Origin of the sequence: Lacibacter cauensis (assembly GCF_007830055.1) — a bacterium.
GTDB classification, from domain to species: domain Bacteria; phylum Bacteroidota; class Bacteroidia; order Chitinophagales; family Chitinophagaceae; genus Lacibacter; species Lacibacter cauensis.
In genome coordinates, this window is record NZ_VLLE01000005.1 from 115,343 (window position 1) to 172,157 (window position 56,815).

58 protein-coding genes (2 of these 58 cut by a window edge) are annotated in these 56,815 nt (G+C 42.4%); 30 read left to right on the forward strand and 28 right to left on the reverse strand.

Going from position 1 to position 56,815, the window contains the following annotated elements; all coding sequences use genetic code 11:
- The 3 genes from IQ13_RS14160 to IQ13_RS14170 form a co-directional block, all read right to left on the reverse strand.
- A protein-coding gene (locus tag IQ13_RS14160; RefSeq protein ID WP_144887046.1) for an ABC-F family ATP-binding cassette domain-containing protein crosses the window boundary here: on the reverse strand, positions 1-1,802 show its 5' portion. The gene continues 112 nt to the left of window position 1, outside the view; the window shows 1,802 of its 1,914 coding nt (coding positions 1-1,802); the start codon lies at positions 1,800-1,802; its stop codon lies off the left edge, out of view.
- A gap of 199 nt (positions 1,803-2,001) precedes the next feature.
- Positions 2,002-2,559, reverse strand: a complete 558-nt coding sequence (locus tag IQ13_RS14165) for a fasciclin domain-containing protein (RefSeq protein ID WP_144887047.1) — start codon at positions 2,557-2,559, stop codon at positions 2,002-2,004.
- A 118-nt stretch (positions 2,560-2,677) separates the two neighbouring features.
- On the reverse strand, positions 2,678-3,361 hold the full coding sequence (locus IQ13_RS14170) for a J domain-containing protein (protein ID WP_199758294.1): 684 nt from the start codon (positions 3,359-3,361) through the stop codon (positions 2,678-2,680).
- A 29-nt stretch (positions 3,362-3,390) separates the two neighbouring features.
- On the opposite strand from IQ13_RS14170, the gene IQ13_RS14175 reads away from it, so the two are divergent.
- Positions 3,391-3,948: a hypothetical protein gene (locus IQ13_RS14175; protein WP_144887049.1), complete on the forward strand. Its 558-nt coding sequence runs from the start codon at positions 3,391-3,393 to the stop codon at positions 3,946-3,948.
- Here IQ13_RS14175 and IQ13_RS14180 read toward each other — a convergent pair.
- Together IQ13_RS14180 and msrC are read right to left on the reverse strand one after the other, a co-directional pair.
- Positions 3,938-4,999: a saccharopine dehydrogenase family protein gene (locus IQ13_RS14180; protein ID WP_144887050.1), complete on the reverse strand. Its 1,062-nt coding sequence runs from the start codon at positions 4,997-4,999 to the stop codon at positions 3,938-3,940. The two genes, IQ13_RS14175 and IQ13_RS14180, sit on opposite strands and share 11 nt — an antisense overlap.
- A gap of 12 nt (positions 5,000-5,011) precedes the next feature.
- Positions 5,012-5,506: a free L-methionine (R)-S-oxide reductase MsrC gene (gene msrC, locus IQ13_RS14185; RefSeq protein WP_144887051.1), complete on the reverse strand. Its 495-nt coding sequence runs from the start codon at positions 5,504-5,506 to the stop codon at positions 5,012-5,014.
- A gap of 99 nt (positions 5,507-5,605) precedes the next feature.
- On the opposite strand from msrC, the gene IQ13_RS14190 reads away from it, so the two are divergent.
- Entirely contained in the window at positions 5,606-6,244 is a 639-nt protein-coding gene (locus IQ13_RS14190) for a DUF2306 domain-containing protein (RefSeq protein WP_144887052.1), read from the forward strand.
- Entirely contained in the window at positions 6,241-7,134 is an 894-nt protein-coding gene (locus IQ13_RS14195; protein WP_144887053.1) for a YARHG domain-containing protein, read from the forward strand. The genes IQ13_RS14190 and IQ13_RS14195 overlap by 4 nt, the downstream gene beginning before the upstream one ends.
- Before the next feature lie 35 nt (positions 7,135-7,169).
- On the opposite strand, the gene IQ13_RS14200 is transcribed toward IQ13_RS14195, so the two are convergent.
- Both IQ13_RS14200 and IQ13_RS14205 read right to left on the reverse strand, forming a co-directional pair.
- A complete protein-coding gene (locus IQ13_RS14200; RefSeq protein ID WP_144887054.1) occupies positions 7,170-9,077 on the reverse strand; it encodes a family 10 glycosylhydrolase in 1,908 nt (635 codons plus the stop codon).
- Between the two features lie 145 nt (positions 9,078-9,222).
- Entirely contained in the window at positions 9,223-10,074 is an 852-nt protein-coding gene (locus tag IQ13_RS14205; RefSeq protein WP_144887055.1) for a dienelactone hydrolase family protein, read from the reverse strand.
- A 194-nt stretch (positions 10,075-10,268) separates the two neighbouring features.
- On the opposite strand from IQ13_RS14205, the gene IQ13_RS14210 reads away from it, so the two are divergent.
- Entirely contained in the window at positions 10,269-10,643 is a 375-nt protein-coding gene (locus tag IQ13_RS14210) for a DoxX family protein (protein WP_144887056.1), read from the forward strand.
- A 44-nt stretch (positions 10,644-10,687) separates the two neighbouring features.
- On the opposite strand, the gene IQ13_RS14215 is transcribed toward IQ13_RS14210, so the two are convergent.
- Entirely contained in the window at positions 10,688-12,721 is a 2,034-nt protein-coding gene (locus IQ13_RS14215) for a T9SS type B sorting domain-containing protein (RefSeq protein ID WP_144887057.1), read from the reverse strand.
- A gap of 69 nt (positions 12,722-12,790) precedes the next feature.
- Here IQ13_RS14215 and IQ13_RS14220 point away from each other — a divergent pair, with 69 nt between their 5' ends.
- On the forward strand, positions 12,791-13,147 hold the full coding sequence (locus IQ13_RS14220; protein WP_144887058.1) for a VOC family protein: 357 nt from the start codon (positions 12,791-12,793) through the stop codon (positions 13,145-13,147).
- A 75-nt stretch (positions 13,148-13,222) separates the two neighbouring features.
- Here IQ13_RS14220 and gcvP read toward each other — a convergent pair whose 3' ends face one another.
- Positions 13,223-16,087 carry an aminomethyl-transferring glycine dehydrogenase gene (gcvP, locus tag IQ13_RS14225; protein ID WP_144887059.1) on the reverse strand — a complete coding sequence of 955 codons (2,865 nt, stop codon included), beginning with the start codon at positions 16,085-16,087 and terminating at the stop codon, positions 13,223-13,225.
- Between the two features lie 276 nt (positions 16,088-16,363).
- On the opposite strand from gcvP, the gene IQ13_RS14230 reads away from it, so the two are divergent.
- Positions 16,364-16,846 (forward strand): YkgJ family cysteine cluster protein, encoded by a 483-nt coding sequence (locus IQ13_RS14230; protein WP_144887060.1) that lies wholly within the window; start codon positions 16,364-16,366, stop codon positions 16,844-16,846.
- An 85-nt stretch (positions 16,847-16,931) separates the two neighbouring features.
- The gene (locus tag IQ13_RS14235; RefSeq protein ID WP_144887061.1) at positions 16,932-17,369 is read left to right on the forward strand and encodes a hypothetical protein; all 438 of its coding nucleotides are present in this window, start codon (positions 16,932-16,934) and stop codon (positions 17,367-17,369) included.
- Positions 17,370-17,696: 327 nt separating this feature from the next.
- On the opposite strand, the gene IQ13_RS14240 is transcribed toward IQ13_RS14235, so the two are convergent.
- Positions 17,697-18,230, reverse strand: a complete 534-nt coding sequence (locus tag IQ13_RS14240; RefSeq protein WP_158637403.1) for a thioredoxin family protein — start codon at positions 18,228-18,230, stop codon at positions 17,697-17,699.
- A 38-nt stretch (positions 18,231-18,268) separates the two neighbouring features.
- Here IQ13_RS14240 and IQ13_RS14245 point away from each other — a divergent pair, with 38 nt between their 5' ends.
- Positions 18,269-18,835 carry a UbiX family flavin prenyltransferase gene (locus IQ13_RS14245; RefSeq protein WP_144887063.1) on the forward strand — a complete coding sequence of 189 codons (567 nt, stop codon included), beginning with the start codon at positions 18,269-18,271 and terminating at the stop codon, positions 18,833-18,835.
- 18 nt (positions 18,836-18,853) lie between these two features.
- Here IQ13_RS14245 and IQ13_RS14250 read toward each other — a convergent pair whose 3' ends face one another.
- From IQ13_RS14250 to folK, 5 genes are all read right to left on the reverse strand, one after another.
- Positions 18,854-19,138, reverse strand: coding sequence for a hypothetical protein (locus IQ13_RS14250; protein WP_144887064.1), 285 nt, complete (start codon positions 19,136-19,138; stop codon positions 18,854-18,856).
- A 6-nt stretch (positions 19,139-19,144) separates the two neighbouring features.
- Positions 19,145-20,041 carry an MBL fold metallo-hydrolase gene (locus IQ13_RS14255; RefSeq protein ID WP_144887065.1) on the reverse strand — a complete coding sequence of 299 codons (897 nt, stop codon included), beginning with the start codon at positions 20,039-20,041 and terminating at the stop codon, positions 19,145-19,147.
- A 91-nt stretch (positions 20,042-20,132) separates the two neighbouring features.
- A complete protein-coding gene (locus IQ13_RS14260) occupies positions 20,133-21,368 on the reverse strand; it encodes an MFS transporter (RefSeq protein WP_144887066.1) in 1,236 nt (411 codons plus the stop codon).
- Positions 21,365-21,997 carry a deoxynucleoside kinase gene (locus IQ13_RS14265; RefSeq protein WP_144887067.1) on the reverse strand — a complete coding sequence of 211 codons (633 nt, stop codon included), beginning with the start codon at positions 21,995-21,997 and terminating at the stop codon, positions 21,365-21,367. Before IQ13_RS14265 ends, IQ13_RS14260 begins: the two co-directional genes overlap by 4 nt.
- Positions 21,998-22,123: 126 nt before the next feature.
- Positions 22,124-22,615, reverse strand: coding sequence for a 2-amino-4-hydroxy-6-hydroxymethyldihydropteridine diphosphokinase (gene folK / locus IQ13_RS14270; protein WP_144887068.1), 492 nt, complete (start codon positions 22,613-22,615; stop codon positions 22,124-22,126).
- A gap of 62 nt (positions 22,616-22,677) precedes the next feature.
- On the opposite strand from folK, the gene IQ13_RS14275 reads away from it, so the two are divergent.
- Both IQ13_RS14275 and IQ13_RS14280 read left to right on the forward strand, forming a co-directional pair.
- Positions 22,678-23,784, forward strand: a complete 1,107-nt coding sequence (locus IQ13_RS14275) for an ABC transporter permease (RefSeq protein ID WP_144887069.1) — start codon at positions 22,678-22,680, stop codon at positions 23,782-23,784.
- 108 nt (positions 23,785-23,892) lie between these two features.
- The gene (locus IQ13_RS14280) at positions 23,893-24,459 is read left to right on the forward strand and encodes an SRPBCC family protein (RefSeq protein WP_144887070.1); all 567 of its coding nucleotides are present in this window, start codon (positions 23,893-23,895) and stop codon (positions 24,457-24,459) included.
- Here the strand turns inward: IQ13_RS14280 and IQ13_RS14285 are convergent.
- Positions 24,443-25,645 carry an anhydro-N-acetylmuramic acid kinase gene (locus tag IQ13_RS14285; RefSeq protein ID WP_144887071.1) on the reverse strand — a complete coding sequence of 401 codons (1,203 nt, stop codon included), beginning with the start codon at positions 25,643-25,645 and terminating at the stop codon, positions 24,443-24,445. The genes IQ13_RS14280 and IQ13_RS14285 overlap by 17 nt on opposite strands.
- A 158-nt stretch (positions 25,646-25,803) precedes the next feature.
- On the opposite strand from IQ13_RS14285, the gene IQ13_RS14290 reads away from it, so the two are divergent.
- From IQ13_RS14290 to IQ13_RS14320, 7 genes are all read left to right on the forward strand, one after another.
- On the forward strand, positions 25,804-26,550 hold the full coding sequence (locus IQ13_RS14290) for a DeoR/GlpR family DNA-binding transcription regulator (protein WP_144887072.1): 747 nt from the start codon (positions 25,804-25,806) through the stop codon (positions 26,548-26,550).
- Between the two features lie 33 nt (positions 26,551-26,583).
- A complete protein-coding gene (locus IQ13_RS14295; protein ID WP_199758276.1) occupies positions 26,584-29,616 on the forward strand; it encodes a SusC/RagA family TonB-linked outer membrane protein in 3,033 nt (1,010 codons plus the stop codon).
- A 19-nt stretch (positions 29,617-29,635) separates the two neighbouring features.
- Entirely contained in the window at positions 29,636-30,964 is a 1,329-nt protein-coding gene (locus tag IQ13_RS14300; protein WP_144887073.1) for a RagB/SusD family nutrient uptake outer membrane protein, read from the forward strand.
- Positions 30,965-31,093: 129 nt separating this feature from the next.
- Positions 31,094-31,654, forward strand: coding sequence for an RNA polymerase sigma factor (locus IQ13_RS14305; protein WP_242009558.1), 561 nt, complete (start codon positions 31,094-31,096; stop codon positions 31,652-31,654).
- Positions 31,644-33,062: a hypothetical protein gene (locus tag IQ13_RS14310; RefSeq protein WP_144887074.1), complete on the forward strand. Its 1,419-nt coding sequence runs from the start codon at positions 31,644-31,646 to the stop codon at positions 33,060-33,062. Before IQ13_RS14305 ends, IQ13_RS14310 begins: the two co-directional genes overlap by 11 nt.
- 61 nt (positions 33,063-33,123) lie before the next feature.
- A complete protein-coding gene (locus IQ13_RS14315) occupies positions 33,124-34,371 on the forward strand; it encodes an LVIVD repeat-containing protein (RefSeq protein WP_144887075.1) in 1,248 nt (415 codons plus the stop codon).
- A 4-nt stretch (positions 34,372-34,375) separates the two neighbouring features.
- Entirely contained in the window at positions 34,376-34,945 is a 570-nt protein-coding gene (locus IQ13_RS14320) for a hypothetical protein (RefSeq protein ID WP_144887076.1), read from the forward strand.
- 77 nt (positions 34,946-35,022) lie between these two features.
- Here the strand turns inward: IQ13_RS14320 and queG are convergent, their stop codons facing one another.
- The 7 genes from queG to IQ13_RS14355 all read right to left on the reverse strand — a co-directional run bounded on the left by queG (position 35,023) and on the right by IQ13_RS14355 (position 39,587).
- Positions 35,023-35,955, reverse strand: a complete 933-nt coding sequence (queG, locus tag IQ13_RS14325; protein ID WP_144887077.1) for a tRNA epoxyqueuosine(34) reductase QueG — start codon at positions 35,953-35,955, stop codon at positions 35,023-35,025.
- Between the two features lie 2 nt (positions 35,956-35,957).
- A complete protein-coding gene (locus IQ13_RS14330) occupies positions 35,958-36,299 on the reverse strand; it encodes a hypothetical protein (RefSeq protein WP_144887078.1) in 342 nt (113 codons plus the stop codon).
- A 63-nt stretch (positions 36,300-36,362) separates the two neighbouring features.
- Entirely contained in the window at positions 36,363-37,376 is a 1,014-nt protein-coding gene (locus IQ13_RS14335; protein ID WP_144887079.1) for a serine hydrolase domain-containing protein, read from the reverse strand.
- Between the two features lie 80 nt (positions 37,377-37,456).
- On the reverse strand, positions 37,457-37,867 hold the full coding sequence (locus IQ13_RS14340; protein ID WP_144887080.1) for a VOC family protein: 411 nt from the start codon (positions 37,865-37,867) through the stop codon (positions 37,457-37,459).
- Positions 37,868-37,878: 11 nt separating this feature from the next.
- A complete protein-coding gene (locus tag IQ13_RS14345) occupies positions 37,879-38,325 on the reverse strand; it encodes an SRPBCC domain-containing protein (RefSeq protein WP_144887081.1) in 447 nt (148 codons plus the stop codon).
- Between the two features lie 11 nt (positions 38,326-38,336).
- Positions 38,337-38,720, reverse strand: a complete 384-nt coding sequence (locus IQ13_RS14350) for a DUF1801 domain-containing protein (RefSeq protein WP_144887082.1) — start codon at positions 38,718-38,720, stop codon at positions 38,337-38,339.
- Between the two features lie 126 nt (positions 38,721-38,846).
- Positions 38,847-39,587 carry a DinB family protein gene (locus IQ13_RS14355; RefSeq protein ID WP_144887083.1) on the reverse strand — a complete coding sequence of 247 codons (741 nt, stop codon included), beginning with the start codon at positions 39,585-39,587 and terminating at the stop codon, positions 38,847-38,849.
- A gap of 213 nt (positions 39,588-39,800) precedes the next feature.
- On the opposite strand from IQ13_RS14355, the gene IQ13_RS14360 reads away from it, so the two are divergent.
- A complete protein-coding gene (locus IQ13_RS14360; RefSeq protein ID WP_144887084.1) occupies positions 39,801-40,784 on the forward strand; it encodes a GlxA family transcriptional regulator in 984 nt (327 codons plus the stop codon).
- A gap of 20 nt (positions 40,785-40,804) precedes the next feature.
- On the forward strand, positions 40,805-41,179 hold the full coding sequence (locus tag IQ13_RS14365; RefSeq protein ID WP_144887085.1) for an iron chaperone: 375 nt from the start codon (positions 40,805-40,807) through the stop codon (positions 41,177-41,179).
- Positions 41,180-41,191: 12 nt separating this feature from the next.
- On the opposite strand, the gene IQ13_RS14370 is transcribed toward IQ13_RS14365, so the two are convergent.
- Together IQ13_RS14370 and IQ13_RS14375 are read right to left on the reverse strand one after the other, a co-directional pair.
- Complete coding sequence (locus tag IQ13_RS14370; protein WP_144887086.1) at positions 41,192-43,156, reverse strand: PAS domain S-box protein; 1,965 nt, start codon at positions 43,154-43,156, stop codon at positions 41,192-41,194.
- 223 nt (positions 43,157-43,379) lie between these two features.
- Positions 43,380-44,525 carry a serine hydrolase domain-containing protein gene (locus IQ13_RS14375; protein ID WP_144887087.1) on the reverse strand — a complete coding sequence of 382 codons (1,146 nt, stop codon included), beginning with the start codon at positions 44,523-44,525 and terminating at the stop codon, positions 43,380-43,382.
- A gap of 59 nt (positions 44,526-44,584) precedes the next feature.
- Between IQ13_RS14375 and clpB the strand changes: the two genes are divergently transcribed.
- The 3 genes from clpB (at position 44,585) to IQ13_RS14390 (ending at position 49,204) form a co-directional block, all read left to right on the forward strand.
- Positions 44,585-47,230: an ATP-dependent chaperone ClpB gene (gene clpB / locus IQ13_RS14380; RefSeq protein WP_144887088.1), complete on the forward strand. Its 2,646-nt coding sequence runs from the start codon at positions 44,585-44,587 to the stop codon at positions 47,228-47,230.
- Positions 47,231-47,274: 44 nt separating this feature from the next.
- Positions 47,275-47,856: a DsbA family protein gene (locus IQ13_RS14385; protein ID WP_144887089.1), complete on the forward strand. Its 582-nt coding sequence runs from the start codon at positions 47,275-47,277 to the stop codon at positions 47,854-47,856.
- A gap of 124 nt (positions 47,857-47,980) precedes the next feature.
- Positions 47,981-49,204, forward strand: a complete 1,224-nt coding sequence (locus IQ13_RS14390; protein WP_144887090.1) for a TCR/Tet family MFS transporter — start codon at positions 47,981-47,983, stop codon at positions 49,202-49,204.
- A 52-nt stretch (positions 49,205-49,256) separates the two neighbouring features.
- Here the strand turns inward: IQ13_RS14390 and IQ13_RS14395 are convergent, their stop codons facing one another.
- Positions 49,257-49,688: a DoxX family protein gene (locus tag IQ13_RS14395; protein WP_144887091.1), complete on the reverse strand. Its 432-nt coding sequence runs from the start codon at positions 49,686-49,688 to the stop codon at positions 49,257-49,259.
- 194 nt (positions 49,689-49,882) lie between these two features.
- Here IQ13_RS14395 and pdhA point away from each other — a divergent pair, with 194 nt between their 5' ends.
- The 7 genes from pdhA to IQ13_RS14430 all read left to right on the forward strand — a co-directional run bounded on the left by pdhA (position 49,883) and on the right by IQ13_RS14430 (position 55,095).
- The gene (gene pdhA, locus IQ13_RS14400) at positions 49,883-50,875 is read left to right on the forward strand and encodes a pyruvate dehydrogenase (acetyl-transferring) E1 component subunit alpha (RefSeq protein ID WP_144887092.1); all 993 of its coding nucleotides are present in this window, start codon (positions 49,883-49,885) and stop codon (positions 50,873-50,875) included.
- A gap of 55 nt (positions 50,876-50,930) precedes the next feature.
- Complete coding sequence (locus tag IQ13_RS14405; RefSeq protein ID WP_144887093.1) at positions 50,931-51,620, forward strand: tetratricopeptide repeat protein; 690 nt, start codon at positions 50,931-50,933, stop codon at positions 51,618-51,620.
- Between the two features lie 22 nt (positions 51,621-51,642).
- Positions 51,643-52,149, forward strand: a complete 507-nt coding sequence (ribH, locus tag IQ13_RS14410; protein ID WP_144887094.1) for a 6,7-dimethyl-8-ribityllumazine synthase — start codon at positions 51,643-51,645, stop codon at positions 52,147-52,149.
- 21 nt (positions 52,150-52,170) lie between these two features.
- Positions 52,171-52,890, forward strand: coding sequence for a (Fe-S)-binding protein (locus IQ13_RS14415; RefSeq protein WP_144887095.1), 720 nt, complete (start codon positions 52,171-52,173; stop codon positions 52,888-52,890).
- A 98-nt stretch (positions 52,891-52,988) separates the two neighbouring features.
- Positions 52,989-53,396: an EVE domain-containing protein gene (locus IQ13_RS14420; protein WP_144887096.1), complete on the forward strand. Its 408-nt coding sequence runs from the start codon at positions 52,989-52,991 to the stop codon at positions 53,394-53,396.
- Between the two features lie 281 nt (positions 53,397-53,677).
- Positions 53,678-54,109, forward strand: coding sequence for a hypothetical protein (locus tag IQ13_RS14425; protein WP_144887097.1), 432 nt, complete (start codon positions 53,678-53,680; stop codon positions 54,107-54,109).
- A gap of 77 nt (positions 54,110-54,186) precedes the next feature.
- Positions 54,187-55,095, forward strand: coding sequence for a DUF4349 domain-containing protein (locus tag IQ13_RS14430; protein ID WP_144887098.1), 909 nt, complete (start codon positions 54,187-54,189; stop codon positions 55,093-55,095).
- 35 nt (positions 55,096-55,130) lie between these two features.
- Here IQ13_RS14430 and aat read toward each other — a convergent pair whose 3' ends face one another.
- Positions 55,131-55,775 carry a leucyl/phenylalanyl-tRNA--protein transferase gene (gene aat, locus IQ13_RS14435; protein ID WP_144887099.1) on the reverse strand — a complete coding sequence of 215 codons (645 nt, stop codon included), beginning with the start codon at positions 55,773-55,775 and terminating at the stop codon, positions 55,131-55,133.
- Between the two features lie 36 nt (positions 55,776-55,811).
- Positions 55,812-56,105, reverse strand: coding sequence for an ATP-dependent Clp protease adaptor ClpS (locus IQ13_RS14440; RefSeq protein ID WP_144887100.1), 294 nt, complete (start codon positions 56,103-56,105; stop codon positions 55,812-55,814).
- A 105-nt stretch (positions 56,106-56,210) separates the two neighbouring features.
- Here IQ13_RS14440 and IQ13_RS14445 point away from each other — a divergent pair, with 105 nt between their 5' ends.
- Positions 56,211-56,815 carry the beginning of a transporter-like protein gene (locus IQ13_RS14445; RefSeq protein ID WP_144887101.1) on the forward strand. The gene runs 1,402 nt beyond the window's last position, so the window shows 605 of its 2,007 coding nt (coding positions 1-605); the start codon lies at positions 56,211-56,213; its stop codon lies off the right edge, out of view.

A 56,815-nucleotide genomic window follows, 5' to 3' on the forward strand; every position in this document is an offset into this window, starting at 1 on the left:
CCACTGTTGAGTTTGGCTGTGATGTTTTCTTTTTCTGCACTCAGTTCTTCAATTTCTTTTTGCAGTAATTCGAACTCCCGTTTTTCTTTAAAGCTGAAACGTTTTTTCTCTGTTGTCGAACCCTCGACTCCGCTCGGTTTCTCCGGCACCGCACTTCGACTTCGCTCAGTGCTGGCTACCGACTCTTTACTATCGGCTTCAGACTTTTCTTTTTCCTTCTGATAAATGCGCAGCTGTGTATAGTTGCCCGGGAAATCGGTGATGACGCCATCGCCTTCAAATACAAACAAATGATCAACGAGGCGATCCATGAAATAACGGTCGTGGCTAACGATGAGCAGACAACCCGGATATTCGGTTAAGAAATTTTCCAGTACAGCCAATGTCGGCAGATCAAGATCGTTGGTGGGTTCATCGAGAATTAAAAAGTTGGGATTACGGAAAAGGATCGACAGTAAATGCAATCTTCTTTTTTCGCCACCACTCAACTTTGAAATATAGGTGTACTGTTTATCCGGATCAAACAAAAACAATTGCAGAAACTGAGCCGCACTTAACGAACCGCCACTTGCCAATGGAAAATTCTCTGCAATATTTTTTACGTATTCAATTACACGCAGGTCTTCTTTTATTTCTAATCCTTTTTGTGAATAGTTGCCGAATACAATGGTGTCTCCCACATTAATCTTGCCACTGTCGGGTTGTTGTATGCCCTGTATAATATCGATGAAAGTTGATTTCCCTGCACCATTTTGTCCTACCACACCAACACGCTCGCCTTTTTTAAACGTGTAATCAAAGCCTTTCAATATTTGTTTTTCGCCAAAGCTCTTGTACACTTTTTTCATCTCCACCACTTTACCCCCAAGCCTGCTCATCTTCATACTTAGTTGTACCTGCTGATCTTCGATGCGTTGTTTGGCTTTTGCCTCTACTTCGTAAAAATTATCCTGGCGGCTTTTGCTTTTTGTGGTGCGGGCTTTTGGTTGCTTGCGCATCCATTCCAGTTCTTTACGGTAAGTGTTCTTTGCTTTATCAATACTCGCCAGCTCGCTTTCAACACGTGCTGCTTTCTTTTCTAAATAATTCTGGTAATCGCCTTTGTATTCGGTCAAGGTGCTGCCGTCGAGCTCCCATACTTCATCGCACACGGCATCTAAAAAATAGCGGTCGTGTGTTACAAGCAGCAGGGTAATATTTTCTTTGTTGAGATAATGTTCCAGCCATTCCACCATTTCCACATCGAGGTGGTTGGTGGGTTCATCCATAATCAGCAAAACATGTTTGTGATCGAAACCAATGTCGATGAGTGTTCGTGCGAGTGCCACACGTTTACGCTGACCGCCGGATAATGTACCAACCGGTTGCTGCAGGTGATGAATGTTGAGTTTGCCCAGAATCTGTTTCACCTTTGCATCAAAATCCCATGCACCCAGCTCATCCATTTTTACAATGGCTTCGTTGAGTTTTTCTGCATCCTGTTCTTCGCTGATGGCTTCGTATTCCTTAATAGCGTTGATAACAGGGTGGTTGTGCTGAAAAATATTATCGAGAATGGTTTTGTTTTCATCAAATCCGGGCTCCTGTTCAAACAAAGCAATGTCTACATCTTTGTTTACCCAGTACTTTCCTTCGTCGGCTGTTTCTTTGCCCGCCAGTATTTTTAATAAAGTGGATTTGCCCGAGCCATTACGGGCTACCAGTGCAATTTTGTCGCCCTCTTCAATATGAAATGAAATATTTGAAAACAGCGGAATAATACCGTAACTCTTCGTTAATCCTTCAACAGAAACATAATGCATGGCGCAAAGATAAGCTTGAAGTACGAGGTACGATGTAAGAAGTATGCCCCGTCTGACGCCCTCGTCTGACGGCGGCACGTAAAAGATACAAGGTACAAGGAACAGGGCTCGGGCAGCAAAATGCAGCAACGTAACTCCATAAAACAAAATTGCTTCCCTTGCGGGAAGCAATTGTATATCGAATGAAAAAAGCGGGCGCTTATTTCTTAGGCAGTACTACTGCATCCAGTACATGTACTACGCCATTGCCGGCTGTAAGATCTGCTGCAGTTACATTGGCGCCATCAATCATTACTTTGCCATCTTTTATTGTTACAGTTAACTCTGCACCATTTACAGTTTTGAGTTTCTGACCATCTTTTAAATCAGCTGCTTTTAATGCGCCTGCCACAACATGGTACGTTAAAATGCCCGTGAGATCTGCTTTGCTTTCGGGCTTTAATAAATTATCCAACGTACCTGCAGGCAATGCACTGAAAGCTGCGTTGGTTGGTGCAAATACGGTAAACGGACCAGCGCCGCTTAATGTTTCAACAAGTTCGGCAGCTTTTACAGCAGCAACCAATGTGCTGTGATCGGCAGAGCCAACAGCAATATCAACAACAGTTGCCGGCGCTGCTGCAGGTGTATCAACTGCGGCAGAAGTTTCTGTTGCAGCAGTATCAGTTGTTGTTTCGGTTTTTTCGCCACCACCGCAGGCAGTCAGCATTACTGCAAATGATGCAGTCATCATCATTGAGATAAATGTTTTTTTCATTGTTTGTTTTGTTTGCTAATACAACAGCACATTCAAACAATCGTTTTGCCACTCATCACAAACAAAAGCTTGTGTTTAGCAATCATTGTTGTTTCTGAAAAAATATTCAACAAGTCAATTATTTACCCATGAAATAAATAAGCAGACAAATACCAAGTGTGAGCAGTATGATGAACAGCGGCGTTAGTCTGTTCCATTTTTCCATTTGTTGTTTTTGCTGCATCTGCTGTTGAATATGTGTGTGCCAGTGTGGAAGATGCACTGCTAATTTTAAAAGCTGCAATGCTACAGGTTTGGCTGCAGCAGATGGAAACGATTCGATACTTTTTGACATACTTGCAACAATCGAGGCTATTACATCTGTTTCATTCTGATTGAGGAGGATGTCGATTGTGCCATCGTTGAGTACATTGGTTATACGTTCAGCAACACCTGTATAATTCATGCGGTGTACATCCATTCCGGCTATTTGTTTATTCAGCTCCAGGCATTTTTTGAGGATGGCCGGTGCGGTGATCAGTTCTTCACCTATTTTTTGTCCACTGGCTTTATGCAGCCATCGTTCCTGCAGGTACACTTCTTTTTTCTGCGGATTGCTGAGCACTTCGTACGCTTCTTTTATTTCGGAAAAACGTGCAAGCGCATACGGATCGTCGTTGTTTTTATCGGGGTGATACAGCATCACCAACTTACGGTAAGCCTGTTTAATTTCCGGTAAGCTTGCCGATGGCGCAATTTCAAGTATGGTGTAATAATCTTTCAGAGCCGCAAAGCTACGCAGCGGGTATAAAAGAATTGCTATGTACGTAAAATTGTTATTTTTAAATTTCTATGGGGCGTATCTGGTTGTTTTTTTTATTGCTGTTACCTGTTGCTGTGTTTGCCGTTGATTCTGCGGCTGTTCGTACAGGTGAGGAGCTAAGGTTAAAAGGCTACCGCAAGCTGTTTTATAAAATTGTTGCCCTGCATCCCAAATTAAATTCGCCATTAGAAAAGGAATTGTTGCAACATTATCTCGCAGGCAGCGGCGAAACCTTTATTCTTTCAACGGCAGATTTTAAACGTTTACAACAAACAGTTCCCTTGTTTGTAAAGCAAGACAGCTGCCACGCAGTTATAGCAGCACAGCACAACTATTGTTACAAACAGGTTGACCTGAACAATGATGCGTACTTCGGCTGGGCATTGGGCACCATCACTGTTGTATACAATGCGGCTGATAACGAAGTTGTTTCGTTTGTTGATACGTACGATTTCAATAAAAAGAAAAAAGGATTACGCAGCCGCAAGAATGAATTTGTTACCGGCGTATTTCGTTTGCTTGCACCGGCTCGTGCCCGTTCATTCCTTGTAACATTTGCAAGCGATGCTTATTTAATTAAGCAGTAGTAAGCGCCTTACTTTTCGGAATTTCAAAAATCAACTCTTTGCCATAAGCCGACGCCGGTGTTTGGTAACCGGGTTTCCAGTTGCCTTGTACAATTTTCTGTGCAATTAAAAGGTTACCCCATGCGGTTACACTGTACCCATCGGCACATTGCAGCACACTTGTTCTTTCTTCGCCTTTGGCATTCCATACTTTGCCCCAAACAATGGTGCTGCCGTTTGCCCGTTGTTCATCGGTTGGACCTGCAGGCCGTTCATTGATTTTTTGCTGAATGATGTTGCGGATAAATGTTGTACGCAGTAACCAGTTGAACAAAAACTGGAATTTCAACAGGCGATATGTTTTCGGCTGCATACCGGTAAATACTTCAATGTTCGGAATGCCTGTTGTGTGATGTGCTGTTGAAATATCGCCCCACTGCAAACTCATTACAAAGCGTTTTTTGCCTGCAGCATTTAACCAGAAACCTTTATAACCCAACGGGCGTTTTACTAATACGCCGTTTGCACGGATTACTGCTTTTTCGCCGATGCGTTGTGCCATGGTGGTAGCTGTACCATGACTCAAGCCGCCACCATTACTGATAAATGCCAGTTGTAAATGTGTAGCATCGGGTAATTGTTCTTTCAATTGTAAAGCAGTACAATCGGTAGGAATAACGTCGAAGCCTGCACCGGGTAATAACATGATGTTCGCTTGCTTTGCAGCCGCATCGTATGTTTTAATGAATTCGAAAACAGAGATGTCGCCATTGATGTCGATGTAATGCGTATGTGTTGCAATACAGGCTTCCACCATTTGTTTGGCCGTGTGCGAAAACGGCCCGGCTGCATGAATCACCAATTGCACATCCTGTAACTGTTGTTGCAGCTCAGTTGCATCATTCAAACCAAAAATGCGATAAGGCAATTGTAAACGTTCCGCTAATGAACGGAGCGTTTCTTCTTTTCTTCCTGCAAGAATTGGTTGCAGCTTGTATTCGATAGCGTAACGTGCAATCAGTTCGCCGGTGTAGCCGTTTGCTCCGTAGAGCAGCACTTTATCTTTTTGCATACATAACGTTGCTTAATGCCATTCAATGAGGCTGATGATTTCTTCGAGGTATTGCTGGTCAGTTGCATCAAATGTATTCAGTTCCACACTGTCAACATCCAGCACGGCTACCACTTCGTTGTTGCGGATAACAGGTACAACGATTTCTGATTTGCTTAAGCTGCTGCAGGCAATATGACCGGGAAATTGTTCTACATCGGGAACAATCAATGTTCTTGCTTCGGCCCATGTGGTGCCGCAAACACCTTTGCCTTTACGGATGCGGGTGCAGGCAACAGGTCCCTGGAATGTACCAAGCACCAATTCCGGTTCTGCCGATTTAATGGCTGGCTTCACAATATAAAAGCCCACCCATAACCATCCGAACTGCTCTTTCAATGCTGCGCAAATATTGCCGAGGTTGGCAATAAGATCGGGTTCACCTTCCAGCAGACCTTTTATCTGTGGGATGAGTTGTTGGTACTTCTCTTCTTTTGTTCCCTGTATAATATGTAAATCTTCAGCCATCGGAAAAATTTATGCAAAGGTAGGAGAGGACGTAGAAAAACAGGTTTTTTGAAAAGTGAATTGTTCAGAGTATGTTTAATCGTTCATCGGTCCTATTTCATGTTTAATTTATTACACAAATACAAACTGCTGCGTTACCTGTTGCTTCCGGTGTATGCTTATTTCTGTTGGTTGATGTTGCGTATTACTATGCAGTACATTCCGTTTAACAGGATGGCGGCCTTTTTACAAATAAAGCAGACGGAAGTGCAGGAGCTGCCGTATTACATACCCGTTTTTTATACACATGTTTACAGCAGTATATTTTGCCTGCTGGCCGGGTTTACACAATTCAGCAATACGTTGCGTCAACAATATGTAAGGCTGCATCGTGTAGTTGGGTTGCTGTATGTAGCTGTGGTACTTGTGTCTTCTGCACCGAGCGGTTTTGTCATGGCATTACATGCAAACGGAGGGGTATTGGCCGTTGTTTTTTTTGTTATGCTCTCTTTATTGTGGTGGTGGTTTACATTCAGAGCTGTTGTTGCAATAAAGCAAAAGAACATTGCCCGCCATGAAGCATTTATGATACGCAGCTTTGCATTAGCCTTGTCGGCCATTACACTTCGCTTATGGAAAGTTATACTAGTGTATTTGTTTGCACCTGCACCAATGGATGTGTATGTAATCGTTGCCGGTCTTGGATGGATTCCGAATTTATTAATTGCAGAATATATTATTAAACGAAAGTTGATATGAAAAAAAGTATTGTAGTAATTGCGTTGTTGAGTTTGCTTGCGTGCAATGAACAGCAACAGCCTGCTGAAAAAGACAATGTTGAAAAAGAAGTGGTAAAAGAAGACACTTCGTTTCTGCAGTACAATTCATACTTCGGCAGCTGGGTGGGCGATTTTATTGCTGAAGAATATTCGGATGGCAACGGAGACGGATCGCACAGTAATAAAATTAACCTGGTGCTGAAACGGATTGAGGGCGATAGTGTGTTTGGTCAATCCATTGTAGCGGGTAACAGCAGGGCGTTTAAAGGGGTGCTGCGAAAAAAAGATTCTTTGTATGAGTTTCAGGTGCAGGAGCCCGGCGATGAGAAATACGATGGGTTGTTTACATTTTCGATAAAGGACGATACGTTGAAAGGGAACTGGACTTCGTTCAGAAAAGATTTACCTGTTGTGAAACGAAGGTTCGCATTGGTAAAATCGGCATTTGTATACAATTCTGCGTTGATGTTGCCGGATGATATGGATTATGTTGATTATGTTTCAGGAAAAACGGAAGAAGTGATTGAAGAAAATGAAGAGGGCGTAAAAGACACGTTTATGGTTGATGTATTCAGGGCTGCATCAGAAAAAATATTTGAGTTGAATGCTTCTGAAAAAGAACTGAAAGAAGCTGATGTGAAAAATCTGAAGAAAATTGATCTTGAAATTATCCGCAACACGATTTATGCAAGACATGGATACACGTTTAAGAAGCGTACATATCGACAGTTTTTTGATTATGTAGATTGGTACATTCCCATTAGTACAGATGTTACAGCGTCATTAACCGAAGTTGAGAAAAAGAATATTGCATTACTCAACAGGTTTGAAAAATATGCCGAAGATCATTACGATGGTTTTGGCAGATAAAAATAAAAACGCCCTGTTACAGGGCGTTTTTATTTTTACTTATTTACTACCACCTTCAGCGTCTTTTCAATATTATCAATCTGGATTTTTACATTATACGTTCCTGGAAGTAAGTTGTTTGTATTGAAACGTACAAATTGTTTTCCGACTGATTGATAACCATCTACCAGCTTCATGATTTCTCTTCCTTCACTATCAAGTACAAAAAGTAAAACGCCGCTCCGTTTTGTGAGCGTATAATTGATGATGGTAAACGTTGCTGTTGGATTTGGGTTGGCAGTTATTGCAAAATCCACTTCAGTAGTTGTTGCTTCAGGCTGCGGTTTTTCAACTGCAGGTTTGGGTTTATCGTTTACAGGTTTTGGTTTTTCAACAACCGGCTCAGGCTTACCGGCAATGGTTACCGGCAACAGCGATACTTCTTTTACATTGCTTGCGATACTTTCATTATGAAAACGATCGAGGCTTGTTACTACGTAATAGTAAACCGTTGATGTAAGATTGCTATCTGTAAATGTTGTTGTTTGATCGTTGGCCGTAACATATTGAATGGCTTCCACATCATTTAAATTAACGGCAGCGTTATTGAAACGATACACCACAAACTGTCTTGCTTTATCCAATTCGTTTGTTGTAGTTGGCGGCTTTGTCCAGCTGAGTTGCACATTATTGCCGTTGACCTGTGCCGTAACATTGCTTACGGGTTGAGGAGGAGTGTTATCACGCCAGGGCATGGTCGGTAATAAAGCAGGAGTGCTGTATAAATATTCTTGCAACGAATCTCTGAACTTTAGCGGGTTGATTGCAAAATAACGGGTACGAAAAAAGCTGGTACCTAATACATTGCTGTATTGCCTGTTCAGTCGTACCTGGTTATTGATTTGTGATGGATTGTTCCATCTTGCATCATTGTCTAATTCTGCATTTATTTTATACACTGCCTGTCCGCTATAAATATGCCGGCCATTTGCAACACTGTTCCACCAGGGAATAAGTGCAGCATAATCAGCATTCGTAAAACCAATGCTCCAATATAATTGTGGTGTAACATAATCAACCCAACCTTGCTCCAGCCATTTTTTTGTATCAGCATATATTTCACTGTAACTCTGGAGTCCAGTTGTTGCAGATCCTGCAGCATCACTTTTTTTGTTTCGCCAGATACCAAAAGGCGATACGCCAAATTTCACCCAAGGCTTTACAGTTTTAATACTATCGTAGCTGCGCTGGATCAAAAGGTTAATGTTATCTCTTCGCCAATCGTTTTGATCAGTGAAACCTCTGGGGTAAGCAGCAAATGTTGCGTTATCATTAAAACGTGCGTTTGTTCCTCCTGCACCCGGGTAGGGATAGAAGTAATCATCGTAATGAATACCATCTACATCGTAACGGCGCAGTACATCCATTACAATAGAAATAACATAATCCCGTACAGCAGGAATACCGGGGTTGAGAATGCGCAACGAGCCTTGTGCAAGTAACCACTCAGGATGTGTTCTGGCAACATGGTTTGCAGCATAACTGCCAATGTTGTTGTAATTATTGACAGCCCGGTAGGGATTAAACCATGCATGTATTTCAATGCCACGCTTGCGGCACTCTGCAATCATAAATTGTAAAGGATCGAAACCGTCAGCCGGGGCAACACCCTGCGTACCTGTAATTGAACTGCTCCAGGGTTCTGCAGAACCGGCATACATGGCGTCGCACTCACTGCGTACCTGGAAGTAGATAGCGTTGATGCCAGTTTGCTGCTGCATATCGATCAGTTTTGTAACAGAATCTTTTACCTGTTGTACAGTTCGTACAGCAGCACTTGGCCAATCGAGATTAAGAAAAGTTGAGAGCCATGCAGCACGCAGCTCACGTTTAGGAGGCGTTTGTGCAGTAGCAACTGAAATACAGATTAGCAGGCTGAAGAAGCAAAGGATCAGTCGATTCATAAGATGTTGATAGGTGTGCAAAATAAGTTTTTTTGAAAGTAGTTGCTGCCACTGCAAAACTATTAAGAAGAAATTAGTTATTAGCAGTTGTGTATAATCAAAAAGGAAGCCAACGGCTTCCTTTTTGATTATCTTTTAAGAGCTGCTATGCCAAATGCTTTTTGAAAAAATCAATGGTTCGTTGCCATGCAAGTTTTGCAGCTGCTTCGTTATAGCGTGTAGGCGCTGTATCGTTATGGAATGCGTGGTTCACTTCGGGATACATGTACAACTCGTACGTGATCTTGTTATCTTTTAATGCCTGTTCGTATGCAGGAATGCCTGCGTTGATGCGTTCGTCGAGTGCTGCATAATGTAACTGCACCGCCGCTTTTATTTTAGGCACATCTGCTGCAGTAGCCTGTCGTCCGTAAAAAGCAACTGCGGCTTTTAATTCAGGAACGTTTACTGCTAATGTATTGCTCATGCCACCGCCCCAGCAAAAACCAACACAACCAAATTTACCATTGCTGTCTTTTCTTGTTTTGAGATAGTTGAAAAGATTGATGAAGTTCTGTTCTGTTTCTTTTGCATTTAGTTTGGTGAATAGCGTTCTTGCTTCATCTTCATTGGCAGGTGTTCCGCCAAGCGGTGCTAATGCATTCGGTGCAATTGCTAAAAAGCCTGCAGTTGCTGCACGGCGTGCCACATCTTCAATATGTGCATTCAAACCACGGTTTTCGTGTATCACTACAACAGTTCCGTACTTCGCTTCTTTTTTCGGACGAGCCACATACGCTTTCATTTCGCCTGTTACTGCAGGATAAGTGATGTATTCGGTAAATAAATCATCACTGGGTGTAACAGCCGCTTTTGCATAATTACCTTCCAGAAAGGGCAGAATAGCAACTGCTGCTGCAGTACTGCCGGTTAAAACAGCAAGGCGTTTCATAAACTCACTGCGGGGGAGTGGCTTATGCGTGTACTCATCGTATAGATTAATAATTTGCTGATCCATTTGTATGTTGATTTAGGCTGATAAGTTACAACGATTTTAATGGTTTGTTTGAACCGTTCATCGAAATGAATTATTCTATTTAACTTAAACTGTCGCAAACGGCCTTGGGTATTGTCGTAACAGTACAGGCGATAATTGCAAAGACAAGCTTAGTTTTGTAACAGCAGCAATCAATCAAACCTAAAACAATCATCATGCAACCAAAAACAAGCAACATTCTTTATTGGGTATTCACGGTACTTTTTGCCGGGCTCATGATTTTTTCATCCGTTGGAGGTATTGGACCGAACGAGCAAACCATTGATATCTTTCATAAATTTTTAGGGTATCCTATTTATTTCATTCAGTTTTTAAGCTGGATGAAAATTGCAGGCTCCATAGCTATACTGCTGCCATTGCCACGTACATTGAAAGAGTGGGCTTATGCAGGTTTGTTTTTCGATTTAACAGGCGCAGTTTATTCCGGTATTGCAGCATCCGGCAAATTTGATCCGCAAATGCTGGGTATGCTGATGTGGATTATACCCGGCGTGCTTTCTTATTATTTCTGGAAGAAAAAACCGGCTTAGTAATACCAGTGCAGGAAACAGAATAATCGTAAGGCAATATTTGGTTAGCGTAGCAGCCAAACATTGCCTTTTTTTTGCATTACGCTACCCGAAGCAGGATCCCGCCAGGATAATTGCCACACATAATTGCCCATTGGCTGCAGCAAATTGTTGTAACGTCCGTTCCAGGATGTATTGCCTGCAGATGATTGAAACAGCAATACTCCATAACGATTGAAAATTTTTAACTGCATCTCCCGTAATGCTGTTGTACGGGCCGGACCAAAATAGTCGTTTAATCCATCGTCATTTGGAGAAAATGCAGTGGGCATAAACAATGCACAATAAGGATCAATATACACTTGCTTGCTTAGCGAGCTTGTGCAATTATCTTTTGTAGCCGTAAGCGTAATGGTATATGGCCGGTTATTGGTTGCAGCTGTATAGGTAACCGGCAATGGTTTTTCAAGACTGCTGAACGTGTTGTTGCCGAAATCCCAACTCCATGCTGTTGCGTTTGTACTGCGGTTGACGATGAAAATTTCTTCACCTGCGCAGGCCGTATCCATCACATCAAAATCAACGCTGAGCTTGTCTGGTAACAGGATGGTTTCGGCGGCAGTATCTCTGCATTGGCCATTATCAACGACTAAACGTGCAAGTGTTAATCCGCTTGTGGTAAATAGTTGGGTGGCAGAGGCGCCGACAGCGCTGCCATTCTCGAACAGCCATAGCCAGTAGTTGATTTCGTTGCCACCTGCATGCGTAAATTGTATAGTGTCTGTCATGCAACCATAGCTGATGCTGTAAGTAAAGCTTGCATCAACGGCTGGTTTAATCCGAAACGAGGTACTTGTGCCAGCCGCTGTTTCTTTATTGCATTCATCAACAAAGGTGTTGCCGTTTGTTCCTTTTTTGCAAACAATCGTATAATTGCCTGCCGTGTTCAATGGTTGCTGTAATTGCAGGATTACACTGTTGGTATAGCCATTGTTGCAAGTGGTTTGTACATGTTGAATTTGTGCCAGGGCATGACCAGTAATGCTGAAGTCGCTTCCATCAGCAGCAATAGAATTGCATTGCACCGGTTTGGAAAAAGTAAGCGTTAACGCAGTGGCATTGCATGCGTTTGGCTGCACATTGGTAATAACCGCAAACGGCGAAATGGAAACAGGTATCGTTGTATTGGAAGCAATGTTGTTGTTGCATCTGTCTACTAATGTATTGCCATCGGTACCTGTGTTGATGCTGATTTGGTATTGACCTTGGGTAACTGCAGCAGAGAAGGTTAAGACAATGCTGTCGGTTTCGTTACTGTTTGTGCAATTGATTCCTCTGGCTGCAACAATGCTTGCTGTAGCAGGTTGCAGCATAAAATCAGATCCGTTGCTTGCTATACTGCTGCATTTAATTTTCTTGTTAAAAACAAGGGTGATGCTGTTGTTGGAACAAGCAGCAATAGACGATCGGAAAGGCGTGCTGTTATCATCGCTGATGTCGGCTGTTCCGCCTTGTACTGCTAATGAAAAGTTGCCTGCGTAGTCAACATTGCTCACCATTAATACATACACATGCCCGGTTTGTAACAAAGGCATTGCTGTGAATGTGGGTTTCTCACCAAACACAGGAAGTGATCTGCATTGTATAAAGTTTATACCGTTGGCGGCTGCACCTGTATTACCTGTACTGCCCGACCAGTTGCCTGTCAGCACTAATGTTTTGTCTGCAAAAATATCGTTGGGGTTACGGCCGGTAATATCGTACAGCATCCAGTTGTAATCCTGTATAGGGTCTGCGGGTGAAACAGTGAAGCCGAACGTGCCTGCATTTTTACAAGTAAAGGTATAATAGACGGGATTGTTATCGCCGTAGCTGGTGTTTTGATTGGTACAGCCCGGCACAAACAAACCACCGTTGCGACAAACTGGTAATGTTGGCTGAAAGAACGATGTATTGCCACAAAGACTGAATGCTGTTGCAGGCGTTTGTCCCTGGGCAGTGCAGGGTTGTGCATGCGCAAATGGCATTGCACAAAGCATCAATAGTAAGCAGACAAACAAGCGAAGCATCGTACAGTAAATGTACTTTTTTTGCTGCATGTTTCTCTGCAGTAAACTGTGTTACAAAAGAGCGCTAAATTGTAATTATCTTTCAACAAATCAACAGGTATGAAATTTCTTTCATTACGTCCGTTTGTGCCATCCGGTAAAAAGTTTGAAGAGTCGAAGGCCTTTTTTGAAGAACTTGGTTTTACAAAAGTGTGGGAGATGGATGGTTATGCCGGTTTTGAAAATAACGGATTCGCTTTCATCCTGCAGCAATACGACAATCAATCTTTTGCAGAAAACTTTATGCTGACTGTAGGTGTGGAAGATGCAGCTTCCTTCCGTGCATATGTGTTGGAAAAACAATTGCCCGAAAAGTATGGTATCCGCATTGGGAATATCAGCAACATGCCATACGGGTTAGAAGTCAATGTGATTGACCTTGCCGGTGTATGCTGGCATTTTGTGCAGAGTAACTAAATTTTTTTTCAGGCATAAAATAAAACGTCCCGCTCACCGAGCGGGACGTTTGCATATGTTCTGTTGTCAATTCATTTATGCTTCTGTTTCCATGTAACTGCTTACAGGTTCGCAGGTGCAGATCAAATTCCTGTCGCCGTAAGTATTGTTGATGCGGCTTACACTTGGCCAGAACTTATTCAGCGTTACATAGTACAGCGGATAAGCTGCCTGTTGTCTGCTGTAAGGACGGTTCCATTCGTCTGCAGTAACAACCTGTTGCGTATGCGGCGCATGCTTCAACGGATTGTTTGCTTTATCTGCATTGCCTTCTTCAATGGCACGGATTTCCTGGCGGATGCTCAGCAATGCATCGCAGAAACGATCGAGCTCTGCTTTGTCTTCGCTTTCTGTTGGCTCAATCATAATGGTGCCCGGTACAGGGAAACTCATGGTAGGAGCGTGGAAGCCATAATCCATCAAACGCTTCGCTACATCTTCTGCTTCAATACCTGCAGTATTTTTAAATGGACGCAGATCAACAATAAACTCATGTGCACAAGTGCCATTTGATCCGTTATACAGAATGTCGAAATCTTTTTCCAACCTCGTTCTCATGTAATTAGCGTTAAGGATTGCGTATTCTGTTGCACGTTTTACACCATCGGCACCAAGTAAACGGATATAAGCATAGCTGATGAGCAGGATCGATGCAGAACCGTAAGGTGCAGCACTAACAGCTCCTTTTGTGTTATTGTTGATGTGTCCGGGCAGGTATGGTGCAAGATGTGCTTTCACACAAATAGGTCCCATGCCGGGGCCACCGCCACCATGCGGAATCGCAAATGTTTTATGCAAGTTCAGGTGACAAACATCGGCACCAATTAAACCGGGCGATGTTAAACCAACCTGTGCATTCATGTTGGCACCATCCATGTATACTTGTCCGCCATGTTCGTGTACAATAGCGCAAATCTCTTTTACAGTTTCTTCAAACACACCATAGGTGCTGGGGTAAGTAATCATTACACCTGCAAGGTTGGCGCTGTGTTGTTCTGCTTTTGCTTTAAAGTCGGCCACATCAATGTAACCGTTCTCCAATGCTTTTACCACAACCACTTTCATACCCGCCATTACCGCACTTGCAGGGTTGGTACCGTGTGCAGAAATAGGAATAAGCATAATGTTGCGGTTTGCATTGCCGTTGGCTAAATGATAATCACGAATAGCGAGCAAACCAGCGTACTCACCTTGCGCACCGCTGTTGGGCTGCAAACTGGTTGCATCAAAACCAGTAATCTCTGCTAAGTATTGTGATAATTCGTCAACGATCTGCTGATAACCTTTTGTTTGATCGGCTGCAGCAAACGGATGCATTTTGCTCCAGTGTGCCCAGCTCAAAGGCATCATTTGTGTTGCTGCATTCAGTTTCATGGTACAGCTGCCCAAAGAAATCATTGACGTGTTCAACGAAAGATCTTTGTTTTCCAGCTGCTTGATGTAACGCATCATCTGGCTTTCGCTGTTATGCGTATTAAAGTTGGGATGCGTGAGGTAAGCACTTGTTCTGGTAAGTGCAGCAGGAATATGATTCAGCTGTACCTCTTCTTCAACAGCAAAATGAACAGGGTCTACATCGTTTACAAAACAGTTGATGAGATCGTACAGATCTTCGAGATTGGTTGTTTCGTCAACCGAAATACCTATTGTCGTTGCATTAATATAGCGCAGGTTAATTTCCTGTTTTTCTGCTTTTGTTTTTATAGCTGCAAGGTCGTTTACTTTCACAGCAATGGTATCGAAGAACGAATTGCTGAGTAATTCAAAACCTCTTTCTGTTAATGCATCGCCTACAACCTGCGCAAGCACGGCTACACGTGTAGCAATATTTTTTAATCCCTGCGGACCATGATAAACCGCATACATCGCCGCCATGTTGGCGAGTAATGCCTGTGCAGTACAAATGTTTGAGGTTGCTTTTTCACGTTTGATGTGTTGCTCACGTGTTTGCAATGCCATACGCAATGCACGGTTGTTTTGTGCATCGATGCTTACACCAATGATACGGCCGGGAATAGAACGTTTAAATTCGTCTTTACAGGTAAAGAACGCAGCATGCGGTCCGCCATAACCAAGCGGTACACCAAAACGTTGTGCCGAACCAAAAGCAACATCAGCACCCAGTTCGCCGGGCGATGTTAACAAGGTTAACGCCAGCAGATCGGTAGCCATGGCTACGAAACCGCCAACACTTTGTACTTGATGTATAAATGCACGGTAATCTTCAACCGAACCAATATTGTTAGGGTACTGCACCAATGCACCGAAATAAGTATTGTCGATGCTTGCAGTTTTATAATTGCCAAACACCAATTCAATGTCCAGCGGTGTGCCACGTGTAATCAATACGTCTTTGGTTTGTGGAAATACCTGCTCATCTACAAAAAACTTCGGCGCATTGATAACGTCGGTTTTATTTACATGATGGAAAAGCATGTTCATGGCTTCTGCAGCAGCGGTTGCTTCATCCAGCAAAGAAGCATTGGCTATAGGTAAACCGGTGAGATCGCTCACCATGGTTTGGAAGTTGAGTAAGCTTTCCAAACGGCCTTGCGAAATTTCGGCCTGGTATGGTGTGTATTGTGTGTACCAACCCGGGTTTTCAAAGATGTTACGCAGAATCACCGAAGGCGTAATGGTATCGTAATAACCCTGACCAATATAGTTTTTGAATAATTTATTGTTCAGCGAAATGTCTTTCAGATGCTTCAACAAATCCGCCTCGCTCATGGCATCGGGCAGGTTCAGTTTTTCATTGTTACGGATTGCTGCCGGTACGGTTTTGTCAATCAGCTCATCCAGGCTGTTTACCCCGATGGTTTTTAACAGGCTCGCTTCCGATCCTGTGGTTCCAATGTGCCTGCGGGAGAATTCGTTTTGTTGCGCTTCAAAAAGGTTCATGTGAGTCTTTCGTTTATACAAATCTGTGATGTGAAAAGAAGCTTTTACAGCTTGTCTTTTGGTTTTCTCATGCAGAAAATAAAAGATGCGCAAAGTTACGGGCAGAAACAATTCAAATAAACGCATGTTAGCTGTGTGGGGATAGTCTGTGAAAACGGTTGCGCCGTAAAAAAGGGTTTGTGCCGTTGTATTTTTTCAAAAGGTTCAACAAAAGATACGCAACTGCATTTACCTGCGGCAGAAGGGAAAAGCTTCCAGCTTTCATACATTTGCAGCATGGCCGACGATATTTTACACAACTGGGAAAAAAAAGCTGCCGAGCATCAGAAGGAATATGGCCGTTTCCTGAAACGTGCCGATAAAAACAAAGTGCTGAAACAACTGCCCGACCTGCACGAAGAAGCTTTTGAGAAAGTTGATTGTCTGCAATGTGCCAATTGCTGTAAAAATTATTCACCCCGGTTTAAAACGCCCGATATCAAACGCATCAGCAAACACCTGCGCATGAAAGAAAGTGCTTTTATTGATGCTTATTTACGTCTTGATGAAGAAGGCGATTACGTGGTAAATACAAAGCCTTGTCCTTTTCTTGGTGCAGATAATTACTGCAGTATTTATGAAGAGCGGCCATCAGACTGTGAACGTTTCCCGTACACCGATGAAGATGTGATTTTAAAACGGCCACATCTTACGTTAAAGAACAGCACGTTTTGTCCGGCTACTTATTACGTGCTGGAGAAACTGCTTGCCGTAAAGTAAACTTTGGTTTGAGCAATTTAATTTCTACTTTCAGTACATAAAAATGGCAGCGATGCTGCTGCATTCAATACTTTAAAAACGTTGTATGAACCACGCTAAACAGGCTGTCGCTTTTGTTCTGCTGCTGCTGATTACTGCAGGTTGCACAAGAGGCTTTTATTATTTCGATGGGAAAAAGGCCACGCCCGTAAAGATTGTCGACTTGGGTGAAATGTATTCAACCTACAATCTAACAGAAAGCGATCAGGCAGAAGTAAAGCGACAGCTCAACGATAAAGCATTGCTGAGCGAAATTATCCGTTACAGTAAAGAAAACCAGTGGCCCGATGCGGTGAATACATTGGATGAGCGTTTGGAAAACCGCTCGGTAATGATGAAGTATAATTATTACAAAGTGGCAAGCTTCGGCAACAAAACCATTGTAGCTGTACCGCAGGATAAAAATAAACACATGCCGGCTGCCTACATTCCGCAGAATCCGATGTACATCATTTTTGCAAGCAGGGTGGTTTCCTCCAAATAATGGTTGAACTTCTTTTTAAAAGGGCCGGTAGCGGCCTTTTTTTATGCAAAAAAAATCCCCGCCTGGACAGGAGGGGAGACGGTTAATCAGTTACCATTAACCATTAAACCTTATCATCACACAAATAGACTAAGTTTTTATTTTTTGAGTTGCATGGATTTGTCATATTTCAGACACAGAGGTGGCGAAAAGCATGTATCAGTACTTTACGGGCAAAAAAAAACCTCTTCCGGTAGGAAGAGGCGCTAATCAGTTACCATTAACCATTAAACCTTATCATCGATGGCAAAATAGCCATTTTTTTTTAATTATTGTTGAAACGTTAAATTATTTCCACGTGCTTTTAAAGCCACGGGCATAATCATCAAAGCTTTGCACCCCGAATTTTTTCTCGGCAAAGTATTTTACAAGCATCTCCATTTCTTTTACTTCCAACATGCCTGAAATAGGCTGTGGTGCTTCGTTTTCACCCGGAATAATTACAGTTGTTGGATATGCCAGTTCGCCATTAGTGAGCATCAGGGCTATTTCATTGGTTTTATAAGACGGGTTGAACTTATATGTTTTGCCTTTCCATTGAACATCTGCTTTTGTTTCGGCATTTAGTTTAACCAGGTAGAAATTGCTGTTGAGATATTCAATTAATTGTTTATTGCTATATGTTTTTTTATCCATCACCTTGCACCAGCCGCACCAATCGGTATACAGGTCAATCAACACCGGGCGTGGAGCGGTTTTCAACTTTTGTTCTGCTTCTTCCATACTTATCCATTGCAGCTTTTCTTTAGGCGGATGATAGAGAAATGAACTGATGGAAATAAACAGAACGGTCAGGCTAAAATAAAAAGACAACTTTTGCATGCTATTTTTGTTAATCTTATTCATTTAAACGTTGATACGTGCATAAAATTGTTGTTTCAGTTACCGGTGCCAGTGGTTCTATCTATGCGAAACTCCTGTTGGAGAAACTTGCTGCAGTTAAAGAGCAGTGGACAGAAGTGGCTTTGGTAATGACGGAAAATGCAAAAGAGGTTTGGCGCACCGAACTGCAGGATGAGTCGTACAAACACCTTCCGTTTCGAATTTATTCTACAATGGATTTTCATGCACCATTTGCTTCCGGCTCGGGACAGTTTAATACCATGATTATTATTCCCTGCAGTATGGGTACATTGGGACGTATTGCAACCGGTGTTTCCAATGATTTAATTACCCGTGCAGCTGATGTAGTGTTGAAGGAAAGAAGAAAACTGATTTGTGTGGTGCGTGATACACCGTATAACCTGATTCATATCCGCAATATGGAAACAGTTACACTGGCGGGTGGTATTATTTGCCCGGCTACACCCAGTTTTTACAGCGTACCAAAAACCATTGAAGAAGTAGCAGCTACCGTTGTTGATCGTGTGTTGGATCTTGCAGGAATTAATGTGAAAACATTTCGTTGGGGAAATGAGGAGAAATGAGTGATGAATGATGAGTGATCAGTCTCCACCATCGCCGCCGCCATCACTACCTCCGTCGCCATCACTTCCTGCATCTCCATCGTTGTTATTATCATCATCAGCATCATTTTCATCGTCGTGATCCTGTTCATGATGATCGCCGCTGCTGGCCGGATCTGAATAAGCATTACTCATATAGGTTCCGCCATCACCACTATAATTCCTGTTATTCGATTCGCTGCTTTGAAATGGAGTATCCCTGTTTCTGCGATAGCTGAGAAACGCAATGGTTAAAACGATAGCTAGAATAATGCCGATCCACATGTGTATTTATTTTGCAGTCAGTTCATCGTACACAGCTACCAGCGAACGTTGAATGCCTTCGCCCACCCATTCAGTTACGCCGGGTATCGCTTTATTTTTAAGGAAGTCTTCTTTGCTTGTTCCTGCTTTTACTTCTTTTTCACCAAAGGCCATCAATTTTTCAAAGTAGTGCTGCATGGCTTTAATGTCGTCCATCTTGCCGTATACTTCAAAACCTTCCGATGCATGACCGTACACAAACGTTGTTTTCTTGCTGAAATGTTTGGTTGTTTTTTCAAGCACTGCAATCCAGTTTTTAATGGAAGCACCGGCTGTACGATCGATATACGGATAGCGGCGGTTGTTGATGAGGTCGCCCATGTGCACAATATCTGCATGTTCAAAATGGATCAATGCATCGCCATCGGTATGTGCAGCACCAAAGTAGTGCAGCGTAATTTTTTCGCTACCAACTTTCTGGCTCCAGGTAGTACCAAAGGTTTGATCGGGGTATAACTGTTTGTCTTCGCTTTTGCTTTGCTGTGCTACACGTTCCTGGTTGGCTTTTGAATTTTCATGCGCCAGCACATGTTCTACGATTCCTTTAAATGAAATATTACCGCTGCTATGATCGCCGTGGTGATGCGTATTGATGAGCAGCTTAAACGGTTTTTCTGAACGGGTTTTTAATTCGTCGATGAGGTGTTTGCTCTGATCGGGGAACTGCGTATCAACCACCACAATTCCTTCTTTGCTCAAGTAAAACAAAATAGTACCACCACGTTCGGTAAACACACCAATCTCATCGGTCAACATTTTTATTTTCCATGCAGGTTGCTGAAACAGTTGTGCCAACAAATTTTGCTGTACAGCTAAAGCTCCAAATGTAAGTGCGGATGTTTGCAGGAAATGTTTACGGTTCATACAGTTTCGTTTGTACTTGTAAAATAAACAATTGACTGTTTTGTTTACAAGTCCTTCCTGAATCTGCTGATAATTTGGATGAATGGTAAAATTAATATTCCAGCTTGCGCAGACTGGGTGCCTTGAACCAGGTAATGGTAACAACAAGTAATGTCATGCAGCCGCCAAAAATAACCGAAGGTACTGTGCCTAAGAGCGAGGCAGCTGTGCCACTTTCAAACTGTCCGAGTTCGTTGCTGCTGTTAATGAAGATGGAGCTTACACTGCTTACACGTCCACGCATTTCATCGGGTACAAAAAGTTGTAACACTGTACCTCGAATGATCACACTTACACCATCGAACAAACCACTTACAAACAACGCTGCAAAACTCAGCCAGAAATTCTGCGATAAGGCAAATGCAAGAATGCAAAGTCCAAAGCCTCCCACAACGTAAAAGAGTTTTTGTCCCTGTTTATTTTTCATCGGTTTCCATGTCAATGCAGCAATTGCAATAAAATTGCCGAGATAAGTTGCTGCTGTTAACCAACCCAAACCTTCGGGACCAATATGTAGAATGTCTTTTGCAAAAACAGGAAGCAATGCCGTTACGCCACCAAACAAAACAGCAAACATATCCAGCGTCATCGAACCCAGTAATGCTTTTTCTGTAAGAATAAAATGGATGCCTTCTTTTACACTTTCCCAGGTACGTGTATTGCCCGGTTTAAGCAATACCGGTTTTTGTTTTACGTTCTGCATACAAAACACCGCAATCAATACCAATGATGATACAACGGTGAATGCTACTGTTACATTCGTATAACCCATGAGCAAACCTGCTGCACCGGGACCAATTACTGCAGCCAGCAGCCATGCCATGCTGTTAATCGAAGTTGCTCTCACCAACTGTGTTGGAAAAACCAACTGCGAAAGAAAAGCACTGAAGGCAGGACTGCTGAATGCACGTACAGCGCCTGTGGCTGCTACCAATGCATAAATACTCCATTGCACAACTGTTGCAGAAGTAGAGCTGATAAAATAATCGGAAGTAACCAGCAACATGCCCAGCATAATAAACAGGTACAACAACATACAAATGCTGATAAGCCGTTGTTTATTGCTGCGATCGATTTTTACACCGGCAGGTAATGCTAATAAAATAGCCGGAATTACTTCTGATAAACCCAATACACCCAACGATAATTTACTGCCGGTTACTTCGTACAGTTTCCAGCCAAGTAATACCGGCGTCATGCGTAAACCTGCCAGAAAAATTAAACGGGCTGTAACATACCATGCAAACTCATTATTCAATAAAAAGGGTTGCTTCTTATGTTCACTCATGGTAATGTAATATAGTGTTGACCTTGCTCGTACTCTTTATCCAATGCATCGATAATTACCTGTAAGTGTTTTTCATTGCCGAGGAAGTCGGCATTACTGGCATCAACAAACAAGGTTTTAATGTTGTGCTGTTTGATGTATTGCGTATAGGTTTCCTGTATGCTGAACAGGTATTCATCGGCAATCTGCTGCTCGTAACTGCGGTTGCGTTTACGGATGTTTTGCTGCAGACGGGATACCGGCGAATGTAAATAAATCAACAGTTCCGGTTGTACCAGCTGCTGGTGAATGATATCGAAGAGGTTTTGATACAGCCTGAACTCATCTGCAGGCAAATTCACTTTCGCAAACAACAGGCATTTGGTAAACAGGTAATCCGAAATAGTAATGGAGTTAAAAAGATCCTGTGTGTGCAGTAATTCTTTTAGTTGTTTATAACGCTCGGCCATAAAAAACAGCTCCAGCGGAAACGCAAACTGCTGCGGATTTTCGTAAAACTTTGGCAGAAAAGGATTGTCGGCAAACTCTTCCAGTATCAGTCGTGCATTATAATGTTTGCTCAGTAAATGTGCCAGCGTTGTTTTGCCTGCACCAATATTCCCCTCGATTGTAACAAAATTGTACTTCATCCGGCGGCAAATTAAAACATGCTGCGAATTTGAAAGCTGAACTTATTCAGTTTGTGGAAAAGTACCCGTTTAAAAGCCTGACCACTGTTTGACTCAAATAGATTTACGATGATGGAGCGGCCTGACTTAATTCAGCTTCTTTACCGGCAACAGATCGGCACATTCTTTTAATAAGGTGCCAATGGTTTTCCTGTATACCGGGTGAAGTTTACGTTCTCCCAGTTCGGCCAAAGGAATCAATACAAAACGCCTGTCTTGTATAGCTGGGTGGGGCAGGGTTACTTTCGGTGAGTGGTAGACGAGGTTATCGTAAAATAAAATATCGAGGTCGATGGTGCGTGGTCCATATTTTTCGGTGCGGATGCGACCCAGCTCCAGTTCTATGTTCAAGAGCTCCTGCATTAATTCATCGGGCGAAAGTTGTGTATGAATTACGATTACCTGGTTGAGAAAAGAAGCCTGTTTGGTATTGCCCCAGGCTGCTGTTTCGTACACGGATGATGATGCTTTTACAGGGCTGCCACAGCGAAGCTGTATTGCTTTGGTTGCTTTCTTCAGGTACTGTTTTCGTTGCCCTTGGTTGCTGCCCAGTAAAATGTACGACACATGATAAGCCATGCTGTAAAAATAGGGCAGTAAAAAGTTTTCAGCACAACTGCATAAACAAATAGCTTTGCGACATGAGTACTAACTACAGCCAGTGGAAAGCGATGCTGGCTATTTCCAAAGCAAGCTTCCGGGCAATTTTCCGCAGTCCATCTGCAGTTATATTCAGTTTTGCCTTTCCGCTCATATTTATACTGGTGTTTGGTTTTATTGGCGGCGGCAGTCCAACTGTTCGTATCGGGTTTACCAAAACAACCGATACCACCCAACGCAATGCTGTTTACCAGCAATTGTCGAAATACAAAACCATCCGTATTGTTGAAAAGAGTGAAGAGGAACTGAAGAACGATCTGTCGAAAGGACGAATTACTGCACTCATTGATATGCAGCCGAATAAAACAGATACGTTTCCGTTGTACAACATCAGCATCCAGACATCTACAGCAAGTGTAGACCGGTTGGCCATTCTTCAGTCGACTTTAAAAGATATCATCGTTAACATCGATCGCAGGGCTGCACCCGATGCTCCTACCTATGCAAAAATTGAACTGCCTCCACCAATGCCCGGCAGAGTGTATAAAACCATCGATTTTATTTTGCCCGGCCAGTTGGGATTCTCTTTATTAAGTGCCGGTGTGTTTGGTGTAGCTTTTTTGTTTTTTAATCTGCGTCAACAATTGGTGTTGAAACGCTTTTTTGCAACACCTATTAAGCGTGGCTATATTTTGTTTGGCGAAGGCATCAGCCGTGTATTGTTCCAGCTCATTACAGCTGTTGTCATTCTGCTCATCGGCCGTTTTGTATTTGGATTTACATTGGTGCATGGTGCTGTTACGTTTATTGAATTGCTGTTGCTGAGTTTGGTTGGGTTGATTGTATTCATGGGCTTTGGGTTTATTGTTAGTGGCTTGGCAAAAAACGAAAGCACCATACCGCCGTTTGCCAATATGTTCACATTGCCACAGTTTTTATTGGCAGGCACCTTCTTTTCCATTGATACGTTTCCGAAATGGTTACAACCCATTTGTCGTATACTTCCATTAACGCACTTAAACGATGCCATGCGTAATATTGCGTTTGAGGGCAGTCATTTAATTGATTGCGGAAAACAGTTAGGTATACTCGGTATTTGGGGTGTTGTGTTGTATGCTGTTGCCATTAAAGTTTTTAAATGGGAATGATGTAAGATGTCTGATTTATGATGTCTGATGTAGGAGGTAAGAAGTAAGAAGTAAGATGTAAGGGGACGTCAACTATGAACTATAAACCATGAACTATCAACTTTTTCTATGCGTTTAATAAAAATGTTTTTGTTTGTATTGGTGGGGCTGTTTGCAGTTATCACCATCATTGGTTTGCTGATACCTTCGAGTGTAAAAATATCGAGAGGGATTATTGTTAATATGGACAGCAGCAATGTGTACAAAGAGTTGAGCGATGTAAAAGGCTGGAATCAGTGGCTGCCATGGATTACTGCCGATAGTGGCGCCATTGTGCAAACCTCTGCTGTAACCAATGCTCCCGGTGCTTATTTCAAATGGAAAGGAGTAAAGCTTAAAAGTGAAGGTAAACTCACCGTACAATCCATTAAGCCCGATGAAATTATTGTACTGCATGAAATAAAAGATATGAATACATCCGAAGGCGGCTTTCGTATCAGGAGCATCAGCAGCAATACAACAGAAGTGCTTTGGTATATGGAATACAAATTGAAATGGTATCCATGGGAGCGTTTCTTTGGCATCTTCATCGATCGGCTGATTGGCTCTGCATTTGAACAGGGGCTCGAAAAATTCCGCAGCTACACCGAACAGAAATACAGCAGCTCAACTGCAGTAGTTACCAGGGAAAACTGATCTTGCCCATTGTAACAGACGGAATGCCTTTTAATGTTTTTCCAAATTCAATAGTACCGCCTGTAATACATTCATTGGCGAGTATGGCAAACAATACAGCTTCTTTTGCATCGGGGTTAATGCCCAACTCACTTGTTAATTTGATGGGTACACCCGGCAACAAAATTTTTATACGATCCATCAATAACGGATTGTGCATACCACCACCACTTGCATACAGTACAAAGTTGCTGTTGCCCTGCATGGTTTTTTGTACAGCTTCTGCAATGGTTTCAGCTGAAAATAAATTGAGGGTGGTCATAGCATCGGCAGCGCTGATGGTTTCAATGCCTGCTTTTTGTTTAGCAGCTTCGAGGTAAGTAAGATTAAATAATTCTGGGCCTGTTGTTTTTGGAAAATCCTGTTCAAAAAACGGATGATCTTTCAACGCTTTCAATAAAGCTTCCTGTACTGTTCCTTGTCGTGCAAGAGCAGCATCATCATCAAAATATTTTCCGGGTATTTCCTGTTGAACCAAGGCATCCATCATAGTATTGCCGGGTCCGGTATCGGTACTGAAGATTTTATTCGCATCCATCGAACCGGGCAAAAAGGTAAAGTTGGCAATACCGCCCATGTTCAGCATAATGCGGTCTTCGCCTTTCTTCGTAAAAATAAAATAATCACCGTACACGGCGAGTGGTGCGCCTTCGCCACCTGCCGCAATATGTTTTTGCCTGAAATCGCTGATTGTAATAATGCCGGTATCAACCGCCATATGATCGCCATCGCCGATTTGCAACGTTGCATTGCTGAATTTTTCTTGCTGGTGCAATGCTTTTGGTGCATGGTAAATGGTTTGGCCATGGCTGGCAATCAAATCAACTTCTTCTTTTGCAATCCCCTGTTTGGTTAAGAAGGTATTGATCATGGCTGCCTGTTGTTGTGCAACCCATGGATTGAGCAGGCATAATTTTTCAAGATCAACTTCTTTTTTAGAGAACACCGATTTGATCTCGGCTTTAAAATCTGCATCGTAAGCAATGGTTTCAAATGCAAGCAGCTCAATATTGGTCTCGTGCCCTTCGCCGGTAATACGGCAATAAGCAATGTCTAAACCATCAACCGAAGTGCCGCTCATTAAACCAATAATATGGCGTTGCTTTTTTTGCGCAATAGCTGTAAGAGCCTGCATATTCCTGTTCATGCATTAAATATAGTAAATGCCCGAATTTGCGACGTATCTGAATTTTAAATGCAGATTTATGCCGTTCGTGCAGAAAAAAGCTGCATTTTTTTGCGGGATTTTTTAAACTTTAGTATTTTTCAGTTGTATTTTATAAACGATTAACAGCCAAAACCAGCATGCTTAAGCAGGAACGACAAGCCTTTATTGTGCACCAGGTAAACTTGCACAACCGTGTACTATCCTCCGATTTAAGTACACAAATGAATGTATCGGAAGATACCATTCGTCGTGATTTACAGGAGCTGGCCGATAAAGGAAAAATCATCAAAGTACATGGTGGTGCTCTTTCACGTTCTTTCAGCAGCTCCATCAATTCTTCCAGTGTATATAATATTGACGCCAAGAAATCCATCGCACAAAAAGCAGCATCCTTAATTAAAGACGGCATGTTTGTGATGAGCACAGGCGGCACCACAATTATTGAAATGGCAAAAGCCTTGCCCGATAATCTGCATGCTACATTTATAACAGGAAGCTTACCGGCAGCATTAGAGTATGTACACCACCCAACGATTGAAGTAATTTTTATTGGCGATAAACTTTCAAAAAGTTCGCAGATAACTATTGGCGCCGATGCTATTTTAAAAATCAGGCAGTTTAAAGTTGATCTCTGTTTTCTGGGTATTAATGCGCTTGATGTAAAGCATGGCTTAACTGATAACGATTATGATGTGGTGCAGGTAAAAAAAGCAATGATTGAATCGGCCGACAACGTGATTGCCCTGTCCATTTCAGAAAAGATCAACACTTCGCAAAGCATACAGGTTTGCAAAGTAAATGAACTGGATACGCTCATAACCGAATTATCGCCCGACGATAAAATTTTTCAACCATATAAAAACGCCGGATTAACTATTCTGTAAAGTTGAAAACCTTCACAAACAAAAAACTGAAAAATGAAAAAAAGTAATGAGAAAAAAACAAGCAGGTGGATACATCTGTTTTTGTGGCCGGCCATGTTACTGCTGTGTTCGGTTGCAACCGCACAGGTAACTATTTCGGGTAAAGTAACCAGTGCAGGAAACGCAGCTGCAGGCAATGTATCGGTTGTTGTGCGTAACAGCAATGCAGGTACATCAACCGATGCAAGTGGCGCTTACAGCTTTTCGGCAAATCTGAAACCCGGTAAGTATGTACTGGAATTTTCGGGAGTAGGGTTTAAAACAACAACCTCCAGCTTAACCGTTGAAAGTGGAAAAAACAGTTACACGGTTAATGCCGAACTGAGTGATGATGTGTTGGGCTTGGATGAAGTGGTTATAACAGGTACAGGTGTTGCTACAAAGAAAAAGCAATTGGGTAATGCTATTTCAACGGTGTCGGGCAGAGAGTTGACAAGAGGTGGTGCAACCTCCATTGATATGGGACTGCAGGGCAAGGTTGCAGGTGCACAGGTTACACAAAACAGTGGCAACCCTGCAGGTGGTATTACTGTTCGCTTACGTGGACCAAGCACCATCGTAGGTTCATCAGATCCGTTATATATTGTTGATGGTGTAATTGTCAATAACGATTCACGCCAATTGATTGACCTGGGTGGTTATGCGCAAAACAGGTTGGTTGATCTCAACCCTGCCGATATTGACCGTATTGAAATTATTAAAGGTGCAGCAGCTGCCGCCATTTATGGTTCAAGAGCAAACAATGGTGTGGTGCAGATCTTTACCAAAAAAGGCCGTGAAGGTAAACCGCAGTTTAGTTTTTCTACACAACTGCGCAGCAGTACGCTCCGCAAAAAAATGGAGTACAACAAAGTGCCTTTCCGTTTTGCAAACTTTACAGCAAGTGATCTTACAACAGTGCCTGTACAGCGTTACGATTTTCAGGATAAGATTTTCCAGAATGCAATCGGTACAGAAAATGTTTTATCTGTTTCGGGAGGTACTGCCAATACGAAATATTATGCATCTGTATCTAACCTGTTTAACGAAGGTATTGTGCGTAACACCAATTTTATGCGCAATGGTTTTCGTTTAAACCTGCAGCAAAAGCTGAACAAGAGCATGACGCTTAATTTTAACACAGCGTACACTTACAGCAACAGTAAAGAAATTCCAAACGGTGGTATCAATGAAGCCTATGGTGCATTAACCGGGTTTATTTTCGGAAACAACTATGTTAATCCCGATAAGGATCCGGCAACAGGTATTTATCCATCGGTAAATGCAAGTGGTATTGTTGCTCGTACGAATCCGTTAGAAGCAATTGAACGTTTCGACTTTCGTCAGCGCACAAGCCGCATTGTATCAAGTGCGCAATTAACGTATAAGCCAATTGCGGGTTTAAATATTGAGTTTACTTCCGGTATTGATAATTACACACAAACCGCAACAGCTTATATTCCTCCACGTAACACAACGCCGTCTTACAACGGAGGGTTTATCCGCCGTGCAGATGCAACGGTTATACAGTTGAACAACGATCTTACTGCAACTTATCAAAAAGAAATTGCCAGCGAGTTACAGTCAACAACATCGTTGGGCGGAACGTTGCAATACGATAAAACTTTTACCTTTTCTGCTAATGCAACACAGTTAGGTGCATTCGGACAAACCATCAACAACGGTACGATTGCAGCCGGAGAGTTTAGAGGCGAGCGTGTAATTATGGGGGCCTTTCTGCAACAGACATTCGGCTATAAGAACAGGTATTTTGTAACAGGTGCAGCACGTGTAGATGCATCATCTGTTTACGGTATTGATAACCGCTGGCAGTTCTTCCCTAAAGTGAGTGGTACTTACATTGTTTCGAATGAAAAATTTTGGGGCGATCATCTTTCGAAGGCTGTCAGCAGTTTAAAGCTGCGTGCAGCGTATGGACAAAGCGGTAACTTAACTGCAATTGGTCAGTACGATCGGTTTACCAATTTCTCACCGGTTGTGTATGGTGGACAGGCCGGATACATTGCACCATCTACCTTGGGCAACTTTACTGTTAAACCCGAACGCCAAACAGAAGTTGAGCTTGGTTTTGATCTTGGCTTACTGAACGATGCCATCAGTGTTGAATTCAGCTACTTTAATAAAGATGTAAAAGATTTGATTCTTAACCGTACACTTGCACCAACAACCGGTTACAACAATCGTTTTGTAAACATTGGTACTATGACGAACAAAGGATTTGAATTCCTCGTTCGTGCAGCCATTCTTAATAATGACAAGTTGCGTTGGGTTTCAACATTATCTTATCTCAATAACAAGAACGTTGTTAACGGTGTGGAAGGTAATGGCGTATTGCCATTTGCAGGAGGCTTTGGCCAGGTTGCAGCTGTTAACGGTTATCCGTTGGGTGCCTACTACAGTACATTCTTTGCACGCAATACTGATGGCAGTTTATTACTCGATCTGAATGGTTTGCCGCAACGTGAAAGAGGTATTCAACTGGCAAACGGCAAGTATACTGTGCAGCGTGGTTCAAATGGCCAGCCAACAGGAACCTTGCTGAGCAAAGTAATCGGTCAACCCAATCCTAAACATGTGATCTCTAAAATTGATGAGCTCGATTTCGGCAAATTCAATTTCCGTATGCAGTGGGATGCGATGCTGGGATATGATGTGTTCAACTTTACCAAGCGTGTGGGCGACAGAGATTTTTACGGCGGATTGAAAGGGTACGAAAATGAATTGTTGGGCAAAGTGCCGAAAGGTACAAGTGCAGCGCTCTTCAGCATTTTCGAAAACTGGATTGAAGATGGTTCATTTGTAAAACTTCGTGAGTTGTCGTTATCGTATAACATGAAGCCGAAGTTTTTAAAAGGTAATACGATGCGTTTAAGTGTTGTAGGACGTAACCTGCTTTCATTTGATAAATACAGCGGATGGGATCCGGAGGTAAATGCAGCGGGCCAGGATAATGCGGTTCGTGGATTTGATTTTGTGGAAGTGCCAATTCCAAGAATGATCCTGTTTGGTGTAAACGTTAATTTCTAATTGAAAAAATTACTATACAATGAAAAAGCTTTTTAAACAGTCCATCTTCCTGCTTGCACTCGCTGTGTTTTCGGGATGTAAAATGGATATCGTAAACCCCAACGGACCTACGGATGCGCAGGTGGTTTCAACACGTGAGGGGTTGATTACTTACAGTATTGGTATGAAGCAGAATTATGCAGCATCTGCATTTGAAGCGCTTGCAATTACAACAGGTGGCACCACACGTGAAGTAAAAGGCATTGCCACGTTTACCAACGTACTTGAAATTGAAGCGGGTGGTTCTGCATTACCAACATTTAACGGAAACGTGTTGGGCGTTTGGTTACGCATGAACCGGGTAATGGGTATGGCCGATGATATTATTGCCAGTGCGCCCACTGTACTTGCTACTGATAACGCCATGCGTTCGGGTGTTGTTGCACACGCTCATTTGTTTAAGGCAATGGCGATCGGCGGGTTAGCTACCGCATTTGAGCAGGTGCCTACGCAAACCAATAAAGCTGGTGGCGTAACATTTGTACCCCGTCAACAAGGCTTATTAAAAGCAATCGAATTGCTTGAGCAGGCAGCGGCTTTACTTGCAGCGAACGCACCTTCAACAGAGTTTAATACACGTGTGCTGGGTGCAAATTTCAATCTGTTGAATTGTATCAACGCATACCTTGCGAGATATAATATGATGGCAGGCCGTTATGCCCAGGCAATAGCTGCCGCTAATCTTGTTCCATTAAGTTCTGCATCGCAGTTCAATTACGATGGGGCGCAAACAGTTAATCCTCTTTTTAATCAACTGCGTGTTGTAAACAGTTTTTCTCCACGTGATAATTTCGGATTACCTGCAGGTATGTTTGATGCGGCAGATGGTCGTTTGGCATTTTATTTCCAGGGTTCGCCCGTAACAAGTGGCAGTGATGTGTTGCGCACCATCCGTGGATTTGCGCAAACCAACAGCAGCCCTATTCCGGTTTATTTGCCCGATGAAATGCGTTTGATCAAAGCAGAAGCCATCCTTCGTTCAGGCGGATTGGTGACAGATGCTTTGGCTGAAATTAATGCAGTTCGTCAGCAATCGAGCGGCGATGTGTTTGGTGTGCATGCGAATTTGCCTGCCTATTCCGGCTCAATTCTCGTACCCGACCTTTTGCTCGAAGTGTATAAGCAACGTTGTGCAGAATTATACCTAAGTGGTTTGCGTTTGGAAGACAGTCGCCGCTTCGGACGTACCGCTCCTCCAAACAATGTAAACCCAGTGCCAACAAGTTTCGAGCGCAACAGAAATTTCTATCCTTATCCCGATCAGGAGCGGTTAAATAATCCAAATACACCAGCCGATCCGGCGATATAAGTCTTTTTTTCAGTAGTTATGTTTTAAGTGTTCAAGCCCCGTTTTCTAACGGGGCTTCTTTTTTAAAGAAAATTTAAACGGCAAGCAACGGTTGAGCGTATAGCTTTGTCAACCCATTACAAAACCGGAATGATCGATCAGCGTCAACTCATAAAAGAATGTTTGCGTGGCAACAGCGTGGCGCAAAAGCAACTCTACGATGCTTTTGCTGAAACCATGCTGGGTATCTGTTTCCGTTACACCAAATCGCTGGCCGATGCGGAAGACGTATTGCAGGAGGGATTCATTAAAGTGTTCCGCAATTTGCACAGTTACCGCAACGAAGGTGAGTTGGGCGGATGGATACGGATGATTATGGTGAACACTGCTTTGAATTATCTCAAAAAGAAAAAAGAGTATCAGTACGATATGTCTTTCCTGAGCGAGCCGTTGCATCCTGTGAGTAATGAGAACCCGGAGATTATTCTGCGCAATAAACAGCTGGCCGAATTGATACGGCAATTACCTACCGGTTATCAAACCATTTTTAACCTGCATGCGGTAGAAGGATTTACACATGTGGAAATAGGGAAGATGCTTGGTATTTCGGAAGGTACCAGTCGCAGCCAGTACATGCGTGCACGCAACCTGTTGATCACCTGGATTGAAAAATATAATGCCGAACCCCAAAAGAAATTGTATGGAGGATAACCGCTTTGAACAAAAAGTTGCAGAGGAGCTGAGCAGCTTTAAGCTGAAGCCATCCGATGCCGTATGGCAACAGGTGAATGCGCAATTGCAGGAAGACAGGAAGCGACGCAGATGGATCATCATTTTCCTCTTCGCCGGACTGTTGCTGGGCGGAGCAGGATTGCTTTATGTAACAGCAGATAAAAATGAACAGGCATCAACGGCATTACATCAACCAACAAATACAACTACACCTGCAACAGCAGCGAATAAAACAACACAAGCAGACAATCGCAATACCTCAACAGCAAACGAACAGCAAACAGATAAACGCACAGCAACAGAACCAACAACAACTATTGCTGCAACAACAACTGATGAACCGGTATTGAATGTGCAACAACCAGTAGTAACAGTTTCGTTGTCGAAGAAAAAGAAAGTGGTAACAGCAGCGAATCCTGTAATAACTATACCTGTTATGCAAAATAAACAGCAGGATAAATTTATTACATCGCAAGAAGATAAAACTGTTATGGCTGCATTAAAGCAGGAAGAAAATAGTGTTGTTGATACAACTGTAGTATCCGAACCCCAAACGGAAGTAATAGCTACAAATGTTGCAGTAAAAGACAGTGTAGGAAAAGAAGCAACAGATTCTGCTTTTGTTACAACTACAGTTTTGCCTGCCGACAGTACTGCCAAATCTAAAAACAAATGGCGTTTGGGCTTGCAGGTAAATGCAGGCATCGCACAAATAAGAGATAATGTATTTCCCGGCGGTATGTCTGCAGTTGCAGATGCTTCGCCGCTGTTGGGAAACAACGGCGGTTCCGGTGGTCCTACTCGTATTACGGTCAATCAGTTTGCCATTAAACCTTCGCTGCAATTTGGTATGGGCATAGTTGCACGTAAAACGGTATTTAAAAAACATGTATTTGTTACAGGCTTGCAGTACCAGTACAGCAGTTATAAAGTAGAACAGTCGCAGCGTGTGGATAGTTTTTATCAAACAACCAATAGCTTCTCAACAGTAATGCTTACCAATAGCGATGCTGTATTTAAAACACACAGTATTGCGGTGCCGTTGGATCTTGAATGGAAAATTGCTTCAACTGCAAAAGGCATGTTCCGTTTGGGAACAGGTTTGCAACAGTGGTTCGCTTTGTCTTCAACAAAAACAGGAACAGTTGCAAACTCTTTCCGTTATTCCGGTACAACTATGGGTAGCACAGCAGGAGGAACTACTACTGCAAAAGCAACTACATGGCAACCGGTATTACAGCTGACACCTGCATACGAGTGGAATGTGCAAAAGCAAACTTCACAACTGGGTTTATATTTTAATTACGGCTTACGGCCAGTGTACAAAACTTCATCGAGCGATTACTGGTGGCAAACAGGTGTGCGTTACCGCATTTATTTTAAATAATTAAAAAGCAGTGCAACGGTTTGTATTGCGCTAATGTCAACCTGCTAAACAAACTACTGCTATGACCAGGATTAAACCTTATGCATTGTTGCTGCTGCCTGTTTTGTTCCTGAGCAGTTGCCTCAAAGACAAGTGTACACAAACCTACAGCATCTTGAGCCCGGTGTACAAAACCAAACAGGAAGTATACGCCGGTATTAAAAGTATGCCGGCAAAGGCAATTGCCAATCCCGGAAAAATAACGCTCTTTGGTTCGTACATTTTTCTCAACGAAATCAACAAAGGCATTCATGTAATTGATAACAGCAACCCATCGGCTCCGAAAAATCTTTCGTTTATCGAAATGCCGGGCAATGTTGACTTGGCGGTAAAAGGAAATCGCTTGTATGCCGATTTGTATGGCGATTTAATTACGCTTGATATCAGTAATCCGCAGCAGATAGGTTTGGTAAAAGTTTCATCCAATGTATTTCCGCACAGAACTTATGCCAATGGTTTTGTAGCCGATACCAATCGGTTGATTGTTGATTGGAACAGGAAGGATACAGTTGTTGAAATACTTTGTACGAATACCACCGGTTTTCCTTGGTTTACCCGAACTGATGCGATGCTGTTTTCCTCTTTTTCTCCTGTAGCAACGAACGCAGCAACAACCGGCATCAACGGATCGATGGCTCGTTTTGCATTAAAGAACGATTATCTCTATACTGTTTCCAACAGCGATCTGAAAGTATTTGGTTTGCAAAATCCCGATGCGCCGCAACAGCTGCAAACGGTGTCTGTAGGCTGGGGTATTGAAACTATTTATCCGTTCAAAGAGCAACTGTTTATTGGTTCCAATACCGGTATGTTTATCTACAGCATACAAAATCCGGCAGTGCCAACGAAGACAGGTTCTTTTGCACATGCCTTGGCTTGTGATCCTGTAATTGCAGATGATACACATGCGTATGTAACCTTGCGCAGCGGTACAGCCTGCCGTGCAACCATTAACCAGTTAGATGTAATTGATATTAATAATTTACAAGCACCGTTCTTAATTAAATCGTATGCACTAACCAATCCGCATGGTTTATCGAAAGAGGGTAACCTGTTATTTGTTTGCGATGGGAAAGATGGTTTGAAAATTTATGATGCAACTACTCCTTCAAACCTGAAATTGATCAAGCAGTTTACCGGCTTTGAAGCGTATGATGTAATTGCCTGGAACAACAATGCATTGGTGGTTACCAAAACAGCCCTGCTGCAGTTCGATTACAGCAATGCCAACAATATTCAGCAACGTAGCAGTATTGCTATTCAAAAATAAACACATGAAATCTCTTTTGTGTATACTGTTCTTGCTGCCGTTGTTTGGTTTAACACAAGTACAACCACAGCCGGAAAAAGTAAAGCCATTCAAATTTGAAACCATTGTACAAACCGGTTTACTGGCAGGTGGCAGTGCCGAAGCATTTACATTACAAACAGTAAACGGTTTCCGTCATCAGAAATGGTTTGCAGGTATCGGCACCGGGATGGATTTTTATATGCAGCGGAGTATTCCGTTGTTTGCTGATGTGCGGTACGATTTTTCAACAAAGCGGAAAACGTTTTTTCTGTACAGCGATGCAGGGATCAATTTCGCCTGGACGAAAAATAGAGAGCAGCAGAACATTATTGATCAGTCGCCGGGTTTGTTTACCGATGCAGGTATCGGCTTAAAAATAAACACAAAGAAACAGGATGCATTTGTCATCAGCGCAGGTTATTCGCATAAACAATTAAAAGAAACACAAAAAGGTTTCAGCTGGTGGGGATGGCCTGTTGAATCACCAGAAACTTATTACCGCTACAATTATAAATTCAACCGCATCGCCGTAAAACTTGGCTTTGTATTTTAACCATTGCTTTATCATCTCCCGACTATATAACCGGGATGCACCTATAGACAAGAGACCGTTACGGTCTCTTTCTTTTTTTATGTGGATTGAATGAATTTTAAATTGCGTTGAATACCGCTGAATTTGGTACGCTTAATGGGCGAGTGTTTGAATACCAGCTTAAACGTTTCTTCGGTCATTTCCTCCCATTGCTTTGTACTTAAATTCAGTATTTGAGGCAAAGGTGCAAAAGCAGGTTCTGTGGTTGGTTTGCTGAAACGGTTCCACGGACAAACATCCTGGCAAACATCGCAACCAAATAGCCAGTTGTTGAATTTGCCTTTCATACTTTCATCAATCAACGCATCTTTTAATTCGATGGTGAAGTAAGAAATGCATTTACTGCCATCAATTACTTTGTTAGGTTGTATGGCGTCGGTAGGGCAGTTATCGATGCAGCGTGTACAACTGCCGCAATAATCTTTCGCAAACGCAGCATCGTATTCCAGCTCCAGATCGCAGATGATGGTTGCTAAAAAAGAGAACGAGCCTTGTTGTTTGTTGATGAGGTTCCCGTTTTTGCCGATCCATCCTAAACCGCTGCGTGTAGCCCAGCTGCGTTCGAGTACAGGAGCACTGTCAACAAATCCCCGCCCATTTACTTCGCCGATCGATTGGTTCATTTCAAACAACAACTCTTTCAGTTTGCTGCGGATGACCTCGTGGTAATCGTTGCCGTAGGCGTACTTCGAAATTTTTGGTCCGTCGGTTGTTTGTGGAACTGCCGGGTAATAATTCATCATGAGTGTAATTACACTCTTTGCACCCGGTACAAGCTTCGCCGGATCAACACGCAACTCAAAATAATTTTCCATGTACTGCATGTTGCCATGCATGCCTTGCTTGAGCCATTGCTCAAGGCGTTTGGCATCCTCATCGAGCCGCACAGCTTTACTGATGCCGCAAAAGCTGAAGCCAAGTCGTGCAGCAGTATCTTTTATAAAAGTAGTATATGCAGTTACTGGTAGCACTCTTATTTTTCCTGGATGTGCAGCTTGTGAAATAAACGATGTGCGGCAGGTGCAAGTATTAAACCGATATTGGTAATAAACACCACGCCGCTGAACAAGGCATAAAACGATGAAAATAATTTGCCGGCATTAGAGGTAATGGTTACCACCGGTCCCATGCCACTCAGGATCATGGAAGCATTGTGCAACGAATCGAGCCAGGGAATGTCATCGGTATAATGATAACCCAGTACGCCAATGGCAAGGCAAACGGCCAGGATGCCCGAAGCAGTTAATAAGTTCCAGGCAATACGTTTGTAATATTTGTGCTTGGTAGCAAGCGGTTGTTTACTGTGTTCGTACATAGTACAGTTGTTTAGCAGCCGTGCTGCGCCGGAAAGTTACAAAACGAACAAGAAACAGTACGGTTATTTACAACCACCGCTTATTTGTGCATCCACCAATGTTTTTAGCTGGTCGTACAGTTCACGCTTTAACGGATCTCTTTCTTTTTTTGTTAAAAGGATGCAGGTGTAACCTTTGCAGTAATCAATCCATGCAAAAGGAGCAGTGGGTGAAACAGCACTCACCACTTTGCTGTCTTTACTTTCAACCCAGGTACCTAATCCATAGCTGTAGCCATTCATAAAAGGAGGGGTAAATTTATTGAGTGCGTTACCGGTTTGTATTTTCATCAATTCAGCAACCGAAGCTTCGGTTAAAATCTGTTTGCCGTTATACATGCCTTTGTTGAGTAACATGCTCATAAAGTTGCTGTATTCGGTAGCAGTTGATTTTGCACCATCAAACGGGCTGATAGCCGATGTATAATTGCTGAACGTTGTAAGGCGCAGGTTCATGGGTCTGAATAATTTTTCCTGGATCAGGCGATCGAATTTTTTCTTGGTTACCACTTCCAGTACTCGACCAACAATGTTTGTTCCGATCTGGTTGTATTGAAACCATGCGCCGGGATTGTTAACGATGGCTCTTTTCTCAGCATAGTGATTGACTTCTTCTTCCAGCGAAGAAAAGCTGTTGCGTTGAAACATTTTGCCGGCGCCCTGTTTATCGGGCTCAATACCATCGGTATGGCTGAGGCAATTACGGATGGTGATGTAGCCTTTCATCCATTTCGGAAAAATGGGTAAATACTTTCCAACATTATCATCCAGCGAAATTTTTCCTTCCTGTACCATAATCATCACCAAGGCTGCGGTTAACCACTGACTGCTTTCGCCAATAGGAGCCTGCATGTTGGCTTTAAAATCGCCGAGCGCTTTCTGGTAAACAACTTTCCCATCTTTATAAATCATCAACGCCTGGTCGTCGCCCAGTTGCTTTTGATTGTTAAGCATAAACTGCTCTACTTCGGTAAAGTTTTGTGCAGTACATACGGTAACGGAGAATACAGTAAAAACAAAAAGCAGCATATATTTCATTGCAGAAATTTTATGCTGCTAAAGATAATTGGAAACAGGATGCAATTTTTGCGATTGTTAAAGATTAACAACCTTCTTTGCTAGGCGGGCAATTTCGAGAGATCGGAATGCATGATCCCCCACTGGTGACCGTCTGGGTCAGCAAAAGAATCGTAATACATCCAGCCATGATCGGCCGCTTCCCGATAGCGTGTACCACCGTTGGCCAAAGCTGCCTGTACAATGGCATCTACTTTTTCTCTACTTTCTACTTCAACAGCAAGAATAACCTGCGTGCTGCTGCCATCGGCAACAGATCGGGTGGTAAAGCCTGCAAAGAATTCATGCGTAAGTAGCATGGCATACATGCTTCCTTCATTAAGAACCAAGCATACAGCTTTGTCGTTGCTGAACTGCTCATTAAACTGAAAACCTAAGCTGGTCCAGAAGGTTCTTGTAACTGCAAGGTCTTTCACAGGCAGGTTCACATAGATTGATGAAATGGTTGTCATACTTGTACTATTTAAACGTTTTGTTCGGCCATTATTTTAATTATTTCCATTGCTTTAGGCCATGTGGTAAGAAAATAATCTTTATACTCAGCTGTAATATCCATCTCCACATCAAGTGTGGTTACGTTGTTGTTTTCTGTAAGGGTGTAGTTTTCTTTCGATCCGTTCCATGCTTTTACTTTTTCACTCGTGGTGTCTTCTACGCCATCTTTTATTTCGCCCAGATGTGTAAACGACATGTATTCGTTTTCCCGCTTTTCTTCTATACGGCTTACCATACCATTGCCGGAGGCGCCATCCACAAATAAAACTTTACTTCCTTCTTGCCAATCGGTAATAGTAGTGGAGCCTTCGGCAAAAGCAGCAGTCCATGCTTCGTATTTGCCTTTGGTCCAGAGAATAGCCCATACTGTTTCTTTGGGAGCGTTGATGTTGACTGTAAAATGAATGCGTTCCATAAACTAATGATTTAAAGTTGATCAATTAACTGCACCGATTCGTTAACAATGCGCTGCAGCTCTTTTTTATTTGCCTTGATCGCTTTCATATCGGGCAGGTAAAGCATCCGCCGGTCTTTATAGTCGCCTTCCAGCAATGCTGATTTTATTTGTACAATAGTTGGATGATGGAAGATGAGGTGCACATGTTGTGTTGCACGATGGTTAAACGTTACAATGTCTTCTGTGCTGTAATAACTAGGGGCATTCCACTTGATGCGTTCTTTAATGTTGCTGTTACTTGCTTTGATAATGGCACGAACGGCATCAATTTCTGCTTTTAGCGGGTGCTCCAGTTTTTGCATCCAGTCGGCTACCAGTTCTTCGTCGGTTGGCTTTGTTTTTTTTGTGGCCATAGCAACATTGGTTTAAGGTGATTGATAAGAAGAAGGTTGCTTTTTTCATGATCGATAGGTTTAAGGTGGTTAATGTGTATAGTTAAAGCTAAAAATATTTTCCTGCATTAGACCGGTAGTTATTGATCAGGTAAAAACCGATCCTGCATAACCCATTTTCTCCAGCAGATTTAGTACCAGCGATAATTGTACCTGTTCGCCTTCAATACGCAGAATTTTATCGCAATCGTGCAGATCGATGGTGATTTTTGAAAACGGGTAATGTTGTTGCAGCTTGCTGATAATTGTTGCTGCTTCCGATTTACTGTTCACATTCGTTTTAAATAACTCAATGTGTGTTGCCTGCTGTCTTGTTTGTTTGTACAGCTGCAGGCATTTGTTCATCTGTCGTAAATGCCGTTCGGTATGAAACCATGCAAAATGCGCAATTTCCAGTTTACTGATATTGCCGAATGCCGGGTGGTCGATCATTTCTTCAAAATCAACCCGGTACAAAAGCTGTATTAATGCAGCGTATGTTTGTTCAAACTCCGTCAGCAACACAGCTTTAATGTAAATGTCTTTTGTTGGCAGTATAAATTCGGGGCTTTTGTATTGCTTATCAAAATCAAGAAAAATCTGCTGCAGTTCTTCAATTTTTTCTGCGGGGTCTCTTTGTGCCGGATTGCCTTTTAAGGCCATTGCTTTTAGCACAGAGTTTGCAGAAAGTTGTACATGCTCGGCTATTTGTGCAATGCACCAACTGCGGGCCGCAGGTTTAAAATGCAGGGCATCTTCGCTGGCAGTTGACAGTAGCTGTTGCATTGCTGTATGCGCCTCATCGAGGCCGTTTAATAAAGTTGCCGTATGAATTGTGTTGGTAAACATTGTTGTGGTTGCAGTACAAACCTACCGGGTTACTTTGGTAATAAAAGGGTGTGTTTCCGAAATTGTATGGGGTTGATTACGACAAACACATTTGTTACATTTGACTTCTCTTTAACTCAACCATTGCTTACAATAGCCAAAAGTAAAAGCTGTAAAATGTGTTATTTGAATTTTATGATGCTTAACAGTTGGCGCTAAACCAAAAACAATCGCATGAAACATGTTTCAATTCTTGTACCGCTTGGTCATTCCAGTTTACCGAATATTGATGGTACACACCAGATCTTATCCGAAGTAAACAATATCCGTAAGGCAATGGGTATGGAGCCTGTTTTTCAGATTCAATTGGTGGGACTTGAAAACTCTGTTCCACAACGCAATGGCTTGTATACGATACAACCCGATGTATTGATTAGCGATGTAAAGAAAACCGACCTCATTATTATACCGGCTATGCACGGCGATCTGGAAAAGGCCATGCAGGCGAATGCTGCATTTATACCATGGATTGTTGAGCAGTATCAACAAGGTGCAGAAGTTGCTACATTTTGTATTGCGGTATTTCTGCTGGCAGCAACAGGTTTGTTAGATGGAAAGAAATGTGCAACACATTGGGTAGCTGCCAACGATTTTCGTCGCATGTTTCCACAGGTGAACCTGGTGGATGATCGCATTATGACGGAGGAAGATGGTTTGTACAGTAGCGGTGGAGCGTATTCCTTTTTAAACCTGCTGGCTTACCTTATTGAAAAATATGCAGGGCGTGAAGTGGCGGTACGTATTGCCAAAACATTTATGATCGATATTGATCGGGAAAGTCAATCACCTTTTATCATCTTCAATGGGCAAAAGGCACATGAAGATGAATCGATCAAAAAAGCACAGGAGTACATTGAACGTAATTACCAGGATAAGATTACAGTAGACCAGTTGGCCGACATGCTGGCACTGGGCCGTCGTAACCTGGAACGAAGGTTTAAAAAAGCAACAGCAAATACAGTAGTTGAATATATTCAACGTGTAAAAATTGAAGCAGCCAAACGTCAGCTCGAAAGCGGACGGAAGAATGTGAACGAAGTAATGTATGAAACCGGTTACTCCGATGAGAAAGCCTTTCGCACGGTGTTTCGCAAAATCACCGGTTTATCACCGTTAGCTTACCGAAATAAATATCATAAAGAAGCGGTTGCGGTATAAAACCTTTCCAACTCAAAATCATGAATACAGCCATTACAACCATCGATGCGTACATTGCCGGTTTTCCTGCAAGTACTCAAAACTTGTTGCAACAGATGCGCAGTACAATTACCAAAGCTGCACCGAAGGCAGAAGAAGCCATCAGTTATGGGATGCCCACATTTAAACTGCAGGGCAACCTGGTACATTTTGCAGGGTATAAAAGTCATATCGGATTTTATCCTGCGCCATCAGGTATTGAAGCGTTTGCTGATGAATTGAAAAAGTATAAAACATCAAAAGGTGCTATCCAATTCCCCATTGATGAAAAATTGCCGCTGGCGTTGGTAACAAAAATTGTGAAGTTTCGTGTAAAAGAAAATCTTTCGAAAGCTGCGGCGAAGAATAAAAAATAAAAGAATGGTTCCTTATGCCCTTTTTTCCAGGTAAGGAATGACCGCTTCAATATGGCAGCCTTGCCCTGGTGATGTAGTTACATGAATCTTTCCTGCAAATGCTTTTACCCTTGCCTGCATATTGTTTAAACCCAGCCCGGCTTTTTGTTGCAAAGGATCGAAGCCTTTTCCATTATCGCTGATGTTTAAATGGATATTATTCTCTTTTAAAGCAATACTTACATGCACCGTTGTAGCTTGTGCATGCTTTAAAACATTGTTGAGTTGTTCCTGGGCAATACGAAACAGTGCACGCTTTTTTTGAACGTCCAGTTGTTCAATACAATGATAGGCATTGAACACTACTTCCAGTTCGCCGGTAGCTTTGATAGTAGCAGTCAGTTCTTTCAATGCATCGGTAATGGTTTTCGAATCAAGCGAAGCAGGGTTCATGGCGTGCGAAAGATGACGGATTTCCTGTATCGAATCGTTGATCATTTGTCTTGCCTGTGGTAAGAAAGTTTGACTGAACTCCTGTTTGCGTTCAATTAATTCCAGGTAGTGTTTGGTTGTTGCTAAAATCTGGCAAACGTTATCGTGCAGTTCGCCACCAATTTGTTCTCGTTCCATTTCCTGCGTAAGAATAACCTGCTGCAGTATGAGTTGCTCTCGCTGGTTACGCTCTTTTGCTAATTCTTCTTCCAGTTGTTTACGTTCCGTAGCATCCCTTATAACGATCACAGAAACACGATGATTTCTGTCTGCTTTGTATTGCGATGAAACCACTTCACCTGTAAATTCAGTACCCGAGCGGCGTATAAATTTTACTTCACCGGTATATCCTGCTTGTTGGTAGAAGTGATCTTGTGCATTGGCTAAAAACTGACCGATATTTTTTGAGGTGCAGGAATCCTGATCGATATCGAATACTTTTTCGGCGGCAGAATTAAGTGTTAAGATATTTCCTTCATGATCGGTAAGTAAAATTGCATCCTTGCTGTTTTCAAACATCGATCTGTATTTTCCTTCGCTTTCTGCAAGCGCATTAAAAAAACGACGCCTGTTTTGGATGCCAGTAATAATGGCAAATGAAAACAGAATCACAAGCAAAGTAATTACAGAGGTAAAAATGAGCGATTTATTTTTTTGTTTTTGATAGTCACGCAACACATCTACTTCTCTTTTACCTACCGTAGCAATGATGGGATAGTTTTTTAATTTCCTGTAACTGAAATAGGTTGGAATGTTGCGGATTGCATCGTTTGCGTAATAATTGTCTACAGGCTTATTTTTCAAGTGCTGAAACAACGGACTTTTAATAATATTCTCACCGTAGCTGGCAGTGGCACCGGTTTTACGTGCATAGGTTGTACCATCAGGTGCAATCAAGGAAATAATATCAAATGAATCAACAAAAGCTCCATCCGAAAACGAGGTGAATGTTTCCGGAAATATCTGTAAGGCAATAACTCCTGCAAAATTGTTTTTGCTGTCGGTTATTTTACGACTGAGTACAATCACTGCTTTTGAAAAGAGACGGGAGGTAATAGGCTTACTGATGAAAAGGCTGTCGCTCGTTGCTGTAGTATGCGTTTGAAAATATTCTCTTGTGCTGAAATTTGTAACGGTATCGGGGTGAAACGGATGAAACGAAGAAATAAGATTTCCTTCTTTATTCATAATCACAACACCTTCGAGTAATTTCTGATCAATGGTGCTATTTTGTTTTAACTGCTGAAAGTTGTTGAATGTATTTTGTTTCTGATATTCTGACCGTACAATCTGCAGAATAAGATCGGCATTTTGTATAGTGCGGATGGTGTAACTTTCTAATGCCAATGCCTGGTTGGCATTCAGTTGTTTTGCTTTATTAAGTGCTGTTTCTTTTTCTTTATTCAGTTGTTGAAAAACGTTTACCCACAGCAGTAAAACGAGCAATGCTCCAAACAGTATAACAGAAGCTATAGCGGAAACTGGACTTTTAGTAAACTTCAACATACGGTGTTGTACTTAGAACCGGGCGAAGTTATGTCTTATTAACATATAAAACTCGTCTGTAATATATCTACTACACGTGCATGCCAATAACACTACACGAAACTGTGTGCTTGTTTACTTCTTTGTACAAATAGGGTTGAAAAAAAACGCTTTCAGAAAAAGGACAATGCCTGCCTGCAACTGCTTGCCTTGTATTTGCCGACGCTTCTCGTCTTGTTATAAACTACCGCATCACATTGTCAACAAGCTCTCTCAGTTCCCGGTATTTCATTTGCCGTTCTTTGTGTTTCAGGTTAAACACAAAAAGAAACGCACAGTATTTTTTATCGTTATCGATCCAGGGAAACGAACCAAATAATCCCGGGCTGCTCACCGCACTTCCTCTTTTCGAATTTGGCATTGCATCTTTCTTTTCACTTACGGCTAACGGTGCATCCATGATCCACTCGCCAAAACCATAGCCCCAGGTGCCGGCTTCATCGGGCGTATAAGCCATTTCTACATCCCGGCTTAAGCGGTTCTTTTGCATTTCGTTTATCAATGCTTTGCTGATGATGCGTTTTCCGTTGTATTCACCTTCGTTCAGCAGCATTATTAAAAAGTGCATGTAGTCTTCAGGTGTACTAAAAGCACCGCCTGCTGCAAGGGGAACGCCGTTTTTGCCAAAATCAGTATTCTTCATTTCCAATGGATCGGCAATGCGTTCCTTGAACGCTGTTTCAAAATCTTTCTCACTTACTTTTTCAATAATCGCTGCTATAATCTGCAAACCGGTATTGCTGTAATGAAAATACTTGCCGGGCGTTCCCTCCATCGGCAACATGGCAATTTGCTCAATGGCTTCAAACATGGTTTTTACGTTGCGCATGCCGCTCAACATATCACGCAAGCCACCGCTTTTAATACCCGTTGTGTGATTCAAGCACTGCCATACTTTAATGCCTCCTTTTCCGTATTTGGTCATCACGGGTAAAAACTTTCCAACGGAGTCGGTTAGCCGCACTTTGTTTTCATCGATGTAGGTCATCAGTAATGCAGCGGTTAACCATTTACTGCTGCTGGCAATGCGTTCACGGGTAGTGGTTGTGTAATCCTGCAATACTTCATCCACATCTTTGCCCTGCACTTTGGCTTTGATCTTTCCACGGTTTTGCTGGGCCTTAGTTAAATTGTTAAAATTCTGCGTGTATACAAATTTTCCATCCTTATAAATCATTAATACTGCACGGCCGCCCAAATCGGTGAGGTTGTTATTTACCCAATCGTTTACCTTACTGAAATCCTGTTGTGCAAATGCAAACTGAAAGAATAACAGTAAAACGAGGCTGGCACTGACTTTGGGGCGGATACTCAAACGGTTAAGTGACATTCTTACTGATTTTTTTTATTGGATTGTGTTTTGCGAACAATGTTTAAAACAATAGAACTATGAATTTAGGAAACTTCACTATAAAAGCAGCAGAAGCTGTGCAGCAGGCCCAGCAATTGGCTTTTAATGCACAGAATGTAAATATTGAAACCGAACATATCCTTAAAGCATTACTCGATCAGCAGGATAGTCCGGTTGATTACTTGTTGAAGAAAAATAATGTTACCGTAAATCTTGTAGAAACAAAACTCGATGAAGCCATCAACCGCTTGCCGAAAACAAGTGGAGAAGCCGCACAATCGATCAGCCGTGAAGCCAACAGTGTGGTATTGCGTGCAGGTGCAGCGTTAAAAAGTTTTGGCGATGAGTTTGTTACTCCCGAGCATTTGTTGCTGGCAATTGTTCAAGGCAACGATTCTACTGCAAAGCTGTTGAAAGATGCCGGCTTAACCGAAAAAGGTTTGCTTACAGCCATTAAAGATTTACGTAAAGGCGATACAGTAAAAAGCCAGACACAGGAAACACAGTTCAATGCGCTCAATAAGTATGCAAAGAACTTAAATGAAATGGCAAGACAGGGCAAGCTCGATCCTGTAATCGGTCGTGATGAGGAGATACGCCGCACCTTACACATCTTAACTCGTCGCAGTAAAAACAATCCCATTCTTGTGGGTGAACCGGGTGTAGGTAAAACAGCTATCGCCGAGGGATTGGCCATGCGTATTGTAAATGGCGATGTACCGGAGAATTTAAAATCGAAAATTATTTACGCATTGGATATGGGGCAACTCATTGCCGGTGCAAAATATAAAGGTGAGTTTGAAGAACGTTTGAAAAGTGTGGTAAAAGAAGTAAGCACCAGCGATGGTGAAATTATTTTATTCATTGATGAAATTCATACGCTTGTTGGTGCAGGCGGCGGCGAAGGTGCAATGGATGCAGCCAACATTTTGAAGCCTGCACTGGCAAGAGGTGAGTTGCGTGCAATTGGTGCAACTACACTGAATGAGTACCAGAAGTTTTTTGAAAAAGATAAAGCACTCGAACGTCGTTTTCAAAAAGTAATGATTGATGAGCCGAGTGTGGAAGATGCGGTATCAATTCTTCGTGGGTTGAAAGACCGTTACGAAACACACCACCATGTACGCATTAAAGACGAAGCCATTATTGCAGCAGTTGAATTAAGTACACGCTACATTACCGATCGTTTTCTGCCCGACAAAGCTATTGACCTCATCGATGAAAGTGCAGCCAGGCTTCGTTTGGAAATGAACAGCATGCCAGAGGAACTGGATAAACTCGAACGCCAGATCCGTCAGCTCGAAATTGAACGGGAAGCGATTAAGCGGGAAAGCGATGAGCAGAAGTTAAAAGAGCTGAACACAGAAATCGCCAATCTTTCTGTAGAGCGTGATACACTCAAAGCAAAATGGAAAGAAGAAAAAGAACTGGTGGAGAAAGTACAAAACGCCAAAGCGGAGATTGAAAACTTAAAACTCCAGGCCGAGCGTGCAGAACGTGAAGGCGATTATGGCAAAGTAGCCGAAATCCGTTATGGTAAAGTAAAAGAGCAGGAAGCATTGATTGCTGAACTAAGCGTGCAGCTTGCGGCCAGCAGCGAAAAGCGTTTGCTGAAAGAAGAAGTGGATGCAGAAGATATTGCAGAAAATATTGCGAAGATGACGGGCATTCCCGTTGCCAAGATGATGCAGAGCGAACGGGAAAAATTATTGCATCTTGAAGATGAACTGCACAATCGTGTAGTTGGACAGGAGGAGGCAATTACAGCCGTAGCCGATGCCATCCGCAGAAGTAGGGCAGGGTTGAGCGATCCACGTAAACCAATCGGCTCTTTCATTTTCCTGGGTACAACCGGCGTGGGTAAAACCGAGTTGGCAAAAGCGCTTGCCGAATACCTGTTTGATGATGAAAGCATGATGACGAGGATTGATATGAGCGAGTACCAGGAGAAGCATACCGTTTCCCGGCTGGTTGGTGCGCCTCCCGGCTATGTGGGATATGATGAAGGAGGTCAGTTGACCGAGGCTGTGCGTCGCAAACCTTACAGTGTGGTCTTGCTCGATGAAATTGAAAAAGCGCATCCTGATGTATGGAATGTATTGTTGCAGGTGCTGGATGATGGCCGCTTAACCGACAATAAAGGCCGGGTGGTGAACTTCAAGAACACTATCATCATCATGACCAGCAATATTGGTAGTCATTTGATTAGCGAGGCATACGAAGGCGTAAGCACTGAGAATGAGATAGATAAGGCGGCAGAACGGGCTAAGCTGGAAGTTATGACGTTGTTGCGACAAACCATTCGCCCCGAATTCTTGAATCGTGTGGATGAAATTATTATGTTTGCACCGTTACTTCAAAAGGAAATCAAATCCATTATTCGCATTCAGCTGAATAACCTGAAGAAACTGGTGGCCCAGAGCGGCATACAGCTGGACTTTTCTGACTACACCCTTGAATTCCTTGCCGAACATGGTTTCGATCCCCAGTTTGGAGCAAGACCTCTAAAACGATTGATCCAGAAAGAGATCGTAAATGGCTTGAGCCGGAAAATTTTATCAGGCGATATCGACAAAGCCCACAAAGTAGTTGTTGATGTGTTTGATGGAGTAGTGGTTTTCAGAAATGAAAACGGACATACTGCCCCTTCAAAAGAAACAAACAAAGCAACGGCTGCACAATAAGTACTAGGAAACTGAATTGATCATATTTTAAAAAAGGAGCACGTATGGCACAAAAACAAGCAGAAATAGAAATTATACCACCAAAGGATATTTGGGTAGGCAATAAAAAAGCTCCTGTTAAGCTGGTCATGTATGGCGATTATGAAAGTGAAGCCTGTGCAAAAGCAAATGAAGTAGTAAACCAGTTGCTGGAGAAGTTTGAAGATACCGTACAGTTTAACTTCCGTCATTTTCCGTTAACACGTATTCACCAGCGTGCGCAAAAAGCAGCCGAAGCTTCGGTTGGTGCAGCACAGGAAGGTGAAGTGAAGTTTTGGGATATGCACAACACTTTATTTGCTCACCGCCGTAACCTCGGCACCATCAGCTTAAAAGGCTATGCAAAAGATGTAGGTGTTACCGATAAAAACTTTTTAACCAAACTGGTTGATTCGGTGTATGGCTGGAGCGTAAGAGCCGATTTATTGGAAGGAGCAGATAAAGGCATTAAAGATGTTCCTTTCTTTTATATCAACGGCGAACCGTACAGCGGCCCTGTTAACCTCAGTGCTTTTAGTAAAGTAATTGAGCCGTTAACAAAGCAAAAGAAAGCTGCGTCGAAAACAGCTGTGAAGAAAAGAGCGTAAGTAAGTTGCAATAAGTTTATCGAGGCAATGGATTTATCCATTGCCTTTTTTGTTTGTACCGTTTGAAAAAAAACTCTTTTAGTCTTTTTGTAATCTATCATCTTTGCAAACTCAATCTTCCTTTATGGCTTCCAATCGTAACGCTGCTATCGGCTTTATTTTCATTACCATGCTTATTGATGTCATCGGTTTTGGTATCATCATTCCGGTAATGCCTTCGCTTATTGAAGAGTTGGGGCATGCAACAGTAAGCCAGGCATCAAAAATTGGCGGATGGTTGTTATTTGCGTTTGCTATTACACAATTTATTTGTTCGCCGTTAATGGGTAACCTCAGCGACAGGTTTGGTCGTCGTCCTGTTATTCTTGCATCGCTGTTTGGCTTTGCAGTTGATTATCTTTTTCTTGCTTTTGCTCCAACCTTAGGCTGGTTGTTTGTTGGTCGTATTGTAGCCGGTATTACAGGTGCCAGCTTTACTGCTGCTTCGGCCTACATTGCCGATATCAGCACTCCCGAAGACCGTGCAAAAAACTTTGGTATGATTGGCGCTGCATTTGGATTAGGTTTTGTCATTGGTCCGGCAGTGGGTGGTTTGCTGGGCGGTTTTGGTGCACGTGTGCCGTTTATGGTTGCAGCCGGATTGTGTTTGCTGAATTTCCTGTATGGACTTTTTGTTTTACCTGAATCGTTGAAGCCGGAAAATCGCCGCAAGTTCGAATGGGTGCGCATTATACCCGGCGTATCGTTATACAAACTTAAAAGGTATCCATCCATTGGCGGGTTAGTACTTGCGTTGTTGTTGGTTTATTTGGGTAGCCATGCCGTACACAGCAACTGGAGCTTTTTTACCATCGAACGATTTAAATGGGATTCGAAAATGATTGGTATATCGCTAGCTGTAGTTGGTTTGTTGGTAGGGGCTGTGCAGGCCGGTTTAACAAGGGTGATCAATCCCCGCATTGGGAATGAAAAAAGTATTTACATCGGCCTGGCACTGTATGCATTTGGTATGTTCCTGTTTGCATTGGCCACACAAAGCTGGATGATGTTTGCGTTTCTGGTACCTTACTGCCTGGGCGGTATTTGCGGACCAGCTTTGCAATCGGTGATGACGGGTTTGGTGCCTGCCAATCAGCAAGGAGAACTGCAAGGGTCGCTTTCGGCGCTCATGAGTTTCAGTTCGATCCTTGGCCCGGTGATGATGACAAATACATTTGCAGCTTTTACCGGTCCGAAAGCACCGGTCTATTTTCCCGGCGCTCCCTTTGTGCTCGGTTCAGTATTTATGCTGGCAAGTGCGGCAGTGGCATTCTATTCACTTCATCATAAAAAAGCATTAAGGGCATAGCAACGCCTTGGCAGCATCAAAAACTGTCGATGAAGTGTAATGGAAGGGATCATTATTTCGGGTTGCGACTGAAATAATCGTCCAGTGAAATTGGTCCGCCTCCTTCAATAAAAAATACAATCAGCAGTACAAGTATCATCAGCGATAAGCCAAGCTCCGACTGTGCCCCCATAAAACCTTTTTGCGAAAGCACCAGTAAAAAAGCGCCCGCAAGGATGGGGATTTGGAGTAACACCACCCAACGGGTAAACAATCCCGCAATAAGTAAACTGCCGCCTAAAAGGTGTGCCCAGGGAATAAGTGTAACGAGCCAGTTTTGTGAGGAGAAAATGCTTTGCTGCAAAATGTTCTGCAAACTTGCATCGTTGCTGATAAACGAAATGCCTTTTAACAGCAGGCTGAAACCAAGAACGATCCGCAATACCACCAGCCATTTGGGGTGATGGGTAATGCTCCAATGCTGTAATTGCTGTAACGTACCCATAACATAAATTTTAGTGGAGAAAAACAGGTTTTCTTCCCTGCATTTGCATCGAAAAAGATGCCAGAACTTTTCCGGGGCCAAAACGTTCGTTAACAATGGTTACGGGTAATTTTTTTCAAAAATCCACAATCAAAAATCAGCGGTTTAAATTTAACACTGTACCCTTATCTTTGCCACTCTAAAAAAATTACGACGTGGCCACTAAATTCACGAAAGAAACATATCTCTACTGGTACGAGTTAATGCTGCTCCTCCGCCGTTTTGAGGAAAAGACAGGTCAGCTTTATGGAATGCAAAAGATCCGTGGTTTTTGTCACCTCTACATTGGCCAGGAAGCCATTGCGGCAGGTTGTATGACAGCTACCAAGCCTGAAGATAAAATGATCACTGCGTATCGTGATCACGGTTTAGCTATTGCAAAAGGTGTAAGTGCAAAGGCGTGTATGGCCGAAATGTTCGGTAAAGCGACCGGTTGCTCAAAAGGTAAAGGTGGAAGTATGCACTTCTTTGGTGCAGATGTTGGTTTCTTTGGCGGTCATGGTATCGTAGGTGCACAAATTGGTACAGGTGCAGGTATTGCATTTGCCGATAAATACAACGGTAACGACAATGTAACGCTTACGTTTTTTGGTGATGGTGCTGCCCGCCAGGGTATGTTGCACGAAACCTTCAACCTGGCAATGCTCTGGAAGCTGCCGGTGATTTTTATTTGTGAGAACAACAACTACGCTATGGGTACATCTGTAACCCGTACAAGTAACGTGGTTGATATTTATAAGCTGGCTGATGCATACGAAATGCCTGCAGATAGTATCGACGGTATGGATCCTGAAGCAGTTCACGAAGCGGTGGCACGTGCGGTTAAACGTGGCAGAGCAGGTGAAGGGCCAACCTTACTTGAAATTAAAACGTATCGTTACAAAGGTCACTCAATGAGTGATCCTCAGAAATACCGTTCTAAAGAAGAGGTAGAAGAATATAAGCAACGTGACCCCATTGAAACTTCAAAGCAAAAACTGCTGGAAGTATTCGGTGTAAGCGAAGCAGAAATTGAAGCCATTAATGAACGTGTACGTGTAGAAGTAGAGGAGTGTGTGAAGTTTGCTGAAGAAAGTCCATGGCCATCAGAAGATGAGCTGTTGAAGGATGTGTATATTGATCAGAATTATCCGTTCATTGTAGACTAATATTTACACTAACGAAGCTTAAGCTATATTTAAATTCAACCAGAACAAATACAAAATGTCAGAAACAAAAAAAACAACGGCACAGGAACTGAACGATGTGGAAGCCATTAAACAGGCAAAGGACTTCTGGGGTCGTTTTTCAAAACCCATTACTTACATTGGTGGATTGATTATTTTATTGGCAGGTGGTTACCTCGCATATAAAAACTTTGTTGTAGGCCCGAAAGAATCGAAAGCAAACGATGCGATGAGCCGTGCACAAATGTATTTCGCACAGGATTCATTGAACCAGGCATTAAACGGTGATGGTTCATCTGCAGGTTTTCTGAAGATCATTAAAACTTATAGCGGAACTAAGGCTGCAAATCTTGCTAATTATTATGCAGGTGCAATCTACCTCCGTAAAGAAGATTACAACAATGCCATCAAGCATCTCGAAGATTTTTCTACCGATGCAACACAAATTCAAAGTGCTGCCTGGCGTATGTTGGGTGATGCTTACATGAGTACCGATAAGAAAGAGAAAGGTCCGGCGATGTACGAAAAAGCTGCTAAGCTCAATGAGAAAGATGAGTTCACTTCATCCGAAAATCTATTACGTGCAGCAATGGCTTACGAAGCTGTAGGTAATAAAGAGAAGGCTGCGGATTTATTAAAGGCATTGAAAGAAAAATATCCAAGATCAAATGGTGCAGGCCAGGCCGATAAATACCTTGCACGCTTGGGTGTTGTTACAAACGACTAAACAAGGCTAAACCCATTGTATTATGGCTGATGTTAGCAACAGCAATTTATACGCATTTAATACAGGCACTCACGATTTTTCGGGTGCCTGTGTTGTATTGGTACGTACCGAATGGAACGCAACCATTATTGATGAACTGGAAAAAGGTTGCCGCAAGGTATTGGAAGAATATGGTGTGAAGCAGGTTGTTACTGTAACCGTTCCCGGTGCAGTAGAAATAGGTTTTGCTGTAAAAGCATACTGGGAAAGCAAATCGAGACATCTCAAAACGAGACCGCATGCATTCATTACGCTTGGTTGTGTAATACGTGGCGATACGCCGCATTTTGATTATGTATGTAAAACAGTTACCGATGCTGTAACACAATTGAATCTTACGATTGATGTGCCAACAATTTTTGCTGTACTTACAGTAGAAAACCAGCAACAGGCATTGGAACGTATTGGCGGCAAACACGGGCACAAAGGTGAAGAAGCAGCTTTAACAGCATTAAAGATGATTGCCCTGAATACCTCATTAAGAAAGTAAACGAACAAGGATAACCGGCATATGAATGTACAGTTGTTTATACCATGCTTTGTAGATCAGTTGTATCCGCAAACCGCCTTTAATATGGTGAAGGTTCTGGAGAAGCTTGGTTGTACGGTTCATTACAACGCCAATCAAACCTGTTGCGGACAACCTGCTTTTAATGCAGGGTTTCAGCACGAGTGCAAAGATGTGGCAACGAAGTTTCTGAAAGATTTTTCCGGCTCTGATTTTATTGTTGCGCCCAGCGCATCCTGCACAGGGTTTGTACGCAACTATTACGGTAAAATATTTGATAACTCTTCTGTTCACAACGAAGTGAAGGATATGGGCAAACGCCTGTACGAGTTCAGCGAGTTTTTAACGGATGTGTTGAAGGTGGATAATGTTGGTGCCAAGCTGGAAGGGAAGGCTACTTACCACGATAGCTGTGCAGGCCTGCGTGAATGTAAGATCAAAGAAGGTCCACGTAAACTGCTCAATAATGTACAAGGCCTGGAGTTGGTGGAAATGAATGATGTTGAAACCTGTTGTGGTTTTGGCGGAACATTCGCAGTAAAGTTTGAGCCGATCTCCGTAGCGATGGCCGATCAGAAAGTAAACAATGCTTTGGCTACAGGTGCACAGTACATGATTTCTACCGATTTGAGTTGCCTGATGCATTTGGAAGGATACATCAAACAAAAAGGGCATAACCTGCGAACATTACACCTTGCTGATGTGTTAGCAAATGGTTGGTGAGAATACAATTTGAAAGTGAGTTAATTTGAAAATTAACTCCAACTCAAATTCTGTATTTTCATTTTCAAATTTCCACATTCTCAAATTTTCAAATTAATATGGCTCATTGGTTAATTAAATCAGAACCGTTTAAGTACAGCTGGGATCAGTTTGTAAAAGACAAGCAAACATTTTGGGATGGTGTACGCAACTATGCTGCCCGTAATAATCTCCGTGATATGAAGAAAGGGGACGAAGCGTTCTTTTATCACAGTAACGAAGGGTTGGAAATTGTTGGTATTGCGAAAGTGGTGAAGGAATCATATCAAGATCCTACTACAGACGAGGATGCATGGGTTGTAGTAGATTTTAAGCCGGTGCGTAAATTAAAGAAGCCTGTAACGCTTGCGCAAATGAAAGCCGATTCCCGATTAGCGAATATGGACCTGTTACGTTTAGGTCGTTTAAGTGTTGGCAAAGTAACAGATGAGGAGTGGAAGATTGTGCTGGAGCTGGCGGGTGAGTAAGAGCTAAGAGATTAAAAAGAAAAAAGAGTAAAGGAGTTGACGCAGTCAGCTCCTTTTTTATTTTAAAACAACTTCTTCTGCTTTTATTCTTTTTCTTTTTTAAACTCTTAGTATATTTTAACAATTGGCTTCGGTTACATTTTACAGTTAGTAGTATCAATTATTACTTATGAACGATACATTGGCAGTTGAATGATTTGCATGCCGGCAAATGAATTCAGCAAGTACTTCGCTGCTCCTGCATCTGGCTTCTCATTTCAAACAATCAAAAACATTTCAAAATGAAAAAGATCATTTTGGCTGTCGTACTATTGGCAGCCGCAGGCGGAGCTTTGTACATTTATTTTAAACCAAAGCTTACAGACAAGCCCACAACCGTTTCTTATACCGAAACGATCATTGGTGATTGGAAAATTGATTCTCTTGCTGCAAAAGATTCAAACAACCTGGGTGTGTTGATTATGGCACTCGATAGCAATCTTACCAACTATGCATTTCGTTTTGCAAAAGACGGATCGGTAACACAATTACTGAACGACAGTATTGTGCCGGTTAAACGTACGTATACGTTCAGCGACAGTGCTCATCTTGTTTTCAATGAAGGTGATTCTTTGCAGGATAAACAACATCTGCAGGTGCTGTTACTAACCAATGAACAGTTGCATGTAATGAGCAACGACAGTACTACGCTTTTCTTCAGGAAAGTGAAATAGCTATTGAAAGTGCAGGCGTCAACAATGCCTGCACTTATGCATTTCAAACCATTCTGCATCCAATTAAAAACATTTTTATGCGTACATATATTTATGCAGGCATCATCAGCCTGTTGCTGGTAGCTTCATGCAATAACAAAGGCAAAAGAGAAGAGAAGACGATTGCAGTGAATGAAGTTGGATTAAATGCACCGGATTTTATTGGCGATAGTACAGCTGCGTATGATGACCCGCAACAAATACCCGCACCCGGTTCTCCTCAGCAACGAGTAAAAGAAAAAGAACCTTCAGTGATTCCGGAAAGTAAACCCGACTGGAATAAAAAGATTGTCAAAACAGCTTCGTTGAATGTTGAAGTAAAAGCGTACGCCAAATTCAACCAGCTACTGCGTAGTTCTGTTGCAAAGTTTGGCGGCTACATTGCTAACGAGCAACAAACTGAAACAGAATACAAAATAGAAAATACTGTAACTGTGAAAGTACCTGTCGATCAGTTTCAGGCAACAGTTGATTTTCTTACAAGCGGTGATGGAAAGATTAATGAAAAAGTGATTTCGTCTGAAGATGTAACCACACAGTATGTGGATACACGTTCACGTTTAGAAGCAAAGAAGCAAGTTCGTCTACGTTATCTCGATTTGTTGAAGCAGGCGAAGAACATGGAAGAAATTCTGCAGGTACAAAATGAAATCAACGATATACAGGAGCAGATTGAAAGTGCCACAGGCCGCATCAACTATTTGTCAAATGCTTCTGCAATGAGTACTATTAATCTTACTTATTACCAGGTATTAAACGCCTCGGTGCAGGAGCCGGGCAAAGAAACGTTCTGGCAAAAAGTAAAAGAAGCATTCGTGAGCGGCTGGCAGGCCATTGGTGAAATCATCGTCGGCTTATTATATCTGTGGCCATTGTGGTTACTTGCAACTGCTGTCGTATGGTGGATACGCTGGAAAGGATATTTTAAACAGAAGAAAGTTGCATAATATAGACCGGCAACGGGTATGTAATTGAACAGTCTTTATGTATTCGTTGCCAGAATTTGTAAAAACTCTTTGCGGGGAATCATTCTTGCGCCGAGGCTTTCAAGATGTGCTGTATGAATCTGGCAATCGATTAACACCACTCCATCTTTTTGCAGTTGCTGTACAAGTTTAATAAATGCATATTTGCTGGCATTACTTACTTTGCTGAACATGCTTTCGCCAAAGAAGATATTGCCTAAACGAATGCCATATAATCCGCCCACTAATTCGTTGTTGAGCCATGCTTCGGCACTAAACGCATAACTCATGTTGTGCAGTTTGCAGTAAGCCTCTTCAATTTCTGCTGTAATCCAGGTTCCTTCCAGCAGTTTGCGTGTTTGTCCGCATAAATGAATCACTTCTTCAAAAGCTGTATTGAAGCGATACTCAAATGCATTTCGTTTTAATAACTGTTGCATGCTTTTGCTGATGTATAATTCATCGGGAAATACAACGCAACGTGGATCGGGGCACCACCATAACGGCGGCTCATCATCGTTAAACCAAGGGAATATACCACTGCGGTAGGCAAGTAATAAACGTTCGGTTTTTAAATCGCCGCCAATAGCAAGTAAACCGTTTGCTTTTGCTTTTTCAGCAGGGGGAAACCATAATTCATCTGTGAGCAGGGCGACGTTCATGTATACAAAAATGAGGATGGGATACGCAACTGCAGGCTATACAATGGCTTCTACAGTTGCGCCAATGCCACGATCTGTAATTTCATCGCAAAGCGGTTTCAGATCATCGTAAGAGCCGTTTTTAACTGCGTATTTTCCTTTGGTATGAATGATCCAGGCACACTGTTCAGCCTGCTCCTGACTGTGACCGCAAACATCAATCAATGTTTCAATAACCCATTCAAATGTATTCACCTCATCATTCCACATAATTAAATGGCAAGGCTCCTCCACATCGGTTAATACATCCGTTTCTTCAAGTTCTTTTGTATGGGTGGACAACTGCGGCATTGTGCAAATTTAAAAAGAGTAAATAAATAAACAATTCTTTCGGTAGTGAACGCAACATAAATGGTACGTTAATTGTCTATTGAAAGTAGTTTTTAAACGAAACGTATGAAATTCAGACTTCTGCCCAAAAAGAAAGCCCAGGATTCGCCTGTAAAGGAGAAAGCAATTGTGCTTTCCATCAACAGCACCAACAGGGGGCTCGATTTTTTGGTGGAGCTGTTTCGCAAAGTACGACCTGCCGATGCAACCAATAAAGAAGAAGCCGAGTTAAAGTTCCAGGCCTTTTTATTTCAGCTGCAGGAAGATAAGTCGTTGCTTTTTTCGCTCCGCCGGGCCTTGCTTTCGCAGTTTACCAATAGTAATCTTTCTACGGCATTAACTGAAAGTGGTTTGTTAAGTTCACGTGGGTTTATACAGGAGCTCAGTTCTAAAATCAAACATAAAATTATTCCGGCGCTGCAGCAGCCTTCCGATTTCCTGTACGTAATTGAACGCATCTTTTACAAGAAGAACGATTATGTGTGGATGGAAAAGATCGACCCGCAGTTATGGGCTTCTTTTTTTGAACGCATCGGTTTTGAAGTGGATCTGCATGGACAGGCATTGAATCATCAGTTGCTCGATGCAATGCAAACATTATCGTACCGGTTATCGATGATGGGGCTCGAAAAGGAAATTACAAGACAGCATAATACAGTTAGTGACGCTGC

What these genes read in the sequence shown, in the direction of transcription:
- IQ13_RS14165 (WP_144887047.1), bottom strand. Translation starts at nt 2,559, where the DNA reads ATGAAAAAAACATTTATCTCAATGATGATGACTGCATCATTTGCAGTA.
- IQ13_RS14175 (WP_144887049.1), top strand. Translation starts at nt 3,391, where the DNA reads ATGGGGCGTATCTGGTTGTTTTTTTTATTGCTGTTACCTGTTGCTGTG.
- IQ13_RS14180 (WP_144887050.1), bottom strand. Translation starts at nt 4,999, where the DNA reads ATGCAAAAAGATAAAGTGCTGCTCTACGGAGCAAACGGCTACACCGGC.
- msrC (WP_144887051.1), bottom strand. Translation starts at nt 5,506, where the DNA reads ATGGCTGAAGATTTACATATTATACAGGGAACAAAAGAAGAGAAGTAC.
- IQ13_RS14190 (WP_144887052.1), top strand. Translation starts at nt 5,606, where the DNA reads ATGTTTAATTTATTACACAAATACAAACTGCTGCGTTACCTGTTGCTT.
- IQ13_RS14195 (WP_144887053.1), top strand. Translation starts at nt 6,241, where the DNA reads ATGAAAAAAAGTATTGTAGTAATTGCGTTGTTGAGTTTGCTTGCGTGC.
- IQ13_RS14200 (WP_144887054.1), bottom strand. Translation starts at nt 9,077, where the DNA reads ATGAATCGACTGATCCTTTGCTTCTTCAGCCTGCTAATCTGTATTTCA.
- IQ13_RS14205 (WP_144887055.1), bottom strand. Translation starts at nt 10,074, where the DNA reads ATGGATCAGCAAATTATTAATCTATACGATGAGTACACGCATAAGCCA.
- IQ13_RS14210 (WP_144887056.1), top strand. Translation starts at nt 10,269, where the DNA reads ATGCAACCAAAAACAAGCAACATTCTTTATTGGGTATTCACGGTACTT.
- IQ13_RS14215 (WP_144887057.1), bottom strand. Translation starts at nt 12,721, where the DNA reads ATGCAGCAAAAAAAGTACATTTACTGTACGATGCTTCGCTTGTTTGTC.
- IQ13_RS14220 (WP_144887058.1), top strand. Translation starts at nt 12,791, where the DNA reads ATGAAATTTCTTTCATTACGTCCGTTTGTGCCATCCGGTAAAAAGTTT.
- gcvP (WP_144887059.1), bottom strand. Translation starts at nt 16,087, where the DNA reads ATGAACCTTTTTGAAGCGCAACAAAACGAATTCTCCCGCAGGCACATT.
- IQ13_RS14230 (WP_144887060.1), top strand. Translation starts at nt 16,364, where the DNA reads ATGGCCGACGATATTTTACACAACTGGGAAAAAAAAGCTGCCGAGCAT.
- IQ13_RS14235 (WP_144887061.1), top strand. Translation starts at nt 16,932, where the DNA reads ATGAACCACGCTAAACAGGCTGTCGCTTTTGTTCTGCTGCTGCTGATT.
- IQ13_RS14240 (WP_158637403.1), bottom strand. Translation starts at nt 18,230, where the DNA reads ATGCAAAAGTTGTCTTTTTATTTTAGCCTGACCGTTCTGTTTATTTCC.
- IQ13_RS14250 (WP_144887064.1), bottom strand. Translation starts at nt 19,138, where the DNA reads ATGTGGATCGGCATTATTCTAGCTATCGTTTTAACCATTGCGTTTCTC.
- IQ13_RS14255 (WP_144887065.1), bottom strand. Translation starts at nt 20,041, where the DNA reads ATGAACCGTAAACATTTCCTGCAAACATCCGCACTTACATTTGGAGCT.
- IQ13_RS14260 (WP_144887066.1), bottom strand. Translation starts at nt 21,368, where the DNA reads ATGAGTGAACATAAGAAGCAACCCTTTTTATTGAATAATGAGTTTGCA.
- IQ13_RS14265 (WP_144887067.1), bottom strand. Translation starts at nt 21,997, where the DNA reads ATGAAGTACAATTTTGTTACAATCGAGGGGAATATTGGTGCAGGCAAA.
- folK (WP_144887068.1), bottom strand. Translation starts at nt 22,615, where the DNA reads ATGGCTTATCATGTGTCGTACATTTTACTGGGCAGCAACCAAGGGCAA.
- IQ13_RS14275 (WP_144887069.1), top strand. Translation starts at nt 22,678, where the DNA reads ATGAGTACTAACTACAGCCAGTGGAAAGCGATGCTGGCTATTTCCAAA.
- IQ13_RS14280 (WP_144887070.1), top strand. Translation starts at nt 23,893, where the DNA reads ATGCGTTTAATAAAAATGTTTTTGTTTGTATTGGTGGGGCTGTTTGCA.
- IQ13_RS14285 (WP_144887071.1), bottom strand. Translation starts at nt 25,645, where the DNA reads ATGAACAGGAATATGCAGGCTCTTACAGCTATTGCGCAAAAAAAGCAA.
- IQ13_RS14290 (WP_144887072.1), top strand. Translation starts at nt 25,804, where the DNA reads ATGCTTAAGCAGGAACGACAAGCCTTTATTGTGCACCAGGTAAACTTG.
- IQ13_RS14295 (WP_199758276.1), top strand. Translation starts at nt 26,584, where the DNA reads ATGAAAAAAAGTAATGAGAAAAAAACAAGCAGGTGGATACATCTGTTT.
- IQ13_RS14300 (WP_144887073.1), top strand. Translation starts at nt 29,636, where the DNA reads ATGAAAAAGCTTTTTAAACAGTCCATCTTCCTGCTTGCACTCGCTGTG.
- IQ13_RS14305 (WP_242009558.1), top strand. Translation starts at nt 31,094, where the DNA reads ATGATCGATCAGCGTCAACTCATAAAAGAATGTTTGCGTGGCAACAGC.
- IQ13_RS14310 (WP_144887074.1), top strand. Translation starts at nt 31,644, where the DNA reads ATGGAGGATAACCGCTTTGAACAAAAAGTTGCAGAGGAGCTGAGCAGC.
- IQ13_RS14315 (WP_144887075.1), top strand. Translation starts at nt 33,124, where the DNA reads ATGACCAGGATTAAACCTTATGCATTGTTGCTGCTGCCTGTTTTGTTC.
- IQ13_RS14320 (WP_144887076.1), top strand. Translation starts at nt 34,376, where the DNA reads ATGAAATCTCTTTTGTGTATACTGTTCTTGCTGCCGTTGTTTGGTTTA.
- IQ13_RS14330 (WP_144887078.1), bottom strand. Translation starts at nt 36,299, where the DNA reads ATGTACGAACACAGTAAACAACCGCTTGCTACCAAGCACAAATATTAC.
- IQ13_RS14335 (WP_144887079.1), bottom strand. Translation starts at nt 37,376, where the DNA reads ATGAAATATATGCTGCTTTTTGTTTTTACTGTATTCTCCGTTACCGTA.
- IQ13_RS14340 (WP_144887080.1), bottom strand. Translation starts at nt 37,867, where the DNA reads ATGACAACCATTTCATCAATCTATGTGAACCTGCCTGTGAAAGACCTT.
- IQ13_RS14345 (WP_144887081.1), bottom strand. Translation starts at nt 38,325, where the DNA reads ATGGAACGCATTCATTTTACAGTCAACATCAACGCTCCCAAAGAAACA.
- IQ13_RS14350 (WP_144887082.1), bottom strand. Translation starts at nt 38,720, where the DNA reads ATGGCCACAAAAAAAACAAAGCCAACCGACGAAGAACTGGTAGCCGAC.
- IQ13_RS14355 (WP_144887083.1), bottom strand. Translation starts at nt 39,587, where the DNA reads ATGTTTACCAACACAATTCATACGGCAACTTTATTAAACGGCCTCGAT.
- IQ13_RS14360 (WP_144887084.1), top strand. Translation starts at nt 39,801, where the DNA reads ATGAAACATGTTTCAATTCTTGTACCGCTTGGTCATTCCAGTTTACCG.
- IQ13_RS14365 (WP_144887085.1), top strand. Translation starts at nt 40,805, where the DNA reads ATGAATACAGCCATTACAACCATCGATGCGTACATTGCCGGTTTTCCT.
- IQ13_RS14370 (WP_144887086.1), bottom strand. Translation starts at nt 43,156, where the DNA reads ATGTTGAAGTTTACTAAAAGTCCAGTTTCCGCTATAGCTTCTGTTATA.
- IQ13_RS14375 (WP_144887087.1), bottom strand. Translation starts at nt 44,525, where the DNA reads ATGTCACTTAACCGTTTGAGTATCCGCCCCAAAGTCAGTGCCAGCCTC.
- clpB (WP_144887088.1), top strand. Translation starts at nt 44,585, where the DNA reads ATGAATTTAGGAAACTTCACTATAAAAGCAGCAGAAGCTGTGCAGCAG.
- IQ13_RS14385 (WP_144887089.1), top strand. Translation starts at nt 47,275, where the DNA reads ATGGCACAAAAACAAGCAGAAATAGAAATTATACCACCAAAGGATATT.
- IQ13_RS14390 (WP_144887090.1), top strand. Translation starts at nt 47,981, where the DNA reads ATGGCTTCCAATCGTAACGCTGCTATCGGCTTTATTTTCATTACCATG.
- IQ13_RS14395 (WP_144887091.1), bottom strand. Translation starts at nt 49,688, where the DNA reads ATGGGTACGTTACAGCAATTACAGCATTGGAGCATTACCCATCACCCC.
- IQ13_RS14405 (WP_144887093.1), top strand. Translation starts at nt 50,931, where the DNA reads ATGTCAGAAACAAAAAAAACAACGGCACAGGAACTGAACGATGTGGAA.
- ribH (WP_144887094.1), top strand. Translation starts at nt 51,643, where the DNA reads ATGGCTGATGTTAGCAACAGCAATTTATACGCATTTAATACAGGCACT.
- IQ13_RS14415 (WP_144887095.1), top strand. Translation starts at nt 52,171, where the DNA reads ATGAATGTACAGTTGTTTATACCATGCTTTGTAGATCAGTTGTATCCG.
- IQ13_RS14420 (WP_144887096.1), top strand. Translation starts at nt 52,989, where the DNA reads ATGGCTCATTGGTTAATTAAATCAGAACCGTTTAAGTACAGCTGGGAT.
- IQ13_RS14425 (WP_144887097.1), top strand. Translation starts at nt 53,678, where the DNA reads ATGAAAAAGATCATTTTGGCTGTCGTACTATTGGCAGCCGCAGGCGGA.
- IQ13_RS14430 (WP_144887098.1), top strand. Translation starts at nt 54,187, where the DNA reads ATGCGTACATATATTTATGCAGGCATCATCAGCCTGTTGCTGGTAGCT.
- aat (WP_144887099.1), bottom strand. Translation starts at nt 55,775, where the DNA reads ATGAACGTCGCCCTGCTCACAGATGAATTATGGTTTCCCCCTGCTGAA.
- IQ13_RS14440 (WP_144887100.1), bottom strand. Translation starts at nt 56,105, where the DNA reads ATGCCGCAGTTGTCCACCCATACAAAAGAACTTGAAGAAACGGATGTA.